We start from the raw sequence: 56,702 nt of genomic DNA, 5'->3' as shown, positions 1-56,702 counted from the left end.
GACATCAAGTGGAGGATCTCCCGAAAGACCACATCGGGCGCGAGGCTCTTGCCGACAAGCCCCATGACCTGCTGGAGCAGCAACATTTCCTGCTCGCGCCAGAACGTCGGAGAACGCTCGGAGTCGGTATCCGTATTGACGGCTTTGATCACTGCTCGACCCCTTCGGCCAGCCGGGCGATCATCTTTCGCACCGCGACCATCTGCGGGGCGTTGCGGGTGGCGTAGTCCACCGCGCTGTAACCCCACCAGTCCCAGCAGCCCTTGGGGTTGTACATCCAGCGCATCGACCCCGCCGCCAGCCCGTTGCGCGCCACGGCCTGCGGATACAGCACGACCAGCCGGTTCGTCTCGGCCCAGGCGTTGTAGCCGGCACCTTCGACAAAGCGCCGGCCGACCTGGTCCTCGCCCTGCCTGCAGCCATGAAAGGCCACGTGCACCCGGCAACCGCCCGCCCTGCAGCTTGCCGGTATGTAGGCAAAGCCCTGCTCGCCCATGCTGATGTCCGCCGGCAGGCCGCCAGTAAAGGGCCGCTGATCGAAGGTGACAAGATGGCCCGGCTCGGGAACGGACTTCGGCTTGAGCTTGCCGAGCAGATGGCCGAGCAACTCGCCGGGCGCATCGAAATCGCCGCAGCGGTTGATATACGGCGGCTCGGACGTATCGCAGGCGTTGGGCTTGGTGTCCGAGACCGAAATCATCGCGTGGCCGGCGTCAGGCAGCGTCACCAGCCGGATCGACCCGGCCGGCACCCAAGCCTTGTAGAAGCCCACCAGCGCATCCACCACCGGCCGCTCGACCGTGTGGTCGGCCCCGCCGGTGAGCACCCACACCTTGTCGTCGGCAAGCGCCGCCGGCGGGTCGATCAGATCGAGCCGCGCGCGGGATTCCATGCGCGCCTTGACGTCACCGGGCGCAGGCGGCTGCGCCCAGCGGGTTGGCGACATGCAGTTGGAGAGCGCACGCACGGCGCTGCCCTCGGCGCAATCGTAAGGCCCTGCCGCGATGATTCCCGCGCCCTTCACCAGCTTTGAGTAGGCCACCTGAAACTGCACCGCCATGTAACCGCCCGACGAAATGCCGGACACCGTCAGCGTCGAGCTGTCCGACCCCAGCGCCGGCAAGGCTGGCGCCGCCAGGCCGATGGACGGGAGGCCTGCGCCAAGCAAAACAAAAAGTGCCCGCAGCTTCATCATCACGCCCCCAGCAAACGCCACAACACGCCACCGCCCGCCGCCAGCCCCAAGGCCCCGAAGGCCAGCGCGGCAAGCGTGAAACCCCGCGCCCGCAGCGCCGGCTCCTTTGCGTAACCGATCGCATACCAGACGCGCCCGACCAGCCACACGGCGCCCAGCCCGGCAGCGACGCCATCGTTCACATAGGCAGCGCAAATCCACAGGCAGGGCAGGCACATGGCCGTCCATTCGAGGGTGTTCATCTGCACCCGGTACAGGCGTTCGAAAGTCGGGTGGCCGGTCACGGACGGCGCCTTGACGCCGTAGCGGTGGCGGCCCTTGCCCACGGCAAAACAGGTGCCGAACATCAAAAGGACGATCAACAGCGTGACCCCGGCCGTCAGGGGAGAAGAAGACAGCATGGCAAGAAGACTTCCAGAAGACAGAAGCGCCTAGCTTACCGCCCCTCCCCCATACTTCGCATTACATCTCCCCACGGCCCGGCCACGCCCTATGCTTCGCACCCTGCTCCAGTTTCTCGCCCCTTACCGCCGCCGCGTCCTCGTTGCCGTCATTGCGCTCGTGCTGGCCGCCAGTGCCATGCTGGCCGTGGGGCAAGGCCTCAGGGCCGTCATCGACAAAGGTTTTTCAGCCGGCGACCCGGCCTGGCTCGACCGCACGCTGGCCACGATGGGCGGCCTCATCCTGGTGCTCGCGGCGGCAACCTACCTGCGCTTCTACAACGTTTCATGGCTTGGCGAGCGGGTTACCGCCGACATCCGGCGCCGCGTTTTCGACCACCTGCTGTGCCTGCCGCCGGCCTGGTTCGAAGCGGGCCGCACCGGCGAAGTGATCTCGCGCCTCACCGCCGACACCACGCAGATCGAAAACGTCATCGGCTCCAGCCTGTCCATCGCGCTGCGCAATGCGCTGCTGCTGATCGGCGGGCTGGTGATGCTGTTCACCACCAGCCTCAAGCTCAGCCTGCTCACCGTTGGCGGTGTTCCGCTGGTTGTGGTGCCCATCGTGCTGTACGGCCGCCGGGTGCGCAAACTCGCCCGCGAAAGCCAGGATCGCATCGCCGAACTGGGCAACCGCATCGACGAAACCATCCACGAAATCCGCATCGTCCAGGCCTATGGCCACGAAGACGCCGACCGCCGCGACTTCGGGCGCCTGGTGGAAGCCAGCTTCGACACCGCCCGCAACCGTGTCGCCAACCGGGCGCGGCTGGTGGCGGCCGTGATGGTGCTGGTCTTTGGGGCGATCGCCTTCATCCTGTGGGTTGGCGGCCATGATGTGCTGGCCGGCACGCTCACGGCCGGCGAGCTTTCCGCCTTCGTGTTCTACGCGGCGCTGGTGGCCGGCAGCGTTGGCGCGCTGTCCGAAGTGTGGGGCGATCTGCAACGCGCCGCCGGAGCCACCGAAAGGCTGATGGAAACCCTCCACGCCACGCCGGCCATCCTAGCCCCCGCAGAGCCGCGGGCCTTGCCCGAGCCCGCCCGCGGCGCCATCGCCTTCGAGAAGGTGAGCTTTTACTACCCGAGCCGACCCGACACGCCCGCGCTGGCCGACTTCACCCTCGCGATCGAACCCGGCGAAACCGTCGCCCTCGTCGGGCCTTCTGGCTCGGGAAAAAGCACGGTGTTCCAGCTGCTGCTGCGCTTCTATGATCCGCAGGCAGGCCACCTCACCGTCGATGGCGTGAAGCTCACCGACGCCAATCCCGTCGACCTGCGCCGACGCATCGCGCTGGTGCCGCAAGACGCCGTGATCTTCGCCACGAGCGTGCTGGAGAACGTGCGCTACGCCCGCCCCGACGCCACCCTCGACGAAGTGCGCGCCGCCAGCGTGGCCGCCTTTGCCGACGAATTCGTCGCCGGCCTGCCCGAGGGCTACGCCACCGACCTTGGCGAGCGCGGCGTGCGGCTGTCCGGCGGCCAGCGCCAGCGCATCGCCATCGCCCGCGCCATCCTCGCCGATCGGCCGATCCTGCTGCTCGACGAAGCCACTTCGGCCCTCGATGCCGAAAGCGAACGCATGGTGCAAACCGCCCTCGACGGGCTGATGCGCCGGCACACCACGCTGGTCATCGCCCACCGCCTCGCCACCGTGCAAAAGGCCGACCGCATCATCGTGCTCGACGCCGGCCGCATCGTTCAGCAGGGCCGTCACGCCGAGCTTGTTGCCGAGGACGGACTGTATGCCCGCCTCGCGCGGCTCCAGTTCGTCGCCTGAACACAACCCGCGCCCGCCAACTCGGGTAAAGTTGCGCCTTCGTTTTTTCGCATCTCCGAAGGTACCCCGATGGCTCAATATGTCATGTCCATGCTGCGTGTCAGCAAGGTCGTCCCGCCCAAGCGTCAGATCATCAAGGACATATCCCTGTCCTTCTTCCCCGGCGCCAAGATCGGCCTGCTCGGCCTCAACGGCTCGGGCAAATCCACCGTGTTGCGCATCATGGCCGGCGCCGACAAGGAATACGACGGCGAAGTGCAATGGCAGCCCAACATGTCCATCGGCTACCTGCCCCAGGAGCCGCAGCTCGACGCCGAAAAAACCGTTCGCGAAGAAGTTGAATCCGGCCTCGGCGAAGTGATGCAGGCCAAGCAGAAGCTCGAAGAGGTGTACGCCGCCTACGCCGAGCCCGATGCCGACTTCGACAAGCTGGCCGAACTCCAGGCCAGGTACGAAAACATCATCGCCACCAGTGGCGCCGACGTGGAAACCCAGCTTGAAATCGCCGCCGACGCCCTGCGCCTGCCGCCCTGGGACGCCAAGATCGGCCCCCTGTCCGGTGGTGAAAAGCGCCGCGTTGCGCTGTGCAAGCTGCTGCTGTCGCGCCCCGACATGCTGCTGCTCGACGAACCCACCAACCACCTCGACGCCGAATCCGTCGAATGGCTGGAGCAATTCCTGGTGCGCTTCCCGGGCACCGTGGTGGCCGTCACCCACGACCGCTACTTCCTCGACAACGCCGCCGAGTGGATTCTTGAACTCGACCGCGGTCACGGCATCCCCTGGAAGGGCAACTATTCCAGCTGGCTCGAGCAGAAGGAAGCCCGCCTGGAGCAGGAATCCAAGCAGGAAGGCGCCCGCATGAAGGCCATGAAGCAGGAACTCGAATGGGTGCGTTCCAACCCCAAGGCCCGCCAGGCCAAGAGCAAATCCCGCCTGGCCCGCTACGAGGAAATGGCCAGCGTCGAATACCAGAAGCGCAACGAAACCCAGGAAATCTTCATCCCCGTGGGCGAGCGCCTGGGCGACAAGGTGATCGAGTTTACCGACGTCTCCAAGGGCTTCGGCGACAAGCTGCTGATGGACAAGGTCAACTTCAGCATTCCGGCCGGTGCCATCGTCGGCATCATCGGCCCCAACGGTGCCGGTAAATCGACCCTGTTCAAGATGATCACCGGCCAGGACAAGCCGGACACGGGCGACGTGGTGATCGGACCCACGGTCAAGATCGCCTATGTGGACCAGTCCCGCGACTGCCTCGACGGCAGCAAGACCGTGTTCGAAGAGCTTGCCGGCGGCGCCGACATCCTCACCATCGGCAAGTACGAAATGCCCAGCCGCGCCTACATCGGCCGCTTCAACTTCAAGGGCGGCGACCAGCAGAAGCTCGTCGGCAACCTCTCCGGTGGCGAACGCGGCCGTCTGCACCTGGCCAAGACGCTGATGGATGGCGGCAACGTGCTGCTGCTCGACGAACCGTCAAACGACCTTGACGTGGAAACCCTCCGCGCCCTGGAAGACGCCCTGCTGGAATTTGCCGGCTGCGCGCTGATCATCTCCCACGACCGCTGGTTCCTGGACCGCATCTGTACCCACATCCTGGCGGCAGAAGGCGATTCCCAATGGACTTTCTTCGCCGGCAACTACCAGGAATACGAAGAAGACAAGAGAAAGCGCCTCGGCGAGGAAGGTGCCAAGCCCAAGCGCATCCGGTACAAGCCGATCGCACGCTGATTTTTGGAGCAAGCGTGGCTGCCCAATGAAAACGCCCCCCGGCTCACACCGGGGGGCGTTTTTACTGCTACGACAAGCCGGCTTACGGCAACGCGACGATGTAGGTTGCGCCGAGGTAAGTCACGCTTTGACTTGGCCTGAACGTAACCGTGGAGTTGTCGGAATACACGAACGGCGTTCCGTTGTAACCCCAGGTCCATTCGTTGAGTTTGGTTTGCTGGTGGATCAGGTCCATGCGCACCGCAGAGGTCTTGTCCAGATCGTACCTGCCGAACAGCTTCAGTGTGAATTGCCGGAAGGTGACGTCGGGAAGGCCGCCAAGATTGGCCAGGAGATTGTTGTTGGCCGTCGATCCGCCGCTTTGCTTGTACTCGTCCCTATCCTCGATGAGCAGCAGATCGCCACCCACCTGGAGGCGAGTCATGGGCTTGCCGATCACACCGAACCCGTAACTGTCGCTGAGATTGCGCAGCGCAGCCAGGTAACCCGTGCTGTGATCCACGTGCATGGTCTGATCACCGCGAGACCAGTAGCCCGTGAGCCTCCAGTTTTCAGACAAGGCATAGGCGGCATCCACACCATAGAAGCCCATGTAGCTGCTTCTCAGGCCCTTGGTGCCCGGAGAGCTGAAATTATCCTGCCCCCACTCGGCCATGAACTGCAACGACAGCTGGTCGGTGGCAGCCCAGTCGGCGCTCATCTTGATCTTGTCCCGCTGCCGGTCAGTCATCGAAGAGGGGAAGATGTTATTGACCCCATAGATACCGTTGTTGAAGGTGGCACAACCGGTGATCGAGGTCAGGGACGGATCTCCCACGATGACGCCCCGGCCTGCATCGGACAAGCCACCCAGGCCGGTACAACTCAGGGACAGCGGCTTGAGCCAGGCCGATCCGCTGCGATGGCTGCTGGAATAGCCGATCGCACCGGTCAGGGTTTCGCTCATTGAACGGCGCAACTCCATTCTGTAGCCGGTTTCCTCGCTCTTCTGGCGCAGGCCACTCAAACCGGCAACGGAATTCGTGCTGACAAAGGTGCCCCGATCAAGCGACTCGTAATTGAACCCCAGCGTCGCCCGGTAGCCGTCAGGCAGCTGATAAGTGCCTTCAAGCTTGCCGTTCAGGCGCTTTGGTGAATAGTTGCCGTTGGTGAACGCCGTAGTCGCCGGATTGCCTTCGACGTTGTAGTAGGCGATAGGCGTCTTGTCGTTGCGGTCTTCGTAGCGGACATTGGCCAGCAGCGACAGCTTGGAGATCGGCCGCGACGTCAGGCCAAGCTGATACAGGCTGGTGTCGACCTTCGCGCCGAGATCGCTGCGGCCACCGGGCGCGCCGCCGAACACGGAGAAATTGTCGGTCTGCGCAGCGTGGGTGTAGGCGTACTTGAAGTTGGCCTTGGTGGTCGGTGTGAACGCGTAATTGCCCGTCAGGTAAAACTGGTGCGCCTGACTGTCCGGCGGCAGCGCGATGGGGTTTTGCAACATGCCCCGCAAACCGGCGCCCAGCGCGGGCCCGTTGCCGGGGAGTCCCATCTGGTTTCCCAGGGGGTTACTGAGCTCACCGTTGATGCTTGCCGCCATCGACTGATACTGGTTGCTGTAGAACGAGCCGTAGTAGCCCCCCGACAGCATCAGCTTGTCGCTCGCGTAGTTGAGCTTGGCGTCGAACTGCTGGGTGCTCGAGTTGATCGGCTCGGGCAACATGAGCAGCGCCCATTGGGTTACGCCGGTAGTGCATAAGGGAGACGGCGCCGAGCCCGAGGTGCAGGCCATGCCGTTGCCGAACATCCGGGCACCGTTCTTGTCCTCGTTCCGGAAGCTGGCCTCGAACTGCAGCGAGGGACTCAGCCATTTTTCCAGGGCAATGGTGGTGTTCTTGCGCTTCAGGTCGAGGTTCACGTCAGAACCGCTACCTGCCGTAGCCAGCCGGGAGACCACCGGCGCGGTGCTGCCTGCGCCGACAAGGCTGGTGTTGATGGTGCGCGGGTCACGCCGGATCATCTCGTCGTATTCGAAGGAATACTTCCAGTCGCCCTGCTTTTGCTGGCCGAAGCGAATTTCGCGGGTATCGAGCCCCAGGTTGCGCCCCTGGAAGGTGGTCCAGGTGCCGGTGGCGTCGTCGCGCTTGATGACGTCCAGGTCGAGCAGAAGGTAGGCGTCCTGGCGACGCAGGCCGTTGTATTGGCCGAAGAAGCTGCGCTCGTTCTCGGCGCCCGTCACGCCGGCAGCGCCGATGGAAACACTGCTGTCGGGACGGATCAGGGCGGCGATCTCGTCATCGGCCGCATGGGCCGAACCGAAGGCGGCAAGGAGGGCCAGCACAACAATCTTGAGGCTGAAACCCGGGCGTGTTTGCAAGGTTTTCATGATGATTTCCCCTCGTCGATCAACGCAGGTTGAACTGCGGTGTCGGATTCGTTGCGCTTGGGTTGTTGCTGCCGTGCACCTGGGTGTGGCAATTCATGCAACCCCGCGCCTGGGTGTAGTTGATGCCGGACTTGCCGCTCGAGTTGATGGTCGGCTGGGTCGGCAACTGGCCCCGCAACTGGGCGACCTGGCCACCATGCGGTGTGTGGCACTGATGGCACAGGAAGGGTGGCCGGGCTTTCAGCAGGCTTTCGGCAACGGTGCCGTGGGGGTTGTGGCAATTGCCGCAGTCCTCATTGACCGGCTCGTGGCTGTGTACGAAGGGGCCGCGCTTCTCCATGTGGCAGGTGTAGCAGGTCTCGACGACGCTATCGCGCTTGACCAGCTTGGGGCCGATGGAGCCATGGGAGTTGTGGCAATCCGAGCAGGCAACCTTGCCTTCCATCACCGGGTGGTGGGAGGGCTTCATGACCTGGGCGCGCTGTTCCTTGTGGCAGGTGAAGCACACTTCGGGCTGGGTGCGCTTGTCGGCAACCTTGTCCTTGGCGGTGTGCAACTGGTGGCAGGAAGTGCAGGCCACGTCGGCGCGCTGGTGGGCGCTGCCTTCCCAGTGCGAACGCTTGGCATCCTTCTTGTGGCAGGAGATGCAGGATTCGTTGCGGGCCTCGACCGGCGTTTTTGAGTTTTTGCCGAAGCTGCGGTCCGTGGCCGGACGCTCTTTCAGCTTGGCCGGATTGTTGGTGTGCAGGTCGCTGTCGCCGTGGCAATTGGTGCAGCTGGGCGTACGCCCGTCGGCCACGGTGCATGCTTGGTCTTGCCGATGTGCAGGAGCTTGGGCTCGTCCGACTCATCGTGGCAGGTGGTGCACTTGGCGTCGCCCTTGAGGACCAGATCCTTGGCGGGTGGCTTGGCGCCTGGCGTGGACGGGGCATCGGCAGCCACGGCGGCCGTGGTGCCGACAAGCGCCCCGAGCAAGGCGCACGAGGCCAACAACTGTCGCAGGAATTTCATTTTTTTCATCTCCCTTTTGCTGACATCGCTTGTCGAAGCGCCCTGCAAGTCGGGCGCTCCGTTGCTGAACGGCTTACTTGCCGAGGGACAGGATCCAGTCGGTCATATTCTTGATCGCGGCCTTGTCCTTGGTCTTGATGACCTTGTGCTCCTCTTCCTTGCCGTCATCGAACTTCACCATTTCACCCGAAGTGAGGTGATGAAGCAGTTTGGCTTCGGCATCGGCCTTGCCCTTGAGCGACTTGGAAATCTCGGTCAGGGACTTGGCTTCCTTCTTCTTGTCCACGGCGTGGCACTTGAGGCAGCCTTCCTTCTTGGCCAGGGCCTGCGCTTCGTCGGCGTCGAAGGCCAGCGCATTGGCAGACAGCAGCAGCCCGGAGGCACAGAGACCGGAAATCAGGGGGGTAATCACGCGGAACTTCATGGGGGTTTCTCCTTGAGGACAACGTACGACTTATTGGTTTGGGGAACGTGAATCAGTGCTCGTACCAGCCGGTGATCATCATCTTGAACAGGCTGGAAACCTTGGGCCCGACCGTGCCCAGGTAGATGTGGCTCACCATGAACAACAGGATCACGGCTGCGCCGATGTAATGAACCATCGCGATGGGCAGGAGCCCGTCGAGCCCGAAGAGCTTGTCGGGGGCGAACTGGGGATAGAGGAAGACCAGCCCGGTCAGGATCACCACCGGAAGCACCATGTACATGATCGACCAGTAGGTGAGCGCCTGCAGGACGTTGAAATTGACCTCGGGCGTCGGCGGATAGGGCTCGGGTTCGCCCTTGAAGATGCCGCTGCCGTAGTACTTCATCTGCGTCAGGCAGCGCTTGATGATGCCGGGCGGCTTCGGGATGTACTGCCACCAGTTGCCGGTGACGATGTTGCCAGTGACGAAGACCACCCACAGCCCGGCGAGGATGACGCCGGCCACGTTGTGGATGCGCGCCGCCAGCGAGAACTCCACCAGCGGAAGGTTCGGATCGGAAAAGTGCAGGCTGATGCCGGTGATCGACAGGGCGATGATCGCCAGGGCATTGCCCCAGTGCCACAGCCTGACCCACAGGTGAAGGATGTAAACGCGATTAGTCATGGTTTTTTCTCCGGCGCAGACGGGTCATGATGGCGCGCACGAGGCCGTGGCCGATCACGCCCGCCAGCGTGGCGACAAACAGGCCGATCAGGATCATGTCGAGAGTGGGGTTGCGGGTAGCGCCCACCACATACGAGTTGCTCAGGATCACGCTGTTGAGGAAGCCGTACTTGTTCTGCTCCTCGGTGGCCAGATGGCGATACAGCCGCGCATTGAGCGAGCTGTTGGCGCTGTGGCAGGTGGCGCACTTCTTCTCGGCCTTGTCCTTGTTCTGGATCTCGTGGGAGAGGGAGAGCTTGTCTTCGGTGGGCGTGTGACACTCGATGCAGCGCACGGCCTTCCAGTGCAGGCGGGTGTTGGGCAGCCAGTCATGGATGTCGTCGATGGGCGGCCGCTTTTTCTTGTCTGGAGCCATCTTCGCAAAGGCCAGATCCGAATCGTGGCAATCGAGACAGATCTTGTTGTCCTGGGCCACGATCTTGTGCGGATCGCGCAACTTGGCGGCCAGGGTCATGGTGTGCGCGTCGTGGCAGGTGACGCAGGTGAAGGTTTCGCTGAGGTTCTCGGCGTGCACCGATTTGTCGAACTGGCGTTCGATGCGCATCGCCTTGCGGGCGTGGCAGTCCTGGCATTCGCTCAGGCTGTCCTTGGCGTCGGCTTCGTGGGGGTGTTCGTCGTAGCCGTCGCCGTGGCACTTGGTGCATGCCATCTGGCCGTGGTCGGACTCCGTGTAGGTATCCAGATGAACCAGGTGGCTACGCAGCTTCTTGAGATCCAGCCCTTCCTTCGGAGGCTTCTTGAGCCCCGCTTCCGAGTGGCAGGCCAGGCATTTTCCGTTGGCTGCCTGGATCTTTACGAGTTCTTCGGGGGACGGTGGGGGTTCGTCGGCGAAGGCCAGCGGCGCAGCCATCAGGGCCAGCAGCGCCACAGCTCCACGCAGTTTTCTATTTATCGTGCTGAACACGTCAACTCCTCGGGCTACTAACCCGGCGGATTATCGACTTCCCTCTTTATTTCAAAATGTATCAGTACCCAAAACTGATCTTCCCTTGATCAAGATCAACCGAAAGGGGGCCGCACGACGTTTTTCCGGAACACCGAAATGCCGACTCCCGCCCCATTCGGGAAGTCAAGCAACACACCACACCATCAAGGAAAATGGTGCCGAAACGCACGACCAGCCCGCATTCCGGGGCCTATCTACCCATCTGGACTAAGACTCCAGCACCTCAACCTCCATCCCCACCCGCAGCTCCCCTGCCCCTTCCGCAATCACGTTCTGCCCGAAAATCACCCCTTCCGGGGTCTTGCGGTATTTGGCGAGGGTGCGCAGGGGCTCCTGGTCGAGACTCTTGCTGCCGGTTTGCGGGTCGACGGTGGTAAACACGCAGCGCTCGCAGGGCTTGGCGAGGCGAAAAGTGATGCCGCCGATGCGGATGCGCTTCCAGGCGTCTTCGGCAAAGGCCTCCGCGCCGGACACCACCAGGTTGGTACGAAAACGCTCCATCGTCATCGGGCGGCCAATTCTGGCCGACAGGTCGTCCAGCGAGGCCTGCCCGATCAGGAGCAGCGGAAAGCCGTCGGCGAAGCCAAGGGGCACCGCGGGATCGACCTTGACCCGGCGGGCCGTCTCGGCGCCGGTCCATAAAAACCTGAGGCGGGTGCCGATGTAGGCCGAAACCCAGGCGTCGGCGTCAAGAGCGCCCTCCCAGGCACAAAAAGTGTCGCCCCACACCTTGGTTTCAAGGGGCCGGGTGAAGGCGCTGTTGGGCACGAAAAGTTCGGCACAGCCCGGGGCCGAGAGGCTGACGCCATCGGCCGAGGGCCTTGCGCTGATCGTGACCAGTTTTGGCCAGGTTCGACCGGTAACAAAATGGCCATTTGGATCGGCCACCATCCAGTCGCGGTCGAAAGGCAGGCCTTGCGGGCTCACCGGGCTCACGTCAAGACACTGCCCGTGCATGGATTTGACCGGGTAGCGGTAGAGGGCGGACAGGACGGGCGGGGTGCGCATTGGAGGCCTCGAAGGACTAAACGAAGGGGTTGAAGAACAAGCTGCAGAACGACTCGAGAAACGAAAGATCGCAAAAGCCATTATCCTTGCGACTTGAGAAGCGGGGCAAATCCGGCCCCCGCATTGCACTGGATGCACCATGACTTACGAAGAACACCTGGACGAAGTAACAACCCTGATTTTCGAGCGCTTCGGGCTGAGCGAAGCGGCTGCCATCAAACTGGTGATGCGCGCCCAGGCCGACGGCTATTTCAGCGAACACGATGACGATCCCACCCTGTGCACCCAGCTGCGCGCCGAGCAGGACGCCAAGCGGGTGTTCAAGCAGTACAGCAAGCCGGTCGATGAGGCACCCGCCAAATCGCGCCGCCCCGGCCCGCCGCGCTGAGCCCCCGCTCCCGATGATAAAAACCGGCTGGCTGGCACTCGTCGCAGCCGCGGTGCTCGGCGCCCCGGCCTGCGCCGGAACCGGGCAGGCGCAGCACCCGCTCCAGGTGATCATCGGCTTTGCCGACCCCACCGACGGCCCCGCGCCCGCCACCCTCACCGCGCTCAAAAACACGAGCGGCGCCAGGGTGAATTTCGTGTCGTCGATCTCTGAGCGCAGCCACGCCTACCAGCTGCTTTGTGCTGCCGACGATCCGGCCTGCAGCAAGGCCATTGCGGCACTCAGGGCAGACCCTTCCATCCGGCACCTGGATCTCGATCAAAAAAAGGATTTGCGATGAAAACCGGTCTCACACTTTACGCAGCCCTGCTGGGGCTGGGTGCGCTGCTCGCCGGCCCTGCCGCAGCCGTGGAGGCCCCCGAGGCGCGGGTCATCGTCAAGCTCAAGGCCGGGTCACCGCTCAAGCAGATCCAGGCCGCAAGCCGGATGCAAAGCCTCGGAGAGCGCATCGGCATCACGGCAAAAATGCTCGGCCAGCCCTCGCCCGAACTCCAGGTAATGCGCGCCAGCGGCATCAGCTCCGAGGCCCTGGCAAGCAGGCTGTCCAGAGAATACGACGTGGAATACGCGGTGCCCGACCGCATCAAGCGGGCCAAGGCCCTGCCCAATGATCCGCTGTTCAGCCACCAGTGGTACTTGCAGGCAGCCAGCCCCACCCAGCCCGCCGCCACCAACGCCCAGGCGGCGTGGGACATCACCTCCGGCGCCAGCAACGTGGTGGTTGCGGTGGTGGATACCGGCGTGCGTTTCGAGCATGAGGATCTGACCGCCAAACTGTTGCCGGGCTACGACTTCGTGCTCGACGACCTCAATTCCGGCGACGGCCAGCCCGGCCGTGACAGCGACGCCTCGGATCCCGGCGACTATCTGTCCACCTCCGATCTCGCCAACGCCACCCTGCGCGCCATGTGCGGCGGCAGCTTTGCAACCCACGACAGCTCGTGGCACGGCACCCAGGTTGCCGGCATCGTCGCCGCAGAAGCCAACAATTCCCGCGGCATCGCCGGCATGGGCGGCGCCACCCGCATCCTGCCGATTCGCGCCCTCGGCAAATGTGGTGGCTACGACTCGGACATCATCGCCGGCATGCGCTGGGCCGCCGGCCTTGCGGTGCCGGGCCTGCCCGCCAACCCGAATCCAGCGCGCGTCATCAACCTGAGCCTGGCCGGTGAAGGCACCTGCAGCGCCGCTTACACCAGCGTCGTCGCCGAAATCAGGGCGGCGGGCACCTTGATCGTGGCTGCTGCCGGCAACGAAACCGGCCCGGTCGAAGAGCCCGCCAACTGCGCGGGCGTCCTCGGCGTCGCCGGCATCCGCCACATGGGCACCAAGGTGGGCTATTCGAGCTTCGGCCCCGAGGTCGGCATCAGCGCCCCAGCCGGCAACTGCGTCAACATCCTTACCGGCCAGCCCTGCCTGTTTCCCTTCGTCAATGCCACCAACCAGGGCCTGAACGGCCCCCTCGGCAACGGCTACACCGGCGCCTACGACGTAACGATCGGTACCAGCTTTGCCGTGCCGCTGGTATCGGGCACGGCCGCGCTGATGCTGGCGGCCAATCCCCTGCTCAGCGAATCCGAGCTGATGGCACGCATCAAACGCGCAGCCACCGCCTTTCCGGTCGATGCCACCCTGCCCACCTGCCCCGCCGTGTCGACTGACGACCAGTGCAACTGCACCACCACTACCTGCGGAGCCGGCATGCTCAATACCGCCGCCGCCGTCACGCTGGCCCTCGAACCCACAGCCGGCATCACGGTATCCGCAGCCCCCGTCGTCAATACGGCAATCACCCTCACCGCAGCTTCCAACGTGTCGCCCGTGAGCTGGCAGTGGATCCAGATCAGCGGGCCGGCCACTGGCAGCTTCGGCTCGCCTGCGGCAGCAAGCACCACCTTCACCGCCACCTCGGCCGGCAGCTACACGATCCGGCTGACGATCACAGACGCGATCGGGCGCACGGCCAGCGCCGACACCAGCATCACCGTTGCATCCGCCCCGTCCTCGGGCGGCGGCGGAGGGGGCGGGGCCACCGATCTCGCCAGCCTCACCGGCATCCTCGCGCTGGCGCTCTTCGCGGCAAACCGGCGCAACCGGGCCTGACCCACCCGGCGCGTAGCCTTCCACGCTCCGCGCCACATCCACTTTTACTTTCCACATCTCAGCGGACTTGCCTGAAAGACTGTTTATTTATACAGTCAACACATGTCCGCTGATCCGCATCCTCCTGCACCCCGTTTTGCCGAGCTCTACGCCCGCTCCTGCTTCAGCTTTCTCACCGGCGCATCCCACCCGGAAGAACTGCTCGAGCAGGCGGCAAGCCTTGGCTACAGCGCCCTGGCCATCACCGACGAATGCTCGCTGGCCGGCGTGGTGCGGGCCTACGCGGCGTGGCGCCACAAGCCGGATGCCCCAAAGCTGATCATCGGCAGCAGCATCCGGCTTGAAGACGGGCCAACGCTGGTGCTGCTGGCCACCGACCGCGCCGCCTACGGGCAGCTCTCAAGCCTCGTCACCCGCGGGCGACGGGCGGCCGACAAGGGCAGCTATCGCCTCAACCGCCTCGACCTCGCCCATGGCCTGCCCGGCTGCCTGGCGCTGCTGGTGCCGCCAGAGCTCATCGATCCCGATCCGCACGCCCTCGCCGCCGACGCCCGCTGGCTGGCCGAGCGCTTTCCCGACGCCTGCTGGCTCGCCGCCCCGCTCCACCTGGGGCCGGACGACGCCGCCCGGCGCCGCCAGATCAAGGCCGCAGCGGAATCCGCCGGCATCCCGGTTGCCGCCACCTGCGCACCGCTGATGCACGATGCCTCGCGCAGGCGCCTGGCCGATGTCCTCACCGCCCTGCGCCACCGGGTCACCCTCGACGACGCCGGCTACCTGCTCGCCGCCAACGGCGAGCAGCGCCTGCAGCCCCGCGAAATCCTCGCCCGCCGCCACCCGCCCGAGTGGCTCGCCCAAACCCTCGCCATCGCCGAACGCTGCCATTTCTCGCTGGCCGAGCTGCGCTACGAATACCCGCAGGAAATCGTGCCGCCCAAGGCCACGCCGGCCTCCCACCTGCGGGCGCTGGTCGGCCACGGGCTGCGCCGTCGTTATCCGCCCGGCCCCGATGGGCACCCGCAGGTGCCCTCAGGCGTCCTGACCCAGGTGGAAAAGGAACTCGCCCTGATTGCAGAGCTGAACTACGAAGCCTTCTTCCTCACCGTCGAGGACATCGTCCGTTTTGCCCGCAGCCGGGGCATCCTGTGCCAGGGGCGCGGCTCGGCGGCCAACTCGGTGGTGTGCTACGCGCTGGGTGTAACGGAAGTCGACCCCGGCGAAGCCAGCCTGCTCTTCGAGCGCTTCATCTCCCGCGAGCGCAACGAGCCCCCCGATATCGACGTGGATTTCGAGCACGACCGGCGCGAAGAAGTCATCCAGTACATCTACACCAAATACGGCCGCGAGCGCGCTGCGCTGGCCGCCACGGTGATCCGCTACCGCCCCAGGAGCGCCCTGCGTGACGTGGGCCGGGCGCTGGGCTTCGACGCCGGCCAGCTCGATCAGCTCACCCGGCGCCTCGCCTGGTGGGACGGTCGCCAGGTGGCCCCCGAGCGCATCCGCGAAGCCGGCCTCGACCCGGACAGCCCGCAGGTGCGCCTGCTGCTTGAACTGGCCAACGAAATCATCGGCTTTCCTCGCCACCTGTCCCAGCACGTGGGCGGCTTTGTGATCTCACGCGGGCCGCTGGCCGAACTGGTGCCCGTCGAAAACGCCGCCATGGAAGGCCGCACGGTCATCCAGTGGGACAAGGACGACATCGAAACCCTGGGCCTGCTCAAGGTGGACGTGCTGGCCCTCGGCATGCTGTCGGCGATCCGCCGCAGCCTGCAGCTCGTCTCCCGCTGGCGCGGCCAGCCCTTCGCGGTGGCCGACATTCCCCGCGAAGTACCCGCGGTGTACGACATGCTCTGCGCCGCCAACGCCATGGGCGTCTTTCAGGTGGAATCCCGCGCCCAGATGAGCATGCTGCCGCGCCTCAGGCCGCGCTGCTATTACGATCTGGTGGTGGAGGTGGCCATCGTGCGACCGGGACCGATCCAGGGCGGCATGGTCCATCCCTACCTCGACGCCCGCGAGAAAATCGCCCGCCACGAGCCCATCGTCTATCCCCGCCCGGAGATCGAGCCCGTGCTGCGGCGCACCCACGGCGTGCCGATTTTCCAGGAACAAGTGATGCAGCTGGCCATGGTGGCCGCCGGTTTCAGCGCCGGCGAGGCCGACCAGTTGCGCCGCGCCATGGGCGCCTGGGGTCGCAAGGGCGATTTGCTGCGCTACCAGGAAAAACTCACCGCCGGCATGCTCGATCGGGGCTACGAGCGGGATTTTGCCGAGGCCCTGTGCCGCCAGATCCAGGGTTTCGGCAGCTACGGATTTCCGGAATCCCACGCGGCCAGCTTTGCACTGCTGGTGTATGTGTCCGCATGGCTCAAGTGCTTCGAGCCGGCGGCGTTTTTGTGCGGGCTGCTCAACAGCCAGCCGATGGGTTTTTACGGCCCGTCGCAACTCATCCAGGATGCCCGTCGCCACGGCGTCGATGTATTGCCCGTGGACGTGCAGGCCAGCGACTGGGCCTGCGGGCTTACGCCCGCGCCAGCAGATCCCACCCGCCCCGCGGCCCGCCTCGGCCTGCGGCTGGTCAAGGGCTTCAACCCGCAGGCCGCCGAACGCATTGCCGCAGCGCGCCGGCTTGGCGCCTTTGGGTCGGTCGATGAACTGGCCCGCCGCGCCGGGCTATCCACCACCGAGCTGCGCGTGCTGGCCGGGGCCGGAGCACTGTCCAGCCTGGCCGGGCACCGGCGCCAGGCCCTGTGGGCCGCGGCCGGCAGCCAGGCCGCGCCCGGCATGCTCCACGCTGCGCCGATTCCCGACACGCCTCCGGCCCTTGCCGCGCCGGCCGAAACCCAGGATCTCGTTGCCGATTACGCCCGCCTGGGCTTCAGCCTCGGTCGGCATCCCCTCAGCTTTCTGCGCGGCCTGCTTGCGGCCGAACGTTTTTTGAGTGCTGCCGAGATTGCCGACAGCCCCGACCGCAAGCTGGCCCGCTGCGCCGGCATCGTCACCTGCCGCCAGCGCCCCGGCACCGCCAAGGGCACAATGTTCGTCACCCTCGAAGATGAAACCGGCTGGGTCAACGTGATCGTGCGGCCCGAACTCCTTGAAGCCGAACGACGCATCCTCCTTGGCGCCACCCTGCTCGGCATCTACGGCCAGATCACCCGCCAGGGCTGCGTGGTCCACCTGCACGCCAAACGGGTGGTCGACCGCTCCGCCCTGCTCGGCCACCTCGCCACCCGCAGCCGGGATTTTCACTAAACAGTGTTCTTCAAAACCGGAATCCACATCTCGAAAACATTGCTCTGCGCCCCGGCTCGCCCTTCGATGTCACCGCCGTGGGCTCGCAGAATCGAGCGGGTGATCGCAAGGCCAAGCCCCGCGCCGTCACCGGAATTCCGGCGGGCTGCATCCACGCGGTAAAAGCGGTCGAAAAGCCGCGCAAGGTGGGCCGGCGGAATCGGCTCACCTGTGTTTTCAATGGAGAGGCGAGCCGTGGTGGCGCCTGAATCATCGTGACCCAGGCGGGCCGTCGCGACGATTTCGCCCCCTGCCGGCGTGTAGCGCAGCGCGTTGGAAAGCAGGTTGCCGATGGCGCGGCGCAGCATGAGCCGGTCGGCCACCAGCGGCGCCGAACCGGCCTGGCGCAGGCTTACACCGCTTTCTTCGGCGAGCGCGCCATAAAAATCGAACAGCGCCGCCACCTCGTCGGCGAGATCGAAGCTTTCGCGGCCAGGCACGATCAAGCCGTTGTCGGCCTTGGCCAGAAAAAGCATGTCGGAAATCATGCGCGACAAACGCTCGAACTCCTCGGCATTGGATTCGAGCACATCACGGTAAGCCTCCGCCGTGCGGCTGCGGGAGAGCGCAACCTGGGTCTGGGTCATCAGGTTGCTGACCGGTGTGCGCAGTTCGTGGGCCAGGTCGGATGAAAAATCCGACAGCCGCCGGAAGGATTCCTCCAGCCGGGCCAGCATGTCGTTGAGCGACTCGGCCAGTTCGGCCAGCTCCACCGGTACGGCCTCCACCGACAGGCGCTGGTCGAGGCGCTGGGCGCTGACCTCGGCGGCCTTGCGGCGCATGTCGCGCAGCGGCGCCAGCCCCCGCCGCGCTACAAACCAGCCAAGCAGGCCGGTTGCCAGCGAGGCGGCCAGAACAACCAGCCACAGCGTGCGCATGAACGCATCCATGAAGCTGCGGTGGTGGGAAATGTCGATGGCCACCGCCACGAAGGCCGGCGGCGCATTGGCCATGCCGGTGCGCGCCTCGCCGACGATGCCGCGAAAATCCACGTTGTCGTCCGAGCGCCACACCTGCGGCTGTCCGGCAGGCCCGGCCCGCTCGATCAGCGGTGGCGTGAACGACACCCCGTGAGCCGCGAACAGCATCCGGCCGTCCGGCCCGCGCACCGCAATCGCCATGCCGTGATGGCCGATCAGCGCATCGTCGAGCAGTTGCGGCAGCCCATCCCATTCGCCCGCCGAGCGAACGCGCTCCAGCAGATGGCGGGTCAGCTCAAGCTTGCCGCCAAGCTCGGCCATGTCCTGCTCCTCGAAATGCCCTTCCACCGATCGGACGACAATCTGACCGAGGATCAGCAGCACCACCGTGGACGCCGCCGCAAACAGCAGCGTCAACCGCAAGGTAAGCGACTGGCGGCGAACTAAGGACACGCCGGATCCTCCAGCACATAGCCCATGCCGCGCACGGTGCGGATCAGACGCGGCTCGAAGCCGTCGTCGATCTTGGCGCGCAGGCGCCGCACGGCCACTTCGATCACGTTGGTGTCGCTGTCGAAGTTCATGTCCCACACCTGGGATGCGATCAGCGAACGCGGCAGCACCTCGCCATGCCGGCGCAGCAAGAGTTCAAGAAGGGCGAACTCCTTGGCCGTCAGGTCGATCCGCCGGCCGGCGCGGGTCACCCGTCGGCGCAGCAGGTCCAGTTCCAGGTCGGCCACCTGCAGGGCATCCAGTTCTTTGTTCCGGGTGCCCCGGCGCAGCAGCGTGCGCACCCTGGCCAGCAGCTCCGAAAAGGCGAAGGGCTTGACGAGGTAATCGTCGGCGCCGAGTTCCAGCCCCTTGACCCGGTCGTCCACGCTGTCCCTGGCGGTCAGGAACAGCACCGGCATCTCCTTGCCCGCCTTGCGCAGGGCCTGCAGCACGCGCCAGCCGTCGAGCCCCGGCAACATCACGTCGAGCACCATCAGATTGTAGGTTTCGGTCATGCCGAGATGCAGCCCGTCCATGCCATCACGCACAAGATCCACGCTGAAACCCGCCTCGACGAGACCCTGCTTGAGGTAATCACCCGTTTTGGGTTCGTCCTCGACAATCAAAATCTTCATCACGGCCTCTCTGCGCCCGGAATCACGGGCACAAGTGTCGCCCAAACCTTTCCTGCGCCCAAAAAGATTACAAAAAAGTAATCTTCACGACAGCTTCCTGTCGAGAGACCACAGCCAGAATGGGCCATCCCGATCCGACGAGGAATCACCATGAAGCTACGCCCCCTTATCCTGACGTCCCTGCTGGCCCTCACGGCAAGTGCGGCCCTGGCGGGCACAGGCGTGCAGGTTGATGTGTACAAGAGCCCCTATTGCGGCTGCTGCACAAAATGGGTCGAACACCTGCGCAGCGAAGGCTTCGAGGTCAAATCCCACAACGTGGAAGACGTTCCGGCACAACGGGCACGCCTTGGCATGCCCGAAACCTATGGCTCCTGCCACACCGCCCGCATCGGCAACTACCTTGTCGAGGGGCATGTTCCGGCCGCGGATGTAAGACGTCTGCTGAAGGACAAGCCAAAGGCGATCGGGCTCGCCGTGCCCTCGATGCCCCCGGGCTCTCCCGGCATGGAGAGCGCCAAACCCATGCCCTACGAGACCCTGCTGATCAGCGCCAATGGCTCCAGCAGCGTATTTGCCCGTCACTGAATCCGGATCAACCCCTCAAGAAAGAGCACACTCATGCGCTTCCCTCTCGCACCGGTCTTCGCCGCGATGATCGCCACCGTTTCCGCTTCGGCCTTTGCCGCCAACGACCACGCCGGTCACACTAAAACACATGCAACGCAGGGCGAACCCTCCATGCAGATGGCCGACGGCCTTGTCAAAAAGGTGGACAAGCCCACGGGCCGCATTACCGTCTCCCACGGCCCCCTGCCCAACGGAATGCCGGCGATGACCATGGCCTTCCGCGTCAAGGACGCAGCCTGGATCGACAAACTCAAGGAAGGCGACAAGATCCGTTTCATGGCGGAACAGATAAACGGCGCCATGACGCTGGTGCACATCGAACGCCCCTGATCCGGGCATCACAGGCACGCGGGGGCAATCATGAAGAAATACCTGAAATGCGGAGCCCTGGCCGTGCTCGGTGCCTGGTGTGTGCTGTCCCGGGCCCAGGAGCCAGCCCTCGGCGCAAACGTCGAATCGCTGCTCGACTACGCCCGCAGCCGCAACCCGGAATACGCCGCGATGCGTTTCGAGGCCGACGCCGCCGCCGAGCGCGTGGTGCCGGCCGGCGCCCTGCCCGACCCCAGGCTGCGCACCGAACTGCGCGACATCACACGCATGGGCGAGCAAAACGCCACGCTGCTGCCGGCCCGCGTGGGCAGCACCCGCTATCTCGTCATGCAGGATCTGCCCTGGCTCGGCAAGCGCGAGCTGAAGCGGGAGATTGCCGAACTCGAAGCCAGCGGCGCCGAAGGCCGGGCCACTGGAAGCTGGGCCGAACTCGCCGCCCGCATCAAGGCCGCCCATGCCCGGTTTCAGTACGTTTACCGCAGCGAACAGCTCACGCGGGAAATCCTCGACCTGATGCTGCGTCTCGAGAAGATCGCGCAGGTGCGCTACGCCGGCGGCCTCGCGGCCCAGCAGGACGTGATACGCGCCCAGGTGGAGCAAACCGGCATGCGCGGCGAACTCATCGCGCTCGACGCCGAAAGCCGGCAGTTGCAGGCACGCATCAACGCCCTCCTTGCCCGCCCTGCCTCCGCGCCCCTGGATGCACCTGGCCAGTTGCGCCCCCTGCCGGCGCCGGCCAGCCTCGACCCCACCGCCCTGGAAGAGCGGGTGCGCTCGCGTAACCCCCAGCTTTTCGCTGACGAGGCCCGCCTGCGTTCCGCCGAAAAAACGCGCGAACTCACGTACAAGAACCGCTACCCGGATTTCACCCTCGGCGTGTCACCCATCCAGTACCAGGGCTCGGTAAAGGAATGGGAGCTGATGCTGGAACTCAACCTGCCGCTGCAGCAGGGCACCCGCCGGGCGCAGGAGCGCGAAGCGGAAGCCATGCTGTCGGCGGCCCGATCCCGCCGCGACGCCACTGCCAACCAAGTGCTGGGCGAGCTGTCCGGCAATCTCTCGGCCTTCAATGCGGCCCGTCGCACCGAAACCCTCACCACCAGCAGCCTGCTGCCCCAGACCGAGCTCGCCTTCCGGGCGGCGCTCGCCGGCTACGAAAACGGCAAGGTCGATTTCGCCACCCTGCTCGACGCTCAACGGCAGATTCGCCTGGCGCGCCAGGCCAGTCTCAAGGCCCAGGCCGAAGCCCGGATGAGCCTTGCCGAAATCGAACGCATCCTCGGAGAAGACCTATGAAACCCGCCACAGCCCTGGCCGCCGGCCTTGCCCTCGCCGTGGCCGGCGCAGCCGGCGGATACTGGTTCGGCCAGCACCCGGCCCAGGAGCAAACTGCCGCCAGCGCTCAGACCGATGGCGGCAAGCCGGCGCCCAAACTGCTGTATTACCGCAACCCCATGGGCCTGGCGGATACATCGCCAACTCCAAAGAAAGACCCGATGGGGATGGAATACATCCCGGTGTACGAAGGCGAGACCAGCGAAGAACCCGCGGCGGCCGGCACCTTGCGCATCAGCACCGAAAAAATCCAGAAGCTCGGCGTGCGCACCGAAAAGGCCGAACTGCGCAGCCTCGACAAGCAGGTGCGCGCCACCGGCCGCGTCGAGCCCGACGAGCAGCGCATCTACACCATCACGCCCAAGTTCGAAGGCTATGTGGAACGCCTGCACGTGAACATCACCGGCCAGCCGGTTGCCAAAGGCCAGGCGCTGTTTGACGTTTACAGCCCGGAACTGGTCTCCGCCCAGCGGGAATACGCGATCGCCGCCGAAGGCGTCGCCGCCCTTAAAAATGCCGGTAGCGAAGCGCAGGCCGGCATGAAGCAGCTCGCCGAATCCGCCCTGATGCGCCTTCGCAACTGGGATGTCTCCGACGAGCAGATCCGCGCCCTGGCCAAGTCCGGGGCTACGCGACGCACGCTCAGCTTCCGCTCTCCGGTGGCCGGCATCGTGACCGAAAAGAAAGCCCTGCAAGGCATGCGCTTCATGCCCGGCGAAAGCCTCTACCAGATTGCCGACCTCTCCCGCGTGTGGGTTGTGGCGGATGTTGTCGAACAGGACATCGGCCTCGTGCACAGCGGCGCCACCGCCCGCGTGCGCATCGACGCCTATCCGGACAAGGTTTTCGAGGGCCGCATCGGCTATGTGTATCCCACCCTCAACGCCGAAACCCGCACGGTGGCGGTGCGCATCGAACTGGCCAATCCGGGCCTGCTGCTCAAGCCGGCGATGTTCGCCCGGGTCGACATTCCGGTGGGTGGCAAGGGGCAGGTGGTGACGGTGCCGACATCCGCAGTGATCGACAGCGGCACACGCCGGATCGTGCTCGTCGCCGAGGGCGAAGGCCGCTTTGCGCCGCGGGAGGTCAAGCTCGGCGCCCGCGGCGACAACCACGTGCAGGTTCTTGAGGGCGTGAAGGTTGGCGAGGATGTCGTCGTTGCAGCCAACTTCCTGATCGACGCCGAAAGCAATCTGAAAGCCGCGCTCGGCGGCTTTGAAGCGCCCGGCCAGACGCCCCCCGTGGCAAAAGGCTCCGGACACCGGGTGGACGCCACCGTCGAAAGCCTCGACACCCAGGCCGGCACGGTGATGCTCGAACACGGCCCGGTAGCCAGCCTCAAATGGCCAGCCATGAGCATGGAGTTCAAACTGGCCAACCCCACCCAGCAAAGCAGCCTTGCGCCCGGCGCGAAGGTGACGGTGGAGTTCGTCGAACGCCAGCCGGGCGAGTGGGTCATCACCTCGGTCAGCCCCCGCAGCACCGCACCCACGCCGCACGCCGGCCACTGACGGAGCACCGCAATGCTCGGCAAGCTGATCGACTGGTCAGGCAGGAACCGTTTCCTCGTCCTGCTGGCCACCCTCTTCGTCATCGTCGCCGGCATCATCGCCGTGCTGCGCACCCCGATCGACGCGCTGCCGGATCTCTCCGACGTGCAGGTCATCGTCTACACCGAATACCCCGGCCAGGCGCCGCAGGTGGTGGAAGATCAGGTGACCTATCCGCTCACCACGGCGATGCTGGCAGTGCCCAAATCCCGGGTGGTGCGCGGCTTTTCGTTTTTCGGCGCGTCCTTCGTCTATGTGATTTTCGAGGACGGAACAGACATCTACTGGGCCCGCTCGCGGGTGCTGGAGTACCTCAACTTCGCCTCCGGGCGGATGCCCAAAGGCGTCACACCGCAGATCGGGCCGGACGCCACCGGCGTGGGCTGGGTGTACCAGTACGCCCTCATCGCCAAAGACAAAACCCTTGCCGAGCTGCGCACCCTCCAGGACTGGTACGTGCGCTACCCGCTCACCAAGACCCACGGCGTTGCCGAAGTGGCCTCCATCGGCGGCTTTGTGCAGACTTACCAGGTCACCGTCGATCCGGCCAAACTGCGCGCCTACGGCATTCCGCTGATGAAGGTCGCCCAGGTCATCCGCGACTCCAACCGCGACGTGGGCGGCCGCGTGGTGGAAATGGCCGAAACCGAATACATGGTGCGCGGCAAGGGCTACCTGCGCGGCCGGGACGACATCGAACTGCTGGTAGTGAAGGCCGAACGCGGCACGCCGGTGCTGATACGCGACATCGCGCGGGTCGAGCTGGCGCCGGACGAGCGCCGCGGGCTGACCGAACTGAACGGTGAAGGCGAAGTGGTCTCCGGCATCGCCATGGCCCGCTATGGCGAAAACGCACTCGAAGTCATCCACAACCTGAAAGCCCGTATCGAGGAAATCGGCCCCGGCCTGCCGCCGGGCGTCACGGTGCAAACGGTTTACGACCGCTCCGAACTCATCCACCGGGCCATCGAAACCCTCAAGGGCACCCTGATCGAAGAATCGATCATCGTCGCCCTGGTGTGCGTGGTCTTTCTGATGCATGTGCGAAGCGCGCTGGTGGCGATCCTGATGCTGCCGGTGGGCGTACTGATGGCCTTCAGCGCCATGCACCTGCTGGGCATGAGCTCCAACCTGATGAGCCTGGGCGGCATCGCGATCGCCATCGGCGCGATGATCGACGCCGCCATCGTGATGATAGAAAACGCCCACAAGCACCTCGAACGCCTGCCCGAATCGCACTCGCCCCGGGATCGCCTGGACGCCATGCTGGCCGCCTGCCGGGAAGTGGGCCCGGCGCTGTTCTTCTCGCTGCTGATCATCACCGTCTCGTTCATGCCGGTCTTTGCGCTCGAAGGCCAGGAAGGTCGCCTGTTCTCGCCGCTGGCCTGGACAAAAACCTTCTCCATGGCCGGCGCCGCAATCCTGTCGGTAACGCTGGTTCCGGTACTGATGATGCTGTTCATCCGCGGCCGGATCATGCCGGAAGCCCGCAACCCGGTGAATCGCGTGCTGATCCGGCTCTACCGGCCCATCATCGCCGCGGTGATGCGCTGGAAAAAACTCACCATCCTGCTGGCCGTGCTGTCGCTGCTTGCGTCGATCTACCCGGCCTCACGCCTGGGCTCGGAGTTCATGCCGACCCTCAACGAAGGCACCCTGCTCTACATGCCCACCTCCCTGCCCGGCATGTCGATGACCAAGGCCGCCGAGCTGCTGCAGACACAGGACAAGATCATCAAGAGTTTTCCGGAAGTCGCATCGGTTCTGGGCAAGGCCGGCCGCGCCAACACGGCCACCGACCCCGCCCCGACCGAGATGTTTGAAACCACCATCAACCTCAAGCCCCAAGAGGAATGGCGCCCGGGCATGACGACCGACACGCTCATCGCAGAACTCGACAAGGCACTGCAGTTTCCCGGCGTAGCCAACGCCTGGACGATGCCGATCAAGGCCCGCACCGACATGCTGTCCACCGGCATCCGCACCCCGATCGGCATCAAGGTTTTCGGCAAGGATCTGGATGAGATGGAAAAACTCGCCCGGGAGATCGAAGCCGTCGTCAAAACGGTGCCGGGCACCAGCAGCGCCTTCGCCGAGCGCATCACCGGCGGCTTCTATCTGAACATCGAACCCGACCGCACCCAGCTGGCCCGCTACGGCCTGACGGTTGGCGAACTTCAGGACGTGATCGGCAGCGCCCTTGGCGGCGAGATGGTGACCACCACCGTCGAAGGCCGCGAGCGCTTCGGCGTCAGCGTGCGCTACCCGCGCGAACTGCGCGCCAGCCCCGAACAAATCGCCCGCGAAGTGCTGGTGCCCGTCATGGGCGGCGCCATGCTACCCCTCGGGCAACTGGCCAAGGTCGAGATCGCCAAAGGCACGCCGGGCATTCGCACCGAAAACGCGCTGCTTTCCGCTTACATCTACGTGGATATCCGCGGCCGCGACATCGGCGGCTACGTGGCCGAGGCCAAAAAGGCAGTGGCCGAAAAGGTGAAGTTTCCGCCGGGCTACTACGTGAGCTGGAGCGGCCAGTTCGAGTTCATGGAGCGCGCCGCCGCAAAGATGAAGATCGTCATCCCGATCACCCTGCTCACCATCTTCCTGCTGCTCTATCTCAATTTCCGGCGTCTCACCGAAACCCTGATCGTGATGCTCTCGGTGCCCTTTGCGCTGGTCGGCGGAATCTGGCTGATGTGGCTGCTGGACTACAACCTGTCGGTTGCGGTGGCGGTCGGCTTCATCGCGCTGGCAGGCGTGGCCGCCGAAACCGGCGTGATCATGCTGATTTATCTCGACCATGCCTGGGAAGCCACCAGGGCAAAGTGCCTGGCCAGCGGACGCACGCCCGGCCCCGCCGATCTCTACCAGGCGGTGATGGAAGGCGCCGTCGAGCGGGTTCGCCCGAAGATGATGACCGTCGTCGCAATCACCGCCGGGCTGCTGCCCATCATGTGGGGAACCGGCACCGGCTCCGAAGTCATGAGCCGCATCGCCGCCCCGATGGTTGGCGGAATGATCTCGTCGACCCTCCTGACCCTCGCCGTGATCCCGGCGATCTATGCGCTGACCAAACAATGGCAACTGCAGCACAGCGCAAAAAGCGGCCCGGCCTGACACTACGAGCAACGGCACAAAGTGGCCGAAGACAAGCCTTCAGGACTTCAGCCAGCAACTTGTCGAGACAGGATTTTTATGCACGGACGGGCTTGATGACGACTCTGCGCCGGGCGCGGACGCCCTGGACACAGATTGGCAGAGGCATGGGCCTTGCGTGATCCGCAGGGCCTGAAGGGATTTACGGCGACAGCCGGAGTAAGGGCCAAAGGCAAGACGCCGTTAGGTGTCACACGCACAAGGAACCGGATCCTGGCTGCCCGGCCGTGCCGCTGCAGCCAGGACCCGATACGCTGTATTACTTGTCCTTCGAGACCTCAAGCGCCGCCTCATTCACCTTGACGTCGTAGCGCTTGCGCAGCATGGAGAGATACGCCGAGAAATCCTGCTCGGCGAGCACACGCGTGTATTGCTGCTTGATGGCGTTCAGACGCGGATCGTCTTGCTTGGCAACCGGGCGAGTCAGCTTCTCGATACGGAACAGGCCATAGCCGCCACCCGGAATCCTCGCGCCGGCATAACTCGGCAGTTTGTCTCCCGCAGCACGGAAAACTGCGCGAACAGCCTCGCGCGGCAGGCTCTGGTCGCCCCGCTGCATCGAACGCGGCGCGCTCCACGGCAGATTGACAGCCTCGCCCTTGGCCAGCAGGGCCAGCTTGGCTTCGCCATCCTTTTCAGCAAGCTTTACCGCTTCGTCAGTGATCAGGCCCTTTTCGATGGCGGCCTTGACCTCCTCGAACGGGCGAAGCGTCGCCGGCTTGAATTCACTCACCCGCGCCGACACCAACGTGCCGTTGCCAACGTCGATCGAAGCGGTATTGCGCTTGTTTTTTACGGCATCGTCCGAAAACAGCTCGGAAACAAGCTTTTCATTGTCGAAAGGCGCAGGCGCCTTGCCGCTGCGGCCAATCCAGTCGGTGGTCGTCACCGCCAGTTTGTACTTTTCAGCAGCCGGCTTGAGGCTGTCCGACTGCTCATAGACGGTATTGGTAAAGCCATCGACCAGCTCGGCAAACTTTCGTGCGGCCTCGGTACGCTTGAGTTCCGCGGCGATTTCGTTCCTGACTTCACCGAACGGACGCAGCATCTCGGCCTTCACGCCAGTCAGCTTGATGATGTGAAAACCGAAATCGGACTGGACGACATCGGAAACTTCGCCTTCGCGGGAAAGACCGAAAGCCGTATCTTCAAACGCCTTCACCATCGCGCCACGCGGGAAAAAGCCCAGATCGCCCCCCTTCTCCGCCGAGCCCGGATCCTGCGAGTTTTCCTTGGCCAGCTTCGCGAAATCGGCAGGATTTGCCTTGATCTGCTTGAGAATGGCCTCCGCCTTTTCACGCGCAGACTTGATCACCGCGTCTCCGGCACCCTTGTCGGCCTGGATCAGGATATGGCTGGCCCGCCGCTCCTCGCCTTGACGGAAGCGCTCCGGATGCGCGTCGTACTCCTTGCGAATATCTGCGTCGCCAACCACAAGCTGATCGGCAACGGCCTCCTTGCTGAGAACAATGTATTCAGCACGAACCTGGGCTGGCAACTCGAACTGCTTACGATTCGTCTCGTAGTATTTCTGTGCAGCATCGTCCGGCAGCTTGACGGCAGATGCGAACTGCTGAGCAGCCAGCTGGACCTCACTCACGACCCGCTCTTCGAACTGAACCGCGTAAACCTGCTCTACCGACGCACGTGAAACCATTACCCCTTCAGCGACGGCGCCGAGCACCTGCTGCAGCGCGAGATCGCGACGCAGGCTCGACTCAAAGACCTGGGGCACCATGCCTTGCGACTTGAGGACAGCCTCATAGCGCGGCTGTGAAAAATGGCCGTTGTCCTGGAAGGCTGGGATGCTGACGATCGTGTCACGGACCCGCTCGTCCGAAACCGCGAGGTGCATTTTGGAGGCGTCGATTGCAAGCAAACGCTGATTGACCAGGTTTTCGAGGACAGCCCTCCGCGCCTCGGTGGTTTCCATCATCGCAGGGTTGAAGTTCGCCCCGAGCGAGCCGCGCAGCCTCTCCTGCTGCTCGCGCAGCGCCTGCTGGAATTCGGCCTGCTGAATCGGCGTGCCGGCGACAGTGGCAAGATCGTCACCTCCCGACATATTTTTGACGTACGAATCCACCCCCCAGAACGCGAAAGGAAGTGTGATCAGTAGCAGGAATCCCTGGACGATCTTCTTGTTGTTGCGTACGGCGTCGAACATGCTGAATCCTCAGTTGCTGCTGACAGGCTGGCGATTTACTGGTTGAAAACGCAAAAGAGGCGAACTCTCGTTCGCCTCTCGTCATTTGCTGGTGTAAAGGCAAAGCTGAGCTCTGCGATACAGGCCGGATCAACTCGTTTGCGTTGCTCTAGCGGCTCGAATCAGATCAATGTAGACCCCACATCAGGCTCGTTGGAGTCTACATGCAGGAAAGGCTTGAAACAAGCCTTCCACACTCCGTCCGGACAGTAATAAATTCTATAAAGCAAAAAAGCCACGTAAGTGGCTTTTTCTCGTTGCAACTATCGAATTACAGCGATCGAATTACAACGTAAATATTGGCGGAGTGGACGGGACTCGAACCCGCGACCCCCGGCGTGACAGGCCGGTATTCTAACCAACTGAACTACCACTCCAAAGTACGACTCACTTCTCGCGGAAGTGGTGGGTGCTGACGGGGTCGAACCGCCGACATTCGCCTTGTAAGGGCGACGCTCTACCGACTGAGCTAAGCACCCGTCCGATCGCTCGAAATACTTCGCAATCAAGAGGCAATTAGTTTAGCGCATCTTTCAATGCTTTGCCAGGTCTAAATTTCGGAATCTTGGCTGACTTGATCTTGATCGCCGCGCCAGTCCTTGGGTTTCTGCCCGTTCGAGCTTCGCGCCTGCCCACATGGAATGTGCCAAAGCCGACCAATGTCACGCTGCCGCCATTCGTCAACGTCTGCGTCACGGCAGAGATTGCAGCATCCAGCACCCGACCTGCAACAGTCTTGGAAATTTCAGCGTCAGCAGCTATATGGTCAATCAATTCAGATTTGTTCACACTCGCCCCCTCGTCACGGAAATTAACAAACAGAAAATTCCGGCATCCAGTACTGGCGCGGCATTTTGGCAAATCTGCAGGCGCCTGCTACCTTTTAAATATATAACGCGCGAAAAAACGGAGTGTCAAGCAGGATTGAACGGAACATCTCAAAACCTGTCACGAAACAAGCTTGATTTGTGTTCATCAGGCGCCGACTAGATCAATGGGGCGAAGCGAAGGCGATCAAGCAGGAGGCAGCAGCCAAACTATCCGGCCGCTCGCCTTCCACCCCACCCGGCACGTGAGTTCAGGCTGTAGATGAGCACGCCCGTGCTGGGCGCACCAACAAAAAAAGGACCGCGATGCGATCCTTTTTTAAACCAACGCAAGAGCTCGACTTGAGCTCATCCGCTTGGTTAGTGCAACTTAGGCAGCAACAGCTGCGCCCATCCCCTTGATAGCGGAGGACAGACGGCTCTTGTGGCGTGCAGCCTTGTTCTTGTGAATGATTTTCTTGTCAGCAATGCTGTCGATCGTGCGCTGAGAAGAGACAAACACCTGCTGAGCCACTTGCTTGTCACCAACGCCGATCGCCTTGCGGACGGCCTTGATGGCGGTACGCAGACGCGAACGCAGGCTCATGTTGAGGGCGCGGGCCTTAACAGCTTGACGGGCGCGCTTACGGGCTTGTGCCGAATTGGCCATCTTGTAGTAATCCTGAAATAAATGCAGTGAAGCCTTGGATTGTATTGGAAAACACACCCACCTGGCAAGCAATTTATATGGTCTTTATCTCGCCATTCACTCGAGTTCAAATCCATGCATCGACCCGGCATTACCGGCAGATCCGCCGCCCCCGAAGCGTGTTCAGAACCATGCCGTGACCGTAGCAGATGTGTCCCGATGCCCGCCTCCGTTCTCGCGTACGCATCCGGAGATGCAGAACAGCTTCGAAGTCGGCACCACCAAGCCCATCCGGCCATCGTCAAACTCGGACGACAATCCCTTGCCTGCATCGATCAGGACGACCGTGTGGACCAGTGGAACGGCGACCGCGCCTAAATACGTATTGGCGCCAACCGTGCCGTAGCCGTTTGCATCCAATCGAAGGGAGATGCCACATCAGCACATCCAGCGGCTATCTGGCGACCCGGCGATCATCCAGGCAGCACTCACAAACCCTCAGCGAAAGACATAAAAAAACCGGAACCTGTTTAAGGTTCCGGTTTCTTTGACTGACCATCAGGGGAGCAACGAAACCTTAAACGGACAGCGTTGCGCCCTGCTGCGGAGCTTCTTTCATGCGAATGAAATCAGATGCGCTCGAAGATGGTTGCGATGCCTTGCCCACCACCGATACACATCGTCACCAGGGCATAACGACCGCCAGTGCGCTGCAGCTCGTAAATAGCCTTGGTGGCAATGAAGGCACCCGAGCAACCAACAGGGTGGCCGAGAGCAATGGCACCACCGTTCGGATTGGTCTTGGCCGGATCCAGACCCAGAACCTTGGAAACAGTCAGAGCCTGGGCGGCAAATGCTTCGTTGGACTCGATCACATCGATCTGATCGAGGGTCAAACCCGCCTTTTTAAGGGCCAGGATCGTCGCCGGGATCGGACCTTCACCCATGATGTCGTTAGGTACGCCGGCAATGGCGTACGAAACCAGACGAGCCATGGGCTTGTAGCCGGAATTCACGGCCGTTGTAGCATCTGCCAGCACGAAAAATGCCGCAGCATCGTTGATACCGGAAGCATTGCCGGCAGTAACGGTGCCATCCTTCTTGAAGGCCGGCTTCATCTTGGCCAGCGACTCCATGGAGGTACCGCGCTTCACGTGCTCATCGGTGTCAAACACTACATCACCCTTGCGGGTCTGCTTGACAATCGGAACAATCTGGGACTTGAAGCGGCCTTCGTCAATGGCAGCAGCAGCACGGCGCTGGGACTCAACGGCGAAAGCATCCTGCTGTTCACGGGTAAAACCGTGCTTGGCAGCCAGGTTTTCGGCAGTAATACCCATGTGGCCGACGCCAAACGGGTCGGTCAGCACGGCAACCATGCTGTCGATGGCCTTGGTGTCACCCATGCGGGCACCATTGCGCAGCGAAGGCATCAAGTAAGCCGCCTTGGACATGACCTCCACACCACCGCCGATACCGTAGTCCGCGTCGCCCAGCAGAATGTTTTGGGCCGTGGTCACGATAGCTTGAAGGCCGGATGAGCATAGACGGCTAACCTGCATCGCTACGGACTCCATCGGCAGGCCGGCCTGAATGGAAGCAACGCGGGACACATAAGCGTAGCGACCGTCAGTTGGCATACAGTTGCCGACGGTAACGTAGTTGATCAACTGAGGATCGACACCAGAACGGGCAACCGACTCCTTCATCACGATCCCGGCCAGTTCACTGGCTTCGAAATCGGCCAGGGAGCCACCAAAGGCGCCGACAGCGGAACGAACTGCGCTCAAAACCACAACGTCACGACTAGCCATCTGTATTCCTCCTCTCAATTGCTACGAAATTACCGACCCCACCCTGCTACACCGAACAACGCCAGCAACATAAAAGCCAGCACAAGCGTACGCCAGACAAGACCGATAGTGCTCTGCATAAAATCGGCATCAGCTTCATCGCCGACACCCATCTCAGGACGTTCAACCACTTCACCCGATTCAAAAATCGGCATTCCGAGCTTAACGCCCAAGGCACCGCCACCACTGGCGAGCAGTATACCGGAAGCCTTATCCTTCCATTGGCTTGCCTGCGCACGCCAGCAATAGACACCATCCTCAAAATCACCGACGATCGAAAATGCCGCAGCCGTCAGGCGTACGGGGATCCAGTCCAGGGCGAAAAATGCTTTTTTGGCGAATGAGCCGAAATTGCCAAAATCCGGTCTCCCCGCCAGACGAACGCCCCACTCATCATCAAAGAAGCGGGCGAGTCGGTAGAGAACGGCACCGCTTGGCCCAGGCAGCACGATGAACCAGAGAATGACTCCGAAGACGTTGCGATGAGCGGCCACCAGAGCCTCTTCGATGGCCAGCCGGGCAACTTCGCTGGAGCTGGAGTCCTCGTGGGAACGACCGCGCCACTCACCGATCAACTGACGGGCACGGGCAAGCTCCCCCATCTGCAGCGCCAGCTGGATATCGGTAAAAAAATGGCTCACCTGCCGAAATCCTGTGGTCAGGTAGAGCACGAGGATATTGAAGATCAGGGCAAAGGCCGGATGAAGATGCCACAGTACAAAATAAATCAGAGCCGACGCGAAGCAAGCCGACAGGATAGCCACCCACCAGGCGACTGCGCCGTGACGCGCCTCACCGTCATTGAAGCGATCTTCGAGAAAACGCGCAAAAGCGCGTAACGGCGCCTGGACGAAACGCGCAACGGGAAGCGGGCGAAGTTGCTCTATGAGCAGTGCGACGATCAGCGAAAACAGGGTCATGCGTCAGGGGGCTTTGGTAGCCCTCGTAGTTCAGGCCTATTGAGGACAGTCCAAGATACCACCAAACGGATCCAACACAAATGGCGTTTGTTCAACGACACAGGAATCGATGAAGACTGACGAGCATGCCCGCCGTTGCTCCCCATATAAAGTAGTCCCCGTAAGGCATTGCGTAATATTCCCGGCGGACTCCCTGCACGTCCACGGAATGCCGCTGGTGATTCATGGTGTTGAGCAGAAATGAAAGCGGAACCTCAAACGCTTCCGCCACTTCGAACGCATCCAGGGCAAGCTCGAATGGCGGCGTGACGAGACCGACTACCGGCGTGATCTCGAAGCCGGTAACGGTTCGATAGCAGGGGAGACAGCCGAGAAGCTCGATGTGACCGCGCCTGAGCGATATCTCCTCTTCCGTTTCCCGCAGCGCGGTTTCTATGGGCGAGCGATCTTGCGCCTCCACCCGCCCCCCCGGAAAGCTGACCTGCCCTGGATGATGGTGAAGATGATCCGTGCGCCGGGTCAATAGAACCGTAGGTTCGGGCTCGTGCAAAACGATCGGAACCAAGACCGCCGCCGGCGTCAGCGGGCCGGCCGGAACGCCCTCCTCCTGCGGCGAGTCACAAGCAGGCTGCGCAGCAAAGCGCTTTCTCAGCCATTCTGCAGTGGGAACCCTATCTGTCGAAGCTGCAGTTTTCATGGATTTGATCTATCAATAGCGCTGCTTCAGCAAAAGAGATGAACCATCACGACGCATTTCCATACGATTGAGAAAGCTCATCCCGAGCAGAGCAATGGGCATGTCGTTGGCGTGAACAACTCCGTCGACATTGCGAAGAGTGACGTCACCAATCCGAACGGTATCCAGCGAAACGCGCCAAGCGCGAGCCACCCCGTTGGCTGTTTGCATCAAGGCCGGCTCTCCCTTCGTGAAATCGACCCCTGCCTTAAGCGCATCACTGCGTCCGAGGGAAACGAAAGTCGCTCCTGTATCAATGATGAAGAGCATTGATGCGCCATTCACCGCGCCCGTTGATCTGTACTGACCGCGTCCATCAGGTTGAATGGCAACCACGGGCGCGCCACCTGCCGCCCCGGCGCTACTGATGATGTTAACGGCACGCTCACCGACAAAAAGCCTGTGACGGCGACCGTCGAAATCAAGCGTAGCGCCATCCCCTTCTACGGCAACGATTCGAACGCCTTCCTGCGTGGTAGTTCCCACATTGATCGCCCTGGGTGCGCCACCGTTGATGACAAGCAGCGCCTTCCCGGGAAAAACCCCGGCCAGCGCAACATCGGTCGCTGCGGAGGCATTAGACAGGCAAGCCATGATCAAGCCGCAACAGCAGCGTTGAATTAATCCGTGAAATGAAGTCGCCATTTGCCTGGAGAAGTAGGAGGACGCTCAGGTATTTTGCCATAGCCATCTTCCCCGCCGTCCTCAGAATCAAGACGCGCAGCCATGAAAAAACCAGCCCTTGAGCTGGTTTTTTCATGGCGAACAAGAGGCATGCTCAAGCGTAAGTATTGATCGTCCTGCCTACCGTCGCGGCTGGATCTGGCGCCTGTGCGGGCTGCGGAAGCCCCGCAATCATCTGCGCGGCACTGGACTGCTGCAGGTCCAGCACCTTGCGCAACATTGCGACCGATACCGCGTCCTGGGTGTGCACTTGGGATGTCGAGGCGACAGATGCGAGGTTCATGGCCGGAGATCAATCCCTGAAGTTTCCGTACTGCAAAGGATAGTCGGTGATTTCCTTGCGCACCAGGGCAATACAGTCTTGCAGGAGATCGCGCTTAGCGCCAGTGACGCGCACGGCTTCACCCTGAATGCTGGCCTGGACCTTGAGCTTGCTGTCCTTGATGAGTTTGACGATCGCCTTGGACTGCTCCTGCTCGATACCGACACGCACCGTGAGTTCCTGCTTGACCTTGTTGCCGCCAACCTTCTGCACGTCGCCATGCTTGAGACAGCGCACATCGATCTTCTTGGCGGTCATCTCGGGCAGCAGCAAAGCCAGCATCTGCTCAAGCTGAAAGTCGCTGTCGCCGAACAGGGTCAGCAGCTTTTCGCTTTGCTCGACACGGGCGTCGCTACCCTTGAAGTCGTAGCGGCCGGTAATCTTGCGATTGGTGCCTTCAACAGCATTTTTCAGAGCAACCTGATCGACTTCGGAGGTGATATCGAAAGACGGCATCGCGTGGCTCCCGCTCAGCCGAAGTAGCAGACGTAATGGTAGGGCTCGCCAATCACTTCAATGTCGAAGCTGGAATTACCCGGCACCTTGAAGCTTTCCCCGGCGGCCGAGGTCTTCCACTCGGTTTCCCCCTTGAGGCGATAGCGGCAGGCGCCGGCGACGGTTTCCATCACCTCGGGCTCCCCGGTATTGAAGGTCAGGCTAGCAGGCAGGACGACGCCAATGGTCTTCTTGCTGCCATCGGCAAACAGCACAGTGTGACTGACGCACTTGCCATCAAAGTAAACGTTGGCTTGCTTGACGACGGACACGCCGTCGAATTGGGTCGATTGGGTCATTTTTTCAGTTCTGGTCAAAAGTCATTCGATGCCAAGCAGTCTCTGGATGATGCTTTTGGCCGCAAAGCCGATGAACCCGACTCCAAGGCCAACAAACATCCAGATTGCGCCGTACTTGCCCGCCTTGGACTCCCAGGCGAGCTGGCCAATGATGAAGATCATGTAAGCGATCAGCCCTCCCACGCAGAGCTTGAGGGAAATATCCTCGAACTCTGCGACGGTCAGCCCGAAGAGCAGCGGTGCGCTGGGATCCATGCTTGCCTGGATCAGCCCCGTTTGGCTTTAGCGTTGGCGGCGATGCGCATGCGCAGCGCATTCAGCCGGATGAAGCCGTGGGCATCCTTCTGGTTGTAGGCGCCTTGGTCGTCTTCGAAGGTGGCGATGGTCGGATCGAACAGGGAGTCGGTCTTCGAGTCGCGCGCAACGACGATGACGTTGCCCTTGTAGAGCTTGACGCGAACCCAGCCGTTGACCGTCTGCTGGGTCTGGTCGATCAGAGCCTGCAGGGCCAGACGTTCCGGCGACCACCAGTAGCCCGTGTAGATCATGCTGGCGTAGCGGGGCATCAGGTCGTCCTTGAGGTGGGCGACTTCGCGATCAAGGGTGATCGATTCGATGGCGCGGTGAGCCCGAAGCAGGATGGTGCCGCCAGGCGTTTCGTAACAGCCGCGCGACTTCATGCCGACGTAGCGGTTTTCCACCAGATCAAGACGACCGATACCGTGCTTGCCACCCAGCTCGTTGAGCTTGGCGAGCAATTCATGCGGCTTCATCTTCGTGCCGTTGATGGACACGAGATCACCCTTCTCGAACTCCAGATCCAGGTACTCAGCGGCATCCGGCGCTGCTTCGGGCGATACGGTCCAGCGCCACATGGACTCCTCGGCTTCGGCCGACGGATCTTCCAGGTGACGGCCTTCGAAGGAGATGTGGAGCAGATTGGCGTCCATGGAGTACGGAGATCCACCCTGCTTGTGCTTCATCTCGATGGGGATGCCGTTCTTCTCTGCGTAGGCCAGCAGCTTTTCGCGGGACAGCAGATCCCACTCGCGCCACGGGGCAATGACCTTGACGCCCGGCATCAGCGCGTAGTAACCGAGTTCGAAGCGAACCTGGTCGTTGCCCTTGCCCGTCGCGCCATGGGAAACCGCTTCGGCGCCGGTGGCTCGGGCGATTTCGATCTGACGCTTGGCAATCAGCGGGCGTGCAATCGAGGTGCCGAGCAGGTACTCGCCCTCATAAACCGTGTTGCAGCGGAACATCGGGAACACGAAATCCCGGACGAACTCTTCGCGGAGATCGTCAATGAAGATGTTTTCCGGCTTGATACCGAACTGCAGGGCCTTGGCACGGGCCGGCTCCAGCTCTTCGCCCTGACCGAGGTCGGCCGTGAAGGTAACCACTTCACATTGATAGGTATCCTGCAGCCACTTGAGGATAACCGACGTATCCAGCCCGCCCGAGTACGCCAGTACAACCTTATTTACTTCGCTCATGTCCTGCTTTCTGCAAATGAGTAGATGAGTCTTGAATTGATTGCTGCGCCTCAGGCGCAGTCACCTTCGATCTTGCCAATCAGGAGAAATTCCATCAGCGCCTTCTGCGCGTGCAGACGGTTTTCCGCCTCGTCCCACACCACCGACTGAGGGCCGTCGATCACTTCCGCGGACACTTCTTCACCCCGGTGAGCGGGCAGACAATGCATGAAGACGGCGCCGGGATTGGCAACCTTCATCATGTCCTCGTCCACTTGCCAATCGGCAAAGTCGCGCATCCGCTCTTCGTTTTCCGCTTCGAAACCCATGCTGGTCCATACATCGGTAGTCACCAGGTCTGCACCCCGGCAGGCTTCCATCGGATCATCGAAATGGGCGAAGTGTCCCGTACCGATCAGCCCTGCCCGCTCGGGCTCGACTTCGTAGCCCGGCGGCGTTGACACGCGCACCTGGAAATCCAGCACCTCGGCCGCTTGCAGCCAGGTGTTGCAGACGTTGTTGGAATCCCCCACCCACGCCACCGTCTTGCCCTGGATCGGGCCGCGGTGTTCGATGAAGGTGAAGATGTCCGCCAGGATCTGGCACGGGTGGTATTCGTTCGTCAGTCCGTTGATCACCGGCACGCGGGAATATTCGGCGAAACGCTCGATGATCGACTGCTCGAAGGTGCGGATCATCACGATGTCGCTCATCCGCGAGATCACCTGGGCGGCATCCTCGACGGGCTCACCGCGCCCAAGCTGCGAATCGCGGGTGTTGAGATAGATGGCCGATCCGCCGAGCTGCTGCATGCCTGCCTCGAAGGACAGGCGCGTGCGCGTGCTGGCTTTCTCGAAAATCATCACCAGCGTCCGGTCGAACAGCGGGTGATGAGGCTCGTACCGCTTGAACCTGTCCTTGATCCACCGCGTGCGGGAGAAAAGGTAGTCGTACTCGGCGCGAGAAAAATCTTTGAACTGTAAGTAGTGTCTCGGTGCGTTCATGGCACTCGTTCTTGGTTATGGTTCTGTCGGACCCGATGAGGCCGGGTCTGACATACCGCGCGCCACGCCCGGAACTCGAAAAGTCCCGTCGGCAAAAAGGCGAAACGGCAGCTCACGCCGCCGTTTTAGATCCCGTATTAGACGCATGATCCTAATTCAAAACGGGCTTCTTGTACAGTCATGGCCCGCGCGGCACGGGTGGAAGATGAAGCGCCGTCGGCGGCGATCCTTGCGGAGCATGCGGCAGCACGGCAGCTGCCACTGCAGTAATTCACAAATGTGGTTACATGACCGTGCCAACATCATGATCATTTGCTACCCTTCGCGGGCCCTGAAAATGGGGCTCGCGGGACGTATTTTGCGCGCTTGCCGTATCCGGCGGCAATGTATTCGGCCCTTAACCAAGTCGGCTCAAGATACCTCGCCAGCCTGGCAGATCGTTTCCGGCAAACAACCGCCCGCGCGCCGACAACATTATGTTCGCGCCGGCGTTTCCGGGAGCGGCTACCCTTGTCCAAACCTCAATCAACACGCCGGACGCTGCATCAGCTTTTTCCGATCGCTCGGCCCAACTCCTCCGAAGGCGCTGCACACCCATGATTCGCGGCTTTATTGATTTCGACAATCTCGACCGGACCCTGGTCTTCGATCGCCTCTCCCTGGATCAGGGCATCTCGCTGCCCGGGCTTAAGCTCGAACTGGGCGGCGCCGGTATCGGTGTGTTTGCCCGCAACCATCAGGCCCTGCTCGTCCTGGGCCAGCCCCGCATCCGTGATGCAGGCCTCGCCGGCCTCATCGAACGCGACGGCTGGGCCGCGTCGATCCCGCAGCTGTGCGACGCCCCCGATGAATTCCTCGGCAAGCTCGCAGGGCGTTTTGCCCTGCTCTGGCTGGATACGGCAAAGGGAAAGATCGGTTTTGCTTCCGACCGCTTCAACACTTACGGCTTCTGCTATGCAAGCGAAGGCCGCCGCCTGAGCTTTGCCGACAGGGCCAACGAAGTGCCAGCCCTTGAGCGGGAACTCGACTCGCAAAGCATTTTCGACTATCTCTACTTCCACACCATTCCGGCGCCCGGCACCATTTTCAAGGGTGTGTTCCGGCTGGAGCCGGGCGCGCGCCTGGTGGCCGACCGGGAGCGCACCCAGCTTGCGGCGTGGTGGCAGCCGCGCTTCGACGAGCCTTCCGACGCCGACTTCAAGACCAGCGCCGACTCGTTCAAGAACCTGATCAAGACAGCCATCGAGCGCGAGCTGGATGGCACCCCAGTGGGCGCCTTCCTCTCCGGCGGCACCGACAGCTCCACCGTCGTCGGCATGCTCAGCCGCAGCGGCAACCCCGTCACCGCCTATTCGATCGGCTTTGAAGCCGAAGGCTACGACGAGATGGAGTTCGCCCGGATCGCCGCCAAGCATTTCGGCGTCAAACACCAGCCCTATTACATTACGTCGGACGACCTCGTCGCCAACATTCCTGCAGTCGCCGCGTCCTATGACCAGCCTTTCGGCAACTCGTCGGTGCTTCCGGCCTACCTGTGCGCCAAGCTCGCCCACGACGACGGCTTTGAAAAAATGTTTGCCGGTGACGGCGGCGACGAACTGTTCGGCGGCAACACCCGCTACGCCAAGCAACGCGTGTTCGGTTACTACGAAAAGGTACCCGGCCTTATCAAGGGCGGCCTGCTTGAACCGGTCATCATGCAGACGCCGCTGGGCAAGCTGCCCCTGATGCGCAAGGCCGCCAGCTACATCGAGCAGGCCAACACCCCCCTGCCCGACCGAACCGCACAGTACAACCTGCTCTACCGCCTGGGCATTGAAAACATCTTCCCCGCCACGCTACTTGCGGGCGTGGATACCGAAGCCCCGATCCGTCTCCAGCGCCGCGTCTGGCAGGGTGTCAATGCCCACGCACTCGTCAACAAGATGCTCGGCTTCGACTGGCGCTTCACGCTGGCCGACAACGATCTTCCCAAAGTGATCGGCAGCGCCCGACTCGCCGGCATCAACGCCATCTTCCCGCTGATCGACGACGACCTCCTCGACTTCTCGCTCAAGCTGCCGCCGGAATACAAGCTCAAGGGCCTGCAACTGCGCTGGTTCTTCAAGGAAGCCCTGAAGGATTTCCTGCCGCCGGAAATCATCACCAAGAAGAAACAGGGCTTTGGCCTGCCCTTCGGGCACTGGGTATTGAAGAATCCGGCCCTCGAAAAGCTCGCACGCGCATCCGTCGACATTCTGGTCGAGCGCAACATTCTGCGAAGGGAGTTCGTTTCCGAGCTGTTCTCCACTCACCTGCCGGCCTTCCCGGGCTATTACGGCGAAATGGTGTGGATTTCGATGATGCTGGGGCAGTGGCTGTCCCAACACGCCCCATCCGTCAAGGCGTCATCCTGACAGGCAGGGTTGCCGCGAGCGCAGACGCCGCGGCAACCCTGCGTCGTGCATTTCAGGCCATCTGTTTCTTCAGCGCCGCAAGCTCAACCAGCGTTTCGGCAAGCGCCGACTCGGCTCGCTGGGCGCGAGCGGTTTCGGCAAGACGAACTTCCTCCACGGCGCGGGCCCGCGCCTCGGCCGCGGCAACTGCAGACTCCTTGCCGTGAGCGGCCTCGCTGGCTGTCTTCAACTGAACCTGCAGACGTTCGATGCGCCCTTCGGCGGCGGCCAACGAGGTCTCGATCTGGCGCGTACGCGACACCGCTTCGCGCAGCGCCGCACGTGCCTCCTCGGTCTGCTCGCGCTGGCGGGTTTCCCGCTCTTCCCGGTTGGCCAGTTGCTGGCGCATGGCGATGATGTCGGAGAGTTTCTCCTGGCGTGCCAGGTCGACCTGCTTCAGCAACATTTCGCGTTCCTGGGCACTGCGGTCCTGCTCCTCTTTCAAGGATGCGCTGTAGCGGTCGCGGTCGGTTTGCAGGAGCCGGGTCAGTCGCTCGGACTCCGCGGCAAATTTCTGCTCACGCACTTCGGCCGCTTCTTCAAGCTGTTTGAGCCGGTTCTCCAGGCCTTCCCGCTGACGCAGGAACTCCAGCGCCTGGCTGCGCAAGTCGGCAATGGTGCTGTCGCGGCTGAGCACAGCCTGTTCGAAGGACTTGACCTGCTGTGATGCAGCGCCCGCCTCCACCTCAAACTGCTGAATCCGATCCTGGGCCTGCCTGAGCTGGGCGCGAAAAGCTTCGCGCTCCTGTTCCAGATCCTGACGCTGGGTCGCAAATATTTGATCGGCGTGCTGCAGCGACAGGGACCACACCTTGCCCATGAAGACATCCGCAGCCGAAACCAGTTCGTCCGGCATGCCCGGAATGCTCCGCTGGCGGAAAAAGGCCTCGCCGGTTTCGCGACGCCACTGATCGATGTAGCGCTGAACGATCTCGCTCGAGCCCTTGTTGCCAAGCTCGGCGTAAACCAGGTTGAACGACGGATTCTCTCCCTGGGAGAGCAACTGGAAGCAAATCTGCTCGACCGCCTCGAAAGAAACACTACTGCTGCGCGCCATGATCCGGTCCCTTGTTACGCAATTGCAAAACACTGCAACATTTGGACATTAACATACGTATACGCCCGGAAAACGTAATATTCATGACGTTTTGTCGATTCCGAGGCCTTTCCGGAAATATGTCTTGAAAACAGAGCGCCTCACTTTTGCCCAACCCACGGGAGGCGCTGCTTTTGCGCTTCGTCGTGCCAGCGCTCTTCTTCTTCGTGGATATAGCGTTGGGTCGTGCGGGCATCGGTATGCCGCGCATCCTTCTGCACAAAGCGCTCGTCGATGCCGCTGTCGAGCTTGGCGGTGATGCCCGTGTGACGCCCCCAGTGGGCTGACGCCGCGCGCAGCTTTTCCTTCTTGTGCTCCGCGTCGGGCGGCAACAAATCAGCAGCCGCGCTGAAAATCTTCTTGAGAATCTGGTTCAGCCGGCGGGCGGTGATCGGACTGCCGTCCTTTACCGAAACAAGAATGGGCGTCGTGTCGTCACGTCGGGGCACCGCACTAAGGCCAAGGTATTTACGGTAGCGGATCAGCGCCTGCAGCATGTCGTCGGCCACCGGCACCTTTGCCTTCTTGCCGCCTTTGCCCACCACGTGCCACCACCACAGTCCGCGCTCTTCGCGAAAGCTGTTCATGCGGTGAGCCTCCAGTTCGCCGGCACGGGGCGCCAGCATGTAGAGCGTTGCAGCAAGGAAGCGCGCCCGCTCGTATTCGTCGCGCGCCCGTCCGGCATCACGCGGCATGGCCTCAATGGCCGAGGTCACGGCATTCCACATCTGCTGGTCGAGAAAACGCTCGATCTTGTCGATTTCATCAGTGCTGGCCACGGCGCGCAATGCCCCAGACGCCTCGGCAGACATCTTGCGGCGACGCTGACGGATCAACCCAAGAGGATTGCCGAGCAAGTAGCCCGCATCCACGAGATAGCGCATCAGTGAATTGATCGCCGCCATGGCGGTCAGTACGGCGCTCTCACTCAGCGGCCCCACAAAGGGGCGCCACCTCTCGGTTGCCCTCTCGGCTTTGGGGCCGCACCACAGTGCAGCCGGCTGGGGATCCGCAAGAAAGTTGAGATAGCCCTCGAAATCCTGGCGATTGAGACTGGAAAAGGGCTTGCCACAGTCGATCAAAGACCACAGCAGAAGGCGCTCGCACTCCCGCTGGTAAATGCGCAAGGTACCGGGTGAGCGGTCGTACTCGACGAGAAAACACCTGATCGCATCGACGTCGCAGACGGCGGTAATCTGCAGCCGGGCAGGATCAGCCCGGTTGTCACCGGCACGCCCATCGAGTTCCGGTGGAATCGTCAGCTCGTCAAGGGGACGCAGGGGAACAGGCATTGCAACACGGGATTGCGGAATGGCGGACGACGTTTTCATGGCGCTGAGTTTACCCCGGCAACTGCGGGCGACAGCAGGCGGACGCACGTTGCCCGACGAAGATCTTGCATACGGGCGAGTGCTGTATATAATTACAGTTATCGAGAACGCGATGACAGCATCGGCCACCGGCCAAGATCACGAGGCGTTCAGTCTTCTGCCCTGCCGGGCACCAACACCTTTGCGAAGGAGTCGATGATGGAAACCCTGATCTGCCGGATGCTGATGTTGAGTGGAGTACTTGTGGGCGTGCTGCTGGCCGGCGGCCAGGGTGAACAATCCCTGGTGCCGGCGCTACTGGCGCTGGTCGGCGCCGCCGTACTGCGCCGGGTGGCACCCTCGCTCCCGTGGCGCCTCAGTCATGGCAATGGCCGCTACGGATCCCGCCATCCGCGCTATTGATCACCGACGGGCAGCACGCACCTTGCGCTCGGCCTGGATCATTCCGGCGATGTCGGTGTTGCGGTATTTAACAGCCCAGCTTTCGGCGGTTTCTTTCTGATCGTTTGCCAGATCAAGGCTTGCACCGGCCTTGAGCAGGCGTGCCACCACCTCGTCATGTCCGTTACGCGCGGCAAACATCAGCGGAGTGCTCCTGTTGGGAGCCAGCGCATTGGGGTTTGCGCCCTTGTCGAGCAAGAGCCCGGCAATCGCCGCGCGGCCCTCGAAGGCAGCGTAGAGCAACGGGTTCCAGCCCTCATGGTCAAAGGCAGCGCCAGCCTTCAGCAGTTGATCGACGACTCCGGCATGACCCCGCAGGCTGGCCAGCATCAGGGCGCTGTCGCCAGCAGCGTTTCGGGCATCCAGCCTGATGCCGCGCTGCTTCACCAGTTCGGCCACCACCGCGGGCTGATCTTCCCGGGCAGCCAGAATCAGCAGCGTGTTGCCGCTCTGGTCGGTGGAGTTCGGATCCATGCCGCGAGCGACCAGCTGGGCCACTTCAGCGGAATCACCAAGCTTGGCTGCATTGAGCAGATCATCCAGCGAAGCGGCTGCCGCAGGCAGTGCCAGATGCAGGCTGACAAGGGCCACGGCGAGGGCACGCACAGAAACAGCAGGAAAGACGGAGCGAATGCGAGCGACAGGTTTCATGACGGTTTTGCGTCCTTGAAAAGCTGAAAGAAATTACGGGTGGTGATCTCGGCGATCGCCTCGAGGCTTTCGCCGCGGGCAGTCGCCACCGCCTCGGCTACGTGGCGAACATAGGCCGGCTGGTTGGTTTTTCCCCGAAAAGGCACGGGGGTGAGATAAGGCGCGTCCGTTTCCACAAGCAGGCGGTCGGCAGGCACAAAACGGGCCACATCTCGCAGGGATTCGGCGGTTTTGAAGCTGACGATACCCGAGAAAGAGATGTAGAAGCCCAGGTCAAGGGCCTGCTCGGCGACTTCTCGGGTTTCGGTGAAACAGTGCATCACGCCGCCCGGCTCCCCAGCCCCCTCCTCGCGCATCAGGCGCAGGGTGTCGGCGGCAGAGTCGCGGGTATGGATGATCAGCGGCTTGCTGCAACGGCGGGCAGCACGGATGTGGGTGCGAAAGCGCGCCCGCTGCCACTCCGGAGCATCCTTGTGCCAGTAGTAGTCGAGCCCAGTTTCGCCAATGGCCACAACCTTGGGGTGAGCCGCCAGCTCAAGCAGACGCGCTTCGTCGGGCTCTTCGCAGTCGGCGTTGTCCGGATGAACGCCCACTGACGCAAACAGGTTCGCGTGGCGCTCGGCAAGACCGATGATGCCGGACAATGTTTCGAGCTTCACACTCACGCACAGCGCGTGAGTGACGCCTTTGTCGGCCATGAGGGCCAGCACGGCGGCTTCGTTTTCGATCAGCTCTGGAAAATCCAGATGGCAGTGGGAGTCGACGAGCATTGCGGGCTTAAGGGGCAAGGAAAGACTTTTGACGTTCGGGCACAAGCCCCAGGTCGAGGATCAAAGGGTGTGGGTGGGACGGGATGAACCAAGGTGGCCAGCCAGAATCTGCTCGATACGGTTGCGCAATACCTGTCCGGCGTCGTCCCCGGCAAACTGGACCCCGATGCCCTGGGTTTTGTTCCCCTGGGCACCGGGCGGCGTAATCCACGCGATGGTGCCGGCTACCGGATGCTTGGTCGGGTCGTCCATGATCTGCAGCAGCATGAAAATCTCGTCACCCAGCTTGTAATCGCGGCTGGTCGGCAGAAAGATTCCGCCATTCTTGAGAAAGGGCATGTAGGCCGCGTAGAGCGCCGACTTGGAACTGATGTTGAGCGACAGGACACTGGGCCGTGCCTGTACGGGACGCTTGAGGGAATCGTTCATTTACGCATCGCCGGGGCGGCAGCCTGGAGACATCGGGCATACCGCAAAAGCATGTCCTCGAGAAAAAGCCGCGCGTTGAGCGGATGCTGGGAAACCCGGCGCGACTGGGTTATTTCATTGTAGCAGCCGAGTGCAGCGTCTACAGACAGGCGCGCGGAAAGCCCTTGCAGGATGCCATGTTGCCCGGGAAAGAAGCGCACCGGCCCACCAAGGCGAAGGCTCACCAGGTCGGATACCCAGCGCTGCAGCCAGACTACGAGGGTGGGCATGTCGAAACCGCTGGCCAGTGAGTCCTTGCTCTTCAGCCAGCTTTCCCACTCACTGGCAAGCCGCAATGGCGCCTTGCCAGGCAGGCTGGCGATGTCATCCACAAAACGTTTGCGGGCCGCCGCCCCGCCGCCTTCGGCAAGATCAGCCGCCGCGAGGGGCATGCCACCCGAAAAAGCCAGCAGCGCAGCGGCGTCGGGCACTTTGCGCTCGACCAGCCAACGGGCGGCGGCTTCAGCCGGCGGACGCGGGAATGCCCAGGTCTGGCAGCGGCTTCGGATCGTTGGAAGAAGGCGTTTTGGTGCCGATGAGATCAGCAAAAACAATACGTTGGTTGTTGGCTCTTCAAGTAATTTGAGAAGTGCGTTGGCGGTAAAGAGGTTCATCGCTTCGGCCGGATCCACAATGGCAACTCGTTGCCCGCCGCGATGTCCGCCGGTGGTCAGGGTTTGTTGCAGGTCGCGAATCTGCTCAATGACGATCTGCCGGCTGGCGGCCTTGCCGCCTTCGGGCTTATCACCTGCCGTGTCGTCACGATCCTCACGGTCGGCTTCCGGAATCACCCTGATCAGGTCTGGATGGTTGCCCGAAAGACGCCACACACAGTCTTCGCAAACCCCACAGGCGTAACCCTCGGGGCCTGGCTGACTGCACAGCACGCGGGCCGCCAGGGTTTCGGCGAAGACCCGCTTGCCGCCGCCTGCCGGGCCGGCTAGAAGCAGTGCGTGCGGCATGCGGCCGGCGCTGTCGATTACGCGCCTCCAGAGCCCGGTTTGCCATTCAAAAACCATTAAAAACAAACCTTTGAAATTATTTGTTCGAGCTGATTCCTGATTTCATCCGGAGTCTGGCTGGCATCGATGACCCTTACCCGGCCGGGGTCAACGGCAGCCCTGCGCAGATAGGCGGCGCGAACACGTTCGAAGAAATCGGTTTTTTCCCGCTCGAAACGGTCGGGCGCGTTGCCGGTTCCGGCGAGACGCCGGGCGGCGACGGCGGGGTCGAGATCGAAGATCAGCGTGAGATCGGGTTGCAGGTGGGGATGAACCCATTGCTCCAGTGCAGCGAAACGCGCTTCATCCAGCCCGCGACCGCCAACCTGATAGGCATAGGTGGCGTCGGTGAAACGGTCGGAAACCACCCATTTACCAACGGCGAGTGCCGGTTCGATCAGCGCGGCCAGATGCTCGCGACGGGCCGCGAACATCAGCATGGCCTCGGTTTCAAGGTGCATCGGTTCGTGAAGCAGCAGCTCGCGCAGTTTTTCGCCAAGGGGCGTGCCGCCCGGCTCGCGGGTTTGCACGACCTCGATGCCTTTGGACTCGATCAGGGCCACGGCGGCAGCGATCTGGCTGCTTTTGCCTGCGCCGTCGATGCCTTCAAAGGTGATGAAGCGGGATTTCACGGCTGGCGTTTCCGGATGTAGCGGGCAACTGCCCGGTTATGTTCGTCGAGGTTGCGCGAGAAGGCACTGGAGCCATCGCCGCGGGCAACAAAATAAAGGTAATCGGTGGCCGGCGGATTGAGCGCCGCGCGCAGTGCTGCGGTGCCGGGCATGGCGATGGGCGTTGGCGGCAGGCCGCGCCGGATGTAGGTGTTGTAAGGCGTGTCGGCGAGCAGGTCGCGCTTTTTGATGTCGCCGTCAAAGTCAGCCCCGAGGCCGTAGATCACGGTTGGGTCGGTTTGCAGCAGCATGCCGCTGCGCAGGCGATTGACGAACACCGAGGCGACCATCGGGCGGTCGGCGGCCTGGCCGGTTTCCTTTTCGACGATCGAAGCCATGATCAGCGCCTCGTAGGGATCCCGGTAGGGCAGTCCTCCGGCGCGGCGGGCCCACTCCCGGGCGAGTACGTTCTGCTGGTTATGGTAGGCGCGGCGCAGCACATCGAGATCGCTGGAGCGTCTTGCAAAAAGATAGGTATCGGGGAAGAACAGCCCCTCCGGGTGGGAGGCATCGACGCCGAGGCGCTGGAGAATTTCGATGTCGGAAAGGTCGACGGTGTCGTGGCGCAAATCAGGATGGCGATCCAGCGCGGCGCGAAACTGGCGGAAGTTCCAGCCTTCGATCAGGGCCAGTTCGGCCTGGGTGACATCGCCGCGGGTGAGCTTGGCGAGCAGCGCCAGCGGCGTGAGGCCTGCCTCCACCTCATAGCTGCCGGCCTTGATCCAGTTGGCCTTGCGGGTCACGCGGGCCAGCATGACCAGCGCAAAGGGCTCTACATCGATACCGGCGTCCGCCACCTGGCGGGCCACCTGTTTCATCGTCGAGCCGGGCTCGATGGTGAAGTCGAGCGGACTCTCCCGGAGGGCAATCGGCTGCCAGGCAAACCACGCCAGTGCACCGGCAAGACAGGCGATGCCAAGGAGGGCCAGGATGAAAAAACGGGAAAACAGGCGCTTCATCAGGGAACTTGGCGCGTCCGGAACGAACGAATGGGGTGAAAGAAGACGGGTAAATCTGCCGCTACAATGCGGCGCTGGCCAGATGGGTCGATCACCCGTCGGCGAGCCGGCAAGGCTGCGGCAGCACAGCCCCTTATAATAACGCAAACCGCTTTTGGACTCGTTTTTGCGACAGGACTCCGACCACAGATGAATGCAACCTGGCAATCCCTTCTCGCCGACCAAGGCGCACTTTTTACGGATGGCGCTTCGGTGAAGTTCCATGATGACGCGCGGCAGGATGTCGTCCGCGCCGCAGAGGGCACCGTGGTGGTGCCGCTTGTGCACCTCGGCGCGATCCGCGCCACCGGCGAGGATGCCGGCGCGCTCCTGCACAACCTGTTTTCCAATGACGTGAAGAAGCTCGGCCCCAACGAGGCCCAGCTCACCAGCTTCAACAGCCCCAAGGGCCGCATGCTGGCCAGCATCCTGCTGTGGCGCGAAGGCGCCGACTACCTGCTCACGCTGTCGGCCGACGTGCACCTGGCGATGCTCAAGAAACTCTCCATGTACATCCTGCGCTCCAAGGCCAGGCTGATGGACGACAGCGCCGACAGCGTGCTGATCGGCCTTGCCGGCCCGCAGGCAGGCGCAGCGCTCGAAGCCGCCGGCCTCCACATTCCGGGCGCCGAGCGGGCAACGGCAGGTGGCGTCGCGACTGTCGTGCGCCTTGATGGCGCCCGTTTCATCGTGTCGGCCCCGCTTTCCGAAGCCGCCACACTGTGGGAAAAATTCGTCGCCGCCGGCGCGCTTCCGGCCGGCACCAGCGCCTGGCAGTGGCTGGACATCACGGCGGGCCTGCCGGGCGTCACATTGCCGGTGCAGGAGGAGTTCGTCGCCCAGATGCTCAACTTCGATCTCATCGGCGGCGTCAGCTTCAACAAGGGCTGCTACCCGGGCCAGGAAATCGTTGCCCGCACCCATTACCTGGGCAAGCTCAAGAAGCGCATGTACCGGGTTCATGTGGATGTGGACACCCCGCCTGCCGTCGGCTCCGACGTGTTCGCCCCCGATTTCGGCGAACAGTCGGCCGGCAAGGTGGTGAGTGTCGCGCCGGCACCCGAAAGCGGTTTTGACGCCCTCGTCGTGCTGCAAACCTCCAGCGCCGACGCTGGCCAGGCCCACCTCGGCTCGCCCGCCGGCCCGGCCCTCGGCTTCCTGCCCTTGCCCTACGCGCTCGGCTGAGGTTGCGGCGTGGCACTGTCCCACTACTACATCTACTACCCCGTGCGGATCGGCCTCGAGGCCGATCTGGCCCGGACGCTGCATAACCTGCAGGCCGACGTAGGCGAGCAAACCGGCATCACCGGGCGCTTCCTGCGCAAGGCGGACGATCCGTGGACGTGGATGGAAATCTACGAGAACGTCACCGATGTGCCCGCCTTCGATGCGGCGCTGGAGCAGGCGATCGCCAGGCACGGCGTCCTGCGCTTCATCGACGAAGGTGGCAGCCGCCACACCGAACGTTTCGTCGCATGTGCCTGATTCTCGTCGCCTGGCGGGTGCATCCGGACTACCCGCTGGTGGTGGCCGCCAACCGGGACGAGTTCTTCGCCCGGCCGGCGGCCGAAGCCGCCTGGTGGAAGGATGCAAAAAACGTTTTTGCCGGTCGTGACCTCGAAGCCGGCGGCACCTGGCTCGGCCTCGCCCGCGATGGCCGCTTCGCCGGGCTGACCAACTTTCGCGATCCCCCGCGCAACCGCAACGATGCGCCGTCACGGGGGGCGCTGGTGGCGGATTTTCTCACCGGCGGCGAAAGCACCGCCGCGGCCCTCGCGCGGCTGCAAACGCAAGGCCCGCGCTACAACGCCTTCAACCTGTTTGTTTCGGATGGCAACAGCCTCGGCATCTACGAAAGCGCCAGCGGCAGCGCGCGCATCCTCGAGCCCGGCATCTACGCCCTCTCCAATCATCTGCTCGACACGCCCTGGCCCAAGGTCACGGCCGGCAAATCCCGCCTTGCCCGCGCGCTGCGGGCCCTGCCCGACGACACCCCACTGCGCGAACTCCTGCGCGACGACCGCCCCGCTCCCGACGCAGCGCTGCCTCGCACCGGCGTCAGCCTTGCCTGGGAACGCATGCTCTCCAGCGCCTTCATCCGCGCCCCCGGCTACGGCACCCGCTGCTCCACGGTCATCACCCGCGACCGCCACGGCTGGATGCACGTCACCGAATCCACCTGGAACGATGTCGGCCTTGAATCCGGCCGCGTCGTCGAACGCTTTCAAGTAGACCGGGCCTGATCCCCCGGCGCCTTATAATCCGCCCCTTGTTTCTCCTGCAGCACGCGCCCGCATGACCGCCTCCAGCCCGCTTCGCTCCCAGTTGTCAGCCCTCCTCCCGTCCCTCGACGTCTTCAGCCAGGCCAAGCCCGGCCAGCGCCTTGACCTGCCGGCCTTCGCCGGATCGAGTGACGCCCTGGCCATTGCGCGGCTGGCCGGCGGCGGACGCATGCTGGTCGTCATCACCGCCAACCCGCTCGATGCCCAGCGCCTGTCGGACGAAATCGCCTGGCTGGCACCGGGCCTCTCCACCCACCTGCTGCCCGACTGGGAAACCCTGCCCTACGACAGCTTCTCCCCGCATCAGGACCTGATCTCCGAGCGCCTCTCCACGCTCTACGCAATCACCCGCGGCGAAGCCGACATCGCCCTCGTGCCGGCCTCAACGGCGCTCTACCGCCTGGCCCCGCCGTCCTTCCTGGCCGCCTACACCTTCTTTCTCAAGCAAGGCAGCAAGCTCGATGTGGACGGCCTGCGCATGCAGATGACCGTGGCCGGCTACGCCCACGTCACCCAGGTCATGACGCCCGGCGAATACAGCGTGCGCGGCGGGCTGGTCGATCTCTTCCCGATGGGCGCCGCGCTGCCCTACCGCATCGATCTCTTCGACAACGAAGTCGAGAGCATCAAGACATTCGACCCCGACACTCAGCGCACCGTGTTCCCGGTAAAGGAGGTACGCCTCCTGCCGGCCCGCGAATTTCCGATGGACGAGCCTGGCCGCACGCGCTTTCGCGGCCGCTTCCGCGAAAAATTCGAAGGCGATCCATCGCGCTGCATGGTGTACAAAGACGTCTCCAACGGCATCGCCCCGGCCGGCATCGAGTACTACCTGCCGCTGTTCTTCGAAGAAACCGCCACCCTCTTCGACTACCTGCCCGAAAGCGCCGCCATCTTCTTGCACCGCGATGTGCCCGGCGCCATCGAAGCCTTCGGCAAGGATGCCCGCAGCCGTCACAAGCTGCTCGGCGGTGACAAGACCCGCCCGATCATGGCGCCGGACGAACTCTTTTTGTCCGAAGAAGCCTTTTTCATCGCCCTGAAGGACCGCGCCCGCCTGGCCCTGCCCGCAGGCGGCAGCGAAGGCCCGGCCGTGGCGCTCCCCGACATCTCCGTCGAGCGCAAGGCCAGTGATCCGCTGCACCGCTTCAAGGCCTTCTGCAGCGGCTTCCCAGGCCGCGTGCTGGTGCTGGCCGAATCCGCCGGCCGCCAGCAAACCATCGCCGAATACTTCGCCGAATACGCCCTCAAGCCCGCCGCCAACGCCAATTTCGAAAGCTTTGTCGCCGGCGACGCACGCCTCGCCCTGGGCACCGGGCCGCTTGGCGCCGGCTTCGTGCTTGCCGAAGCCGGCATCGCCATCGTCACCGAATCCGAGCTCTACGCCGCCACAGCCCGCACCCGAACGCGCCGCGACAGCCGCAAGGCGGCGACGATGGAAGGCTGGCTGCGCGACCTTTCCGAACTCAAGCCCAACGACCCGGTGGTGCACTCCAGCCACGGCATCGGCCGTTACATCGGCCTCGTGCACATGGACCTGGGCGAAGGCGACACCGAATTCCTGCACCTCGAATACGCCAACGACGACAAGCTCTACGTGCCGGTGTCCCAGCTCCACGTGATCACCCGTTACGCCGGCGCCGACCCGGAGGCCGTTCACCTGCACACCCTCGGCTCCGGCCAGTGGGAAAAGGCCAAGAAAAAGGCCGCCCAGCAGGTGCGCGACACCGCCGCCGAACTGCTGGCCCTGTACGCCACCCGTGCCGCGCGCAAGGGTCACGCCTTCGACTTCAAGCAACACGACCTGGAAGCGTTCTCCGACGGCTTCGGCTTCGAGGAAACACCCGACCAGATGGCTGCCATCGAGGCCGTGGTGGCCGACATGAAGTCCGGCCGGCCGATGGACCGCCTGGTGTGCGGCGACGTGGGCTTCGGCAAGACCGAAGTGGCCCTGCGCGCCGCCTTCATCGCGGTGGCCGACGGCAAACAGGTGGTTGTGCTGTGCCCCACCACGCTCCTGGCCGAACAGCACTACCAGACCTTTGCCGACCGCTTTGCCGACTGGCCGATCAAGGTCGCCGAACTCTCCCGCTTCAAGAACGCCAAGGAGCAGGCCGACGCCATCCAGCAACTGGGCGAAGGCAAGGTGGACATCCTCATCGGCACCCACCGCCTGCTGCAAAAAGACGTCACCTTCAAGCGCCTCGGCCTCGTGATCATCGACGAGGAACACCGTTTCGGCGTCCGCCAGAAGGAAGCCCTCAAGGCGCTGAGGAGCGAAGTGGACATCCTCACCCTCACCGCCACGCCCATCCCGCGCACCCTCGGCCTGGCGCTGGAAGGCCTGCGCGAGTTTTCGGTGATCGCCACCGCACCGCAAAAACGCCTCGCCATCAAGACCTTCGTGCAGCGCTTCAGCAAGGGCATCATCCGCGAGGCGGTGATCCGCGAGTTCAAGCGCGGCGGGCAGGTGTACTTCCTGCACAACGAAGTCGACACCATCGAAAACATGCGGGAATCGCTGGAAGAGCTGCTGCCCGAAGCGCGCATCGTCATCGGCCACGGCCAGTTGCCCGAGCGTGAGCTGGAGCGCGTGATGCGCGACTTCACCACGCAGAAGGCCAACCTGCTGCTGTGCACCACAATCATTGAGACCGGCATCAACATCCAGACCGCCAACACCATCCTGATCAACCGGGCCGACCGCTTCGGCCTTGCCCAGCTCCACCAGCTGCGCGGCCGCGTCGGGCGCTCGCACCACCAGGCCTACGCCTACCTGCTCACCGACGCCAACGCCAAGCCCACCGCCCAGGCCCAGAAACGCCTCGAAGCGATCACCATGATGGAAGAGCTGGGCTCCGGCTTTTACCTGGCGATGCAGGATCTGGAGATTCGCGGCGCCGGCGAAGTGCTCGGCGAAAATCAATCCGGCGAAATCCAGCAGGTCGGCGTCAGCCTCTACACCGAAATGCTCAAGCGCGCCGTGCGCGACCTGCAGCAGGGCAAGGAGCCCGACCTCAGCCAGCCGCTGGAAGTCGTGTCGGAAATCAACCTCCACGCCCCCGCACTGCTGCCCAACGACTACTGCAGCGACGTGCAGGAACGCCTCACCCTCTACAAGCGCCTTGCCAACTGCGAAAGCGAAGACGAGCTGCGCGACATTCAGGAAGAACTCATCGACCGCTTCGGCGAAATGCCGGCGCAAACCAGGACGCTGCTCGAAACCCACCGCCTGCGCATGCTGGTCAAGCCCTACGGCGTCGCCAAGATGGACGCCTCCGAAAGCCAGATCAGCGTCCAGTTCGGCCCCAACGCCAGCATCGACCCGGTAAAGGTCATCATGCTGATCCAGAAGGACCGGAACACGAAGATGTCCGGCCCGGACAAGCTGGTGCGCAAGATCGCCACCCCGGATCTGAAGATGCGCGTGTCAGCGGTGAAAGACTTGCTCGAAGCCGTGAAGGCTTGAAGCGCCGAAGCGCATGAAGCCATGCGCTCAAAAAGCTGGCGGCGGATTGCGCTAAACCTTTCCGCCAGCCCGGGCGAGGCCGCGTTTGGCGAGGACCGCCCGCGCCACCTTCGAGGCGGGGGCGCGGCCCAGGCGTTCGCTGATCCAGCCCGCGGTGTCCACCAGCGCATCCAGATCGATGCCAGTTTCGATGCCGAGGCCGTCGAGCATGTATACCACGTCCTCGGTTGCCACGTTGCCCGAGGCGCCCGCCGCGTAGGGGCAGCCACCAAGGCCCGCCACCGCAGTATCGAACACCGCCACGCCGGCCTCCAGCGAGGCGTAGATGTTGACCATGGCCTGGCCGTAGGTGTCGTGGTAATGCCCGGCAAGCTTGTCGATGGGTACCCGGCGGGCCACCGTATCGAGCATGCGCCGGGTTTTGCCGGGCGTGCCGGTGCCGATGGTGTCGCCCAGACTCACCTCGAAACAGCCCATTTCAAACAGCGTGGCGGCCACGCCGGCCACCGCGTCGGGGGCAATTTCGCCCTCGTAGGGGCAGCCGAGCACGCACGACACATAGCCGCGCACCCGCACGCCGGCGGCTTTGGCGGCCAGCATCACCGGCTCGAAGCGGGTCAGCGATTCGGCAATGCTGCAGTTGATGTTCTTGCGGCTGAAGGACTCGGAGGCCGCACCAAACACCGCCACTTCGGTGGCCCCCGCCGCCAGCGCGGCCTCGAAGCCCTGCAGGTTGGGCGTGAGCACCGGGTAAGCCACGCCCGGCAGGCGCAGGATGCGGGCCATCACCTCGGCGTTGTCGCCCATCTGCGGCACCCAGCGGGGCGACACGAAGGACGTGGCCTCGATGGCCTTGAGCCCGGCCGCGCCAAGGCGCGCAATCAGCTCGACCTTGGTTTCGGTGTCGACAAGCTGCTTCTCGTTCTGCAGGCCGTCGCGGGGGCCCATCTCGACAATGCGGACCTGCTTCGGCATGTGCGCAACCGGATTCATCGCTAAAACCTCCTTCATGCGCTTGCGACATCCCGGAGCCCGAGCGATTGCTTCATCTGCTCGCGGATCTGGAACTTCTGGATCTTGCCGGTCACCGTCATCGGAAAACTCTCCACGAAGCGGATATAGCGCGGAATCTTGTAGTGGGCGATCTGCCCCTGGCAGAAGTCGCGCACCTCGCCCTCGGTGAGGCGTGCGCCCTCACGCAGGATGATCCACGCACACAGCTCCTCGCCGTATTTCTCGTCGGGAATGCCGACCACCTGCACATCCAGCACCTTGGGATGGCGGTACAGAAACTCCTCGATTTCCCGCGGGTAAATGTTCTCGCCGCCGCGAATCACCATGTCCTTGATTCGCCCGACGATGTTGCAGAAGCCTTCATCGTCAAGGGTCGCCAGATCACCGGTGTGCATCCAGCCGCCGCGGCCGATCGCTTCGGCCGTTTTGGCTTCGTCGCCCCAGTAGCCGAGCATCACCGAATAGCCGCGGGTGCATAGTTCGCCCGCCATGCCGCGGGGCACGATGCGGCCTTCGTTGTCGATGATCTTCACTTCGCAGTGAGGCTGCACCCGGCCCACGGTGGACACGCGCCGCTCGATGGAGTCGTCGGTGCCGCTCTGGAAGCTGACCGGCGAAGTTTCCGTCATGCCGTAGGCGATGGTCACCTCGCGCATGTTCATCTTGTCGATGACGCGCTTCATCACCTCGGTCGGACACGGGCTGCCGGCCATGATGCCGGTGCGCAGGCTGGAGAGATCAAAGCCGGCAAAATCCGGGTGGTCGAGCATCGCGATGAACATCGTCGGCACGCCGTAAGTGGCGGTGCACTTTTCGGTGGCAATGGTTTGCAGCACGGCCAGCGGCTCGAAGGCCTCGGCCGGATAAACCATTGTCGCGCCGTGGGTCAGGCAGCCCAGGTTGCCCATCACCATGCCAAAGCAGTGATACAGCGGCACCGGAATGCACACCCGGTCGCCCTCCCGCAGGCGAATCGCCTCGCCCACAAAAAACCCGTTGTTGAGGATGTTGTGGTGCGACAGCGTGGCGCCCTTGGGGCTGCCGGTGGTGCCGGACGTAAACTGGATATTGATCGGGTCGTCGAACTGCAGGCGCTCGCCCAGGAGTTCAAGCTCGCCGAGTTCATCCCGGTTGGGCGACACGAAAAGGTCGTCGAAATTGAGCATTCCCGGCGTGTGCCCGGTGCCCATTCGCACAACGATTTCGAGGCTGGGCAAGCGATGGGCGCGCAGGAGGCCCGCTTCGCAGTGGGCCAGCTCCGGCGCCAGATCGGCCAGCATGGCCAGGTAATCGCTGCTCTTGAATGAGGGCGACACGATCAGCGCACGGCAGCCAACCTTGTTCAGCGCATATTCCAGTTCGCTGCGCCGGTAGGCCGGGTTGATGTTCACCAGCACGAGACCCGCCTTGGCGGTGGCGAACTGGGTCAGCGCCCATTCCAGGTTGTTCTGTGACCAGATGCCGATCCGCTCTCCGGGCTCGAGCCCCAGCCGGCGCAGCCCGCAGGCCAGCGCATCCACCTTCAGCTTCAGTTCGGCATAGCTCAGTCGCACGTTCTGGTGGCGCACCACCAGCGCTTCGTGGCCGGCATGGCGCGCGCAGGCTTCATCGAAAAAACGGCCGATGGTCTGGCCGATCAGGGGTTTGTCCGATGCACCGTGGACGTAACTCAGCGGCTTGTTCATGTGTCTCCTCACACTTGTCTTGACGCTATGGTCCGGCCCCGTCTGCGCGGGTTGCCGGAGGAAATTGCTGGATGCGACGCGTTGGGGCTGTTGTCGGGGCTGTTGTAGCTGCGGTAGGTCGGGTTAGCGCAGCGTAACCCGACATCAGACGTGGCCATTGATGTTCATGTTGGTGTCGGGTTACGCCCTGCGGGCTAACCCGACCTTGTATTATTTTCCTCATGCACCAGCACCCGATCGCCATCGACCTTGCCTGGCGGTCGGGTGTGCATAGTCGGGGGGCACCCCGACTGAGTGGCTGGATGCCGTACCCGCCCTTGGGCCGCGCGCCCGCATGGTAGATCTTGCAGCGGCCACTCACCCTCACTTAAGAGATCGAACAGTATCTTTGGCCCGGCCAAGCCGAGAGCCCGCATTCACAAGG

At 63.1% G+C, this 56,702-nt stretch carries 52 protein-coding genes and 2 tRNA genes (1 of these 54 running past the window's edge); 17 read left to right on the top strand and 37 right to left on the bottom strand.

Annotation, left to right across the window (positions count from 1 at the left end; all coding sequences use genetic code 11):
* The 3 genes in view from Q1W26_RS04765 to Q1W26_RS04755 are tightly spaced (each overlapping or abutting the next) and all read right to left on the bottom strand, a layout consistent with a single transcriptional unit that may run on beyond the window.
* Nucleotides 1-152 carry the 5' end (the start) of a sigma 54-interacting transcriptional regulator gene (locus tag Q1W26_RS04765; protein WP_300436562.1) on the bottom strand. 1,462 nt of this gene lie to the left of the window's left edge, so only the first 152 of its 1,614 coding nucleotides appear in the window; it begins with the start codon at nt 150-152; the stop codon falls past the left edge of the window.
* A complete protein-coding gene (locus Q1W26_RS04760; protein WP_300436560.1) occupies nt 149-1,195 on the bottom strand; it encodes a poly(3-hydroxybutyrate) depolymerase in 1,047 nt (348 codons plus the stop codon). Before Q1W26_RS04760 ends, Q1W26_RS04765 begins: the two co-directional genes overlap by 4 nt.
* Complete coding sequence (locus Q1W26_RS04755) at nt 1,195-1,596, bottom strand: MAPEG family protein (protein ID WP_300436558.1); 402 nt, start codon at nt 1,594-1,596, stop codon at nt 1,195-1,197. The genes Q1W26_RS04760 and Q1W26_RS04755 overlap by 1 nt, the downstream gene beginning before the upstream one ends.
* 91 nt (nt 1,597-1,687) lie before the next feature.
* Here Q1W26_RS04755 and Q1W26_RS04750 point away from each other — a divergent pair, with 91 nt between their 5' ends.
* Together Q1W26_RS04750 and ettA are read left to right on the top strand one after the other, a co-directional pair.
* Nucleotides 1,688-3,412 (top strand): ABC transporter transmembrane domain-containing protein, encoded by a 1,725-nt coding sequence (locus Q1W26_RS04750; RefSeq protein WP_300436556.1) that lies wholly within the window; start codon nt 1,688-1,690, stop codon nt 3,410-3,412.
* A gap of 69 nt (nt 3,413-3,481) precedes the next feature.
* Nucleotides 3,482-5,146 carry an energy-dependent translational throttle protein EttA gene (gene ettA, locus Q1W26_RS04745; protein ID WP_300436555.1) on the top strand — a complete coding sequence of 555 codons (1,665 nt, stop codon included), beginning with the start codon at nt 3,482-3,484 and terminating at the stop codon, nt 5,144-5,146.
* 82 nt (nt 5,147-5,228) lie between these two features.
* On the opposite strand, the gene Q1W26_RS04740 is transcribed toward ettA, so the two are convergent.
* The 7 genes from Q1W26_RS04740 to Q1W26_RS04715 form a co-directional block, all read right to left on the bottom strand.
* A complete protein-coding gene (locus tag Q1W26_RS04740; protein WP_300436552.1) occupies nt 5,229-7,511 on the bottom strand; it encodes an MtrB/PioB family decaheme-associated outer membrane protein in 2,283 nt (760 codons plus the stop codon).
* 19 nt (nt 7,512-7,530) lie between these two features.
* Nucleotides 7,531-8,310, bottom strand: coding sequence for a DmsE family decaheme c-type cytochrome (locus Q1W26_RS04735; RefSeq protein ID WP_366143637.1), 780 nt, complete (start codon nt 8,308-8,310; stop codon nt 7,531-7,533).
* Complete coding sequence (locus Q1W26_RS21480; protein WP_366143636.1) at nt 8,232-8,522, bottom strand: hypothetical protein; 291 nt, start codon at nt 8,520-8,522, stop codon at nt 8,232-8,234. Before Q1W26_RS21480 ends, Q1W26_RS04735 begins: the two co-directional genes overlap by 79 nt.
* Before the next feature lie 73 nt (nt 8,523-8,595).
* Nucleotides 8,596-8,946 carry a c-type cytochrome gene (locus tag Q1W26_RS04730; RefSeq protein ID WP_300436549.1) on the bottom strand — a complete coding sequence of 117 codons (351 nt, stop codon included), beginning with the start codon at nt 8,944-8,946 and terminating at the stop codon, nt 8,596-8,598.
* Nucleotides 8,947-8,998: 52 nt separating this feature from the next.
* Nucleotides 8,999-9,613, bottom strand: coding sequence for a cytochrome b/b6 domain-containing protein (locus Q1W26_RS04725; protein WP_300436546.1), 615 nt, complete (start codon nt 9,611-9,613; stop codon nt 8,999-9,001).
* Entirely contained in the window at nt 9,606-10,577 is a 972-nt protein-coding gene (locus Q1W26_RS04720) for a cytochrome c3 family protein (protein WP_300436544.1), read from the bottom strand. The genes Q1W26_RS04725 and Q1W26_RS04720 overlap by 8 nt, the downstream gene beginning before the upstream one ends.
* Before the next feature lie 249 nt (nt 10,578-10,826).
* On the bottom strand, nt 10,827-11,627 hold the full coding sequence (locus tag Q1W26_RS04715; RefSeq protein ID WP_300436542.1) for an MOSC domain-containing protein: 801 nt from the start codon (nt 11,625-11,627) through the stop codon (nt 10,827-10,829).
* Between the two features lie 139 nt (nt 11,628-11,766).
* Between Q1W26_RS04715 and Q1W26_RS04710 the strand changes: the two genes are divergently transcribed.
* The 4 genes from Q1W26_RS04710 (at nt 11,767) to Q1W26_RS04695 (ending at nt 17,433) form a co-directional block, all read left to right on the top strand.
* Nucleotides 11,767-12,015: a hypothetical protein gene (locus Q1W26_RS04710; protein ID WP_300436540.1), complete on the top strand. Its 249-nt coding sequence runs from the start codon at nt 11,767-11,769 to the stop codon at nt 12,013-12,015.
* A 13-nt stretch (nt 12,016-12,028) separates the two neighbouring features.
* Nucleotides 12,029-12,355, top strand: coding sequence for a hypothetical protein (locus tag Q1W26_RS04705; protein WP_300436538.1), 327 nt, complete (start codon nt 12,029-12,031; stop codon nt 12,353-12,355).
* Complete coding sequence (locus tag Q1W26_RS04700; protein WP_300436536.1) at nt 12,352-14,178, top strand: S8 family serine peptidase; 1,827 nt, start codon at nt 12,352-12,354, stop codon at nt 14,176-14,178. The genes Q1W26_RS04705 and Q1W26_RS04700 overlap by 4 nt, the downstream gene beginning before the upstream one ends.
* 102 nt (nt 14,179-14,280) lie before the next feature.
* Nucleotides 14,281-17,433, top strand: a complete 3,153-nt coding sequence (locus tag Q1W26_RS04695) for an error-prone DNA polymerase (protein WP_300436533.1) — start codon at nt 14,281-14,283, stop codon at nt 17,431-17,433.
* Here Q1W26_RS04695 and Q1W26_RS04690 read toward each other — a convergent pair.
* Nucleotides 17,430-18,845 carry a heavy metal sensor histidine kinase gene (locus Q1W26_RS04690; RefSeq protein WP_300436530.1) on the bottom strand — a complete coding sequence of 472 codons (1,416 nt, stop codon included), beginning with the start codon at nt 18,843-18,845 and terminating at the stop codon, nt 17,430-17,432. The genes Q1W26_RS04695 and Q1W26_RS04690 overlap by 4 nt on opposite strands.
* Entirely contained in the window at nt 18,836-19,519 is a 684-nt protein-coding gene (locus Q1W26_RS04685; RefSeq protein WP_300436527.1) for a heavy metal response regulator transcription factor, read from the bottom strand. The genes Q1W26_RS04690 and Q1W26_RS04685 overlap by 10 nt, the downstream gene beginning before the upstream one ends.
* A gap of 150 nt (nt 19,520-19,669) precedes the next feature.
* On the opposite strand from Q1W26_RS04685, the gene Q1W26_RS04680 reads away from it, so the two are divergent.
* From Q1W26_RS04680 to Q1W26_RS04660, 5 genes are read left to right on the top strand one after another with little or no spacing between them, the layout of a single operon-like run.
* Nucleotides 19,670-20,107, top strand: a complete 438-nt coding sequence (locus Q1W26_RS04680; RefSeq protein ID WP_300436525.1) for a DUF411 domain-containing protein — start codon at nt 19,670-19,672, stop codon at nt 20,105-20,107.
* A gap of 33 nt (nt 20,108-20,140) precedes the next feature.
* Entirely contained in the window at nt 20,141-20,479 is a 339-nt protein-coding gene (locus tag Q1W26_RS04675; protein WP_300436522.1) for a copper-binding protein, read from the top strand.
* A gap of 30 nt (nt 20,480-20,509) precedes the next feature.
* Nucleotides 20,510-21,775, top strand: coding sequence for a TolC family protein (locus Q1W26_RS04670; protein WP_300436519.1), 1,266 nt, complete (start codon nt 20,510-20,512; stop codon nt 21,773-21,775).
* A complete protein-coding gene (locus Q1W26_RS04665) occupies nt 21,772-23,325 on the top strand; it encodes an efflux RND transporter periplasmic adaptor subunit (RefSeq protein ID WP_300436517.1) in 1,554 nt (517 codons plus the stop codon). Before Q1W26_RS04670 ends, Q1W26_RS04665 begins: the two co-directional genes overlap by 4 nt.
* Nucleotides 23,326-23,337: 12 nt before the next feature.
* Nucleotides 23,338-26,481, top strand: coding sequence for an efflux RND transporter permease subunit (locus tag Q1W26_RS04660; protein WP_300436514.1), 3,144 nt, complete (start codon nt 23,338-23,340; stop codon nt 26,479-26,481).
* Between the two features lie 298 nt (nt 26,482-26,779).
* Here Q1W26_RS04660 and Q1W26_RS04655 read toward each other — a convergent pair whose 3' ends face one another.
* From Q1W26_RS04655 to argF, 15 genes are all read right to left on the bottom strand, one after another.
* On the bottom strand, nt 26,780-28,684 hold the full coding sequence (locus tag Q1W26_RS04655) for a SurA N-terminal domain-containing protein (RefSeq protein ID WP_300436512.1): 1,905 nt from the start codon (nt 28,682-28,684) through the stop codon (nt 26,780-26,782).
* A 339-nt stretch (nt 28,685-29,023) separates the two neighbouring features.
* A tRNA-Asp gene (locus Q1W26_RS04650) sits at nt 29,024-29,100 on the bottom strand.
* A 26-nt stretch (nt 29,101-29,126) separates the two neighbouring features.
* A tRNA-Val gene (locus tag Q1W26_RS04645) sits at nt 29,127-29,202 on the bottom strand.
* 37 nt (nt 29,203-29,239) lie between these two features.
* Nucleotides 29,240-29,512, bottom strand: coding sequence for an HU family DNA-binding protein (locus Q1W26_RS04640; RefSeq protein ID WP_300436511.1), 273 nt, complete (start codon nt 29,510-29,512; stop codon nt 29,240-29,242).
* 408 nt (nt 29,513-29,920) lie between these two features.
* The gene (gene rpsT / locus Q1W26_RS04635; protein WP_300436509.1) at nt 29,921-30,199 is read right to left on the bottom strand and encodes a 30S ribosomal protein S20; all 279 of its coding nucleotides are present in this window, start codon (nt 30,197-30,199) and stop codon (nt 29,921-29,923) included.
* Between the two features lie 608 nt (nt 30,200-30,807).
* On the bottom strand, nt 30,808-31,992 hold the full coding sequence (locus Q1W26_RS04630) for an acetyl-CoA C-acyltransferase family protein (RefSeq protein WP_300436506.1): 1,185 nt from the start codon (nt 31,990-31,992) through the stop codon (nt 30,808-30,810).
* Nucleotides 31,993-32,021: 29 nt separating this feature from the next.
* Nucleotides 32,022-32,951, bottom strand: coding sequence for a CobD/CbiB family protein (locus Q1W26_RS04625; RefSeq protein ID WP_300436503.1), 930 nt, complete (start codon nt 32,949-32,951; stop codon nt 32,022-32,024).
* Nucleotides 32,952-33,042: 91 nt separating this feature from the next.
* The gene (locus Q1W26_RS04620) at nt 33,043-33,648 is read right to left on the bottom strand and encodes a CoA pyrophosphatase (protein ID WP_300436500.1); all 606 of its coding nucleotides are present in this window, start codon (nt 33,646-33,648) and stop codon (nt 33,043-33,045) included.
* Between the two features lie 12 nt (nt 33,649-33,660).
* A complete protein-coding gene (locus Q1W26_RS04615; protein ID WP_300436497.1) occupies nt 33,661-34,281 on the bottom strand; it encodes a TIGR02281 family clan AA aspartic protease in 621 nt (206 codons plus the stop codon).
* A gap of 184 nt (nt 34,282-34,465) precedes the next feature.
* Nucleotides 34,466-34,654 carry a YjfB family protein gene (locus Q1W26_RS04610; RefSeq protein ID WP_300436494.1) on the bottom strand — a complete coding sequence of 63 codons (189 nt, stop codon included), beginning with the start codon at nt 34,652-34,654 and terminating at the stop codon, nt 34,466-34,468.
* Nucleotides 34,655-34,663: 9 nt separating this feature from the next.
* On the bottom strand, nt 34,664-35,149 hold the full coding sequence (locus Q1W26_RS04605) for a YajQ family cyclic di-GMP-binding protein (RefSeq protein WP_300436492.1): 486 nt from the start codon (nt 35,147-35,149) through the stop codon (nt 34,664-34,666).
* A 14-nt stretch (nt 35,150-35,163) separates the two neighbouring features.
* Nucleotides 35,164-35,487 (bottom strand): pyrimidine/purine nucleoside phosphorylase, encoded by a 324-nt coding sequence (locus Q1W26_RS04600; protein WP_300436489.1) that lies wholly within the window; start codon nt 35,485-35,487, stop codon nt 35,164-35,166.
* 21 nt (nt 35,488-35,508) lie between these two features.
* Nucleotides 35,509-35,742 (bottom strand): DUF2788 domain-containing protein, encoded by a 234-nt coding sequence (locus Q1W26_RS04595; protein ID WP_300436486.1) that lies wholly within the window; start codon nt 35,740-35,742, stop codon nt 35,509-35,511.
* Between the two features lie 11 nt (nt 35,743-35,753).
* Entirely contained in the window at nt 35,754-36,983 is a 1,230-nt protein-coding gene (locus Q1W26_RS04590) for an argininosuccinate synthase (protein ID WP_300436484.1), read from the bottom strand.
* Nucleotides 36,984-37,033: 50 nt separating this feature from the next.
* Nucleotides 37,034-37,966 (bottom strand): ornithine carbamoyltransferase, encoded by a 933-nt coding sequence (argF, locus tag Q1W26_RS04585; RefSeq protein ID WP_300436481.1) that lies wholly within the window; start codon nt 37,964-37,966, stop codon nt 37,034-37,036.
* A gap of 596 nt (nt 37,967-38,562) precedes the next feature.
* Here argF and Q1W26_RS04580 point away from each other — a divergent pair.
* Nucleotides 38,563-40,362, top strand: coding sequence for an asparagine synthase C-terminal domain-containing protein (locus Q1W26_RS04580; protein WP_300436478.1), 1,800 nt, complete (start codon nt 38,563-38,565; stop codon nt 40,360-40,362).
* Nucleotides 40,363-40,414: 52 nt separating this feature from the next.
* Here the strand turns inward: Q1W26_RS04580 and Q1W26_RS04575 are convergent, their stop codons facing one another.
* Nucleotides 40,415-41,458 (bottom strand): DNA-binding protein, encoded by a 1,044-nt coding sequence (locus Q1W26_RS04575; RefSeq protein WP_300436475.1) that lies wholly within the window; start codon nt 41,456-41,458, stop codon nt 40,415-40,417.
* Between the two features lie 140 nt (nt 41,459-41,598).
* Nucleotides 41,599-42,957 (bottom strand): site-specific integrase, encoded by a 1,359-nt coding sequence (locus tag Q1W26_RS04570; RefSeq protein ID WP_300436473.1) that lies wholly within the window; start codon nt 42,955-42,957, stop codon nt 41,599-41,601.
* A gap of 69 nt (nt 42,958-43,026) precedes the next feature.
* On the opposite strand from Q1W26_RS04570, the gene Q1W26_RS04565 reads away from it, so the two are divergent.
* Nucleotides 43,027-43,230 carry a hypothetical protein gene (locus Q1W26_RS04565; protein WP_300436472.1) on the top strand — a complete coding sequence of 68 codons (204 nt, stop codon included), beginning with the start codon at nt 43,027-43,029 and terminating at the stop codon, nt 43,228-43,230.
* Here Q1W26_RS04565 and Q1W26_RS04560 read toward each other — a convergent pair whose 3' ends face one another.
* From Q1W26_RS04560 to mltG, 6 genes are read right to left on the bottom strand one after another with little or no spacing between them, the layout of a single operon-like run.
* The gene (locus tag Q1W26_RS04560; protein ID WP_300436470.1) at nt 43,231-43,920 is read right to left on the bottom strand and encodes an ankyrin repeat domain-containing protein; all 690 of its coding nucleotides are present in this window, start codon (nt 43,918-43,920) and stop codon (nt 43,231-43,233) included.
* Nucleotides 43,917-44,690 carry a TatD family hydrolase gene (locus tag Q1W26_RS04555; protein ID WP_300436573.1) on the bottom strand — a complete coding sequence of 258 codons (774 nt, stop codon included), beginning with the start codon at nt 44,688-44,690 and terminating at the stop codon, nt 43,917-43,919. The genes Q1W26_RS04560 and Q1W26_RS04555 overlap by 4 nt, the downstream gene beginning before the upstream one ends.
* Before the next feature lie 60 nt (nt 44,691-44,750).
* Entirely contained in the window at nt 44,751-45,119 is a 369-nt protein-coding gene (locus Q1W26_RS04550; protein ID WP_300436468.1) for a PilZ domain-containing protein, read from the bottom strand.
* On the bottom strand, nt 45,116-46,177 hold the full coding sequence (gene holB, locus Q1W26_RS04545; RefSeq protein WP_300436572.1) for a DNA polymerase III subunit delta': 1,062 nt from the start codon (nt 46,175-46,177) through the stop codon (nt 45,116-45,118). Before holB ends, Q1W26_RS04550 begins: the two co-directional genes overlap by 4 nt.
* A complete protein-coding gene (gene tmk, locus Q1W26_RS04540) occupies nt 46,177-46,791 on the bottom strand; it encodes a dTMP kinase (protein ID WP_300436465.1) in 615 nt (204 codons plus the stop codon). Before tmk ends, holB begins: the two co-directional genes overlap by 1 nt.
* Nucleotides 46,788-47,789, bottom strand: coding sequence for an endolytic transglycosylase MltG (mltG, locus tag Q1W26_RS04535; RefSeq protein ID WP_300436463.1), 1,002 nt, complete (start codon nt 47,787-47,789; stop codon nt 46,788-46,790). Before mltG ends, tmk begins: the two co-directional genes overlap by 4 nt.
* A 189-nt stretch (nt 47,790-47,978) precedes the next feature.
* Here mltG and Q1W26_RS04530 point away from each other — a divergent pair, with 189 nt between their 5' ends.
* Genes Q1W26_RS04530 through mfd form a run of 4 tightly spaced genes read left to right on the top strand, consistent with a single transcriptional unit; the run spans nt 47,979 to nt 53,579 of the window.
* Complete coding sequence (locus Q1W26_RS04530; protein ID WP_300436460.1) at nt 47,979-49,013, top strand: folate-binding protein; 1,035 nt, start codon at nt 47,979-47,981, stop codon at nt 49,011-49,013.
* A gap of 9 nt (nt 49,014-49,022) precedes the next feature.
* Nucleotides 49,023-49,313, top strand: a complete 291-nt coding sequence (locus tag Q1W26_RS04525; protein ID WP_300436457.1) for a DUF4936 family protein — start codon at nt 49,023-49,025, stop codon at nt 49,311-49,313.
* Nucleotides 49,304-50,071, top strand: coding sequence for an NRDE family protein (locus tag Q1W26_RS04520; RefSeq protein ID WP_300436454.1), 768 nt, complete (start codon nt 49,304-49,306; stop codon nt 50,069-50,071). Before Q1W26_RS04525 ends, Q1W26_RS04520 begins: the two co-directional genes overlap by 10 nt.
* 52 nt (nt 50,072-50,123) lie before the next feature.
* A complete protein-coding gene (mfd, locus tag Q1W26_RS04515) occupies nt 50,124-53,579 on the top strand; it encodes a transcription-repair coupling factor (RefSeq protein ID WP_300436452.1) in 3,456 nt (1,151 codons plus the stop codon).
* A gap of 51 nt (nt 53,580-53,630) precedes the next feature.
* On the opposite strand, the gene Q1W26_RS04510 is transcribed toward mfd, so the two are convergent.
* Nucleotides 53,631-54,554, bottom strand: a complete 924-nt coding sequence (locus tag Q1W26_RS04510) for a hydroxymethylglutaryl-CoA lyase (RefSeq protein ID WP_300436449.1) — start codon at nt 54,552-54,554, stop codon at nt 53,631-53,633.
* Nucleotides 54,555-54,586: 32 nt separating this feature from the next.
* Nucleotides 54,587-56,278 (bottom strand): AMP-binding protein, encoded by a 1,692-nt coding sequence (locus Q1W26_RS04505; protein ID WP_300436447.1) that lies wholly within the window; start codon nt 56,276-56,278, stop codon nt 54,587-54,589.
* Nucleotides 56,279-56,702: the final 424 nt, after the last annotated feature.

Source organism: Zoogloea sp. (genome assembly GCF_030157465.1).
Lineage (GTDB): Bacteria > Pseudomonadota > Gammaproteobacteria > Burkholderiales > Rhodocyclaceae > Zoogloea.
Note: the sequence above shows the minus strand (reverse complement) of the source record. Positions and strands in the feature narration are given on the sequence as shown.

Bases quoted from the DNA above. Each gene is read 5' to 3' on its own strand.
- Q1W26_RS04610 (WP_300436494.1), bottom strand. From the start codon at position 34,654: ATGAACCTCGCATCTGTCGCCTCGACATCCCAAGTGCACACCCAGGAC.
- Q1W26_RS04655 (WP_300436512.1), bottom strand. From the start codon at position 28,684: ATGTTCGACGCCGTACGCAACAACAAGAAGATCGTCCAGGGATTCCTG.
- Q1W26_RS04620 (WP_300436500.1), bottom strand. From the start codon at position 33,648: ATGAAAACTGCAGCTTCGACAGATAGGGTTCCCACTGCAGAATGGCTG.
- Q1W26_RS04615 (WP_300436497.1), bottom strand. From the start codon at position 34,281: ATGGCTTGCCTGTCTAATGCCTCCGCAGCGACCGATGTTGCGCTGGCC.
- argF (WP_300436481.1), bottom strand. From the start codon at position 37,966: ATGAACGCACCGAGACACTACTTACAGTTCAAAGATTTTTCTCGCGCC.
- Q1W26_RS04730 (WP_300436549.1), bottom strand. From the start codon at position 8,946: ATGAAGTTCCGCGTGATTACCCCCCTGATTTCCGGTCTCTGTGCCTCC.
- mfd (WP_300436452.1), top strand. From the start codon at position 50,124: ATGACCGCCTCCAGCCCGCTTCGCTCCCAGTTGTCAGCCCTCCTCCCG.
- rpsT (WP_300436509.1), bottom strand. From the start codon at position 30,199: ATGGCCAATTCGGCACAAGCCCGTAAGCGCGCCCGTCAAGCTGTTAAG.
- Q1W26_RS04715 (WP_300436542.1), bottom strand. From the start codon at position 11,627: ATGCGCACCCCGCCCGTCCTGTCCGCCCTCTACCGCTACCCGGTCAAA.
- Q1W26_RS04740 (WP_300436552.1), bottom strand. From the start codon at position 7,511: ATGAAAACCTTGCAAACACGCCCGGGTTTCAGCCTCAAGATTGTTGTG.
- Q1W26_RS04700 (WP_300436536.1), top strand. From the start codon at position 12,352: ATGAAAACCGGTCTCACACTTTACGCAGCCCTGCTGGGGCTGGGTGCG.
- Q1W26_RS04555 (WP_300436573.1), bottom strand. From the start codon at position 44,690: ATGCTCGTCGACTCCCACTGCCATCTGGATTTTCCAGAGCTGATCGAA.
- Q1W26_RS04685 (WP_300436527.1), bottom strand. From the start codon at position 19,519: ATGAAGATTTTGATTGTCGAGGACGAACCCAAAACGGGTGATTACCTC.
- Q1W26_RS04595 (WP_300436486.1), bottom strand. From the start codon at position 35,742: ATGGATCCCAGCGCACCGCTGCTCTTCGGGCTGACCGTCGCAGAGTTC.
- Q1W26_RS04520 (WP_300436454.1), top strand. From the start codon at position 49,304: ATGTGCCTGATTCTCGTCGCCTGGCGGGTGCATCCGGACTACCCGCTG.
- holB (WP_300436572.1), bottom strand. From the start codon at position 46,177: ATGGTTTTTGAATGGCAAACCGGGCTCTGGAGGCGCGTAATCGACAGC.
- Q1W26_RS04530 (WP_300436460.1), top strand. From the start codon at position 47,979: ATGAATGCAACCTGGCAATCCCTTCTCGCCGACCAAGGCGCACTTTTT.
- Q1W26_RS04575 (WP_300436475.1), bottom strand. From the start codon at position 41,458: ATGGCGCGCAGCAGTAGTGTTTCTTTCGAGGCGGTCGAGCAGATTTGC.
- Q1W26_RS04750 (WP_300436556.1), top strand. From the start codon at position 1,688: ATGCTTCGCACCCTGCTCCAGTTTCTCGCCCCTTACCGCCGCCGCGTC.
- Q1W26_RS04580 (WP_300436478.1), top strand. From the start codon at position 38,563: ATGATTCGCGGCTTTATTGATTTCGACAATCTCGACCGGACCCTGGTC.
- ettA (WP_300436555.1), top strand. From the start codon at position 3,482: ATGGCTCAATATGTCATGTCCATGCTGCGTGTCAGCAAGGTCGTCCCG.
- Q1W26_RS04510 (WP_300436449.1), bottom strand. From the start codon at position 54,554: ATGCCGAAGCAGGTCCGCATTGTCGAGATGGGCCCCCGCGACGGCCTG.
- Q1W26_RS04710 (WP_300436540.1), top strand. From the start codon at position 11,767: ATGACTTACGAAGAACACCTGGACGAAGTAACAACCCTGATTTTCGAG.
- Q1W26_RS04755 (WP_300436558.1), bottom strand. From the start codon at position 1,596: ATGCTGTCTTCTTCTCCCCTGACGGCCGGGGTCACGCTGTTGATCGTC.
- Q1W26_RS04560 (WP_300436470.1), bottom strand. From the start codon at position 43,920: ATGAAACCTGTCGCTCGCATTCGCTCCGTCTTTCCTGCTGTTTCTGTG.
- Q1W26_RS04725 (WP_300436546.1), bottom strand. From the start codon at position 9,613: ATGACTAATCGCGTTTACATCCTTCACCTGTGGGTCAGGCTGTGGCAC.
- Q1W26_RS04550 (WP_300436468.1), bottom strand. From the start codon at position 45,119: ATGAACGATTCCCTCAAGCGTCCCGTACAGGCACGGCCCAGTGTCCTG.
- Q1W26_RS04695 (WP_300436533.1), top strand. From the start codon at position 14,281: ATGTCCGCTGATCCGCATCCTCCTGCACCCCGTTTTGCCGAGCTCTAC.
- Q1W26_RS04660 (WP_300436514.1), top strand. From the start codon at position 23,338: ATGCTCGGCAAGCTGATCGACTGGTCAGGCAGGAACCGTTTCCTCGTC.
- Q1W26_RS04670 (WP_300436519.1), top strand. From the start codon at position 20,510: ATGAAGAAATACCTGAAATGCGGAGCCCTGGCCGTGCTCGGTGCCTGG.
- Q1W26_RS04565 (WP_300436472.1), top strand. From the start codon at position 43,027: ATGGAAACCCTGATCTGCCGGATGCTGATGTTGAGTGGAGTACTTGTG.
- Q1W26_RS04590 (WP_300436484.1), bottom strand. From the start codon at position 36,983: ATGAGCGAAGTAAATAAGGTTGTACTGGCGTACTCGGGCGGGCTGGAT.
- Q1W26_RS04625 (WP_300436503.1), bottom strand. From the start codon at position 32,951: ATGACCCTGTTTTCGCTGATCGTCGCACTGCTCATAGAGCAACTTCGC.
- Q1W26_RS04760 (WP_300436560.1), bottom strand. From the start codon at position 1,195: ATGATGAAGCTGCGGGCACTTTTTGTTTTGCTTGGCGCAGGCCTCCCG.
- Q1W26_RS04675 (WP_300436522.1), top strand. From the start codon at position 20,141: ATGCGCTTCCCTCTCGCACCGGTCTTCGCCGCGATGATCGCCACCGTT.
- Q1W26_RS04630 (WP_300436506.1), bottom strand. From the start codon at position 31,992: ATGGCTAGTCGTGACGTTGTGGTTTTGAGCGCAGTTCGTTCCGCTGTC.
- Q1W26_RS04505 (WP_300436447.1), bottom strand. From the start codon at position 56,278: ATGAACAAGCCGCTGAGTTACGTCCACGGTGCATCGGACAAACCCCTG.
- Q1W26_RS04605 (WP_300436492.1), bottom strand. From the start codon at position 35,149: ATGCCGTCTTTCGATATCACCTCCGAAGTCGATCAGGTTGCTCTGAAA.
- mltG (WP_300436463.1), bottom strand. From the start codon at position 47,789: ATGAAGCGCCTGTTTTCCCGTTTTTTCATCCTGGCCCTCCTTGGCATC.
- Q1W26_RS04665 (WP_300436517.1), top strand. From the start codon at position 21,772: ATGAAACCCGCCACAGCCCTGGCCGCCGGCCTTGCCCTCGCCGTGGCC.
- Q1W26_RS04680 (WP_300436525.1), top strand. From the start codon at position 19,670: ATGAAGCTACGCCCCCTTATCCTGACGTCCCTGCTGGCCCTCACGGCA.
- Q1W26_RS04600 (WP_300436489.1), bottom strand. From the start codon at position 35,487: ATGACCCAATCGACCCAATTCGACGGCGTGTCCGTCGTCAAGCAAGCC.
- Q1W26_RS04705 (WP_300436538.1), top strand. From the start codon at position 12,029: ATGATAAAAACCGGCTGGCTGGCACTCGTCGCAGCCGCGGTGCTCGGC.
- Q1W26_RS21480 (WP_366143636.1), bottom strand. From the start codon at position 8,522: ATGAAATTCCTGCGACAGTTGTTGGCCTCGTGCGCCTTGCTCGGGGCG.